Below are 57671 nucleotides of genomic sequence, written 5' to 3'. Positions count from 1 at the left end.
ATCGTTGCCGAACGTAGAGCGCACCATTGCCGCTGTAAAGGAAGTGACCTATCAGAAAGCGTAAGCTAAACTGAATTTCTATAAAAAAACGGTCCCTGGTTCTTGAAACCAGGGACCGTTTTGATTTATGCAAACTTGCTATACCTGAGTAACAGCAGAAGACGAGCCTGGTATATAAACGGTCACCAGATCTGCGGTTGCCCCAACTTGTCCAATGAACACCTTTTCGGTCTATTAAGTCCGGAAGCTTCCCTGCCGGAGACATCCTTGTCCCCGTATACCTGCAGAGCCAAACCTCCACAAGGGGATATAGCAATACCCAACAATCAGCTTTAGGATTTATCAATCCCAATGCGTCCTAGCTTAATCTGAAGGCATTGGAGGCAAGAGATTGGTAAAGATATCAGCGCCAATTCAAAGCATGAGAGGCAGGTATAGCAACTCAGTTCAGACCCGATTGGCGCTTCACCTCCACTGTGCCGGTATCCTGGTCCTGCTCAATTTCCTGCTTCTCAACCTTTACGGCTGTGTCGGTGGCCCTGACACCCTGGTCGTGCGCCTCGGAGTACACCTGTGTGAACTCGGCTCCCAGCAAAAAGATGATAGAGGTATAGTACACCCATACCAGAATCAACACCAGCGAGCCGGCGGCACCGTAGGTATCGGCCAGCGGGTCGTGCTGGAAATAGATGTTGAGTATAAATTTACCCAGTGTGAACAGAATGGCCGTGACAACGGCTCCTACCCAAACATTGGCCCACCGGATGCGGGCATCGGGTAGCACCTTGAAGATAGCGGCGAAAATAACTGTGGCGATGGCGATAGACACCAGCATGTTGCCGATGGTCACCAGGTATACGGCAATACCCGAGAGCTCTTGCCGCAGGTAATCGTAAAAAAGCCCGAGCACCACGTCTATGGACAGCGAAACCAGCAGCAGAAAGCCAAAACTCACCACCAGGGCAAGCGATAGCAGGCGCCCGATCACGAGTTTCATGAAGCCTTTTTCTGCTTTGGCCTTCACCTTCCAGATGGCGTTGAGCGAATCCTGCAGTGCCACAAACACCGTTGTCGCGCTAAAGGCCATCACGAGCACCCCCACCACGGTACCGATGGTGCTGGCCTCCGACTGACTCGCATTCTCGATGATGCTTTGCACTTGCGTGGCACTGTTCTGCCCCACGACACCGCCCACCTGCTTCACTACCTCGCCCCGAACGGCCTCCTGCCCGAAAGCCGCGCCCGCAATGCGAATGGTAATGATGAGCACGGCGGGAAGCGAGAAAATGGTGTAGAACCCGATGATGGCCGCATAATCGAGCGGGTTGTCATCGATAAACTTCTTAAAGGTCTGCTTGGTGAGTTGCCAGGTTGTCGTAAGCTTTTTTCGCATGAGGTTTGCCTTTTTGCTATACCCTACAGGCATACGGCAAAGTGGCCGCTAAAGGTATAGCCTCATGCACAAAATGAGCTTAGGCCATCGGCAATGAAAGTCGGGCCAGGAAGTTGCCGTATTCTCCCTCATACAGCTGCTCGAAGGTATAGCCCTGCGTGGTGGCATAGTCTTCCAGTATGGCTGGGTCGATGAAGAGCCATTTGAACTCGCCGGTCTGGTGGGTCTTGTAGCGCATGTTATAGATAACCTCTCCATAGTAGCCTGCACTCAGATCAAGCAAAACCGAACCGTCTTCTTCCTCGAACATGTACAGAATATCCGAGGACTCGAGCAGTATCTGCCCTCCGGGGTTAAGCAAGGTTTTGGCATGCTCCAGAAAGCGCTCCAGCCCTTCCAGATCGCCTGCTATACCTATCCCGTTCATGAGCAGCAAGAGGGTATCGAAGCGCTGCCCACTCAGTTTAAGGATATCCTGCTGCAGCACCTGCTTTATACCTCGCCCGCGCATGGCCTGCGCCGCCCCTGCCGAAAGATCGAGGGCCGTTACATCCACCCCGCGCCCCTGCAGGGCAAGGCTATGACAGCCGGCACCGGCCCCTACGTCCAGCACACGTCCCCGGCACTGTTCCAGCGCCAGCAGTTCCAGTTCTGGCATTTCTTCAGGTGACCGGAACAGGTATGCTACCGCGATTTCATCGTCTTCTGTCAGGTTGCTCTCCACCACAATCTTGGCCCCGCTGTTGCCGGCCACAAAGTCCTGAATAGCAGCCCCTACCGGGTCATTGGTTATCTCCATGCTGTCTGTATATTTTCTGCAAAGAAAAGAATTATCCTCCTTTGTTGCACTAAAGTTGAACTTATCCAATTATATATTTTACTCCATATTAAATCACCCGCCTTATTATCAGGTATTTAGGTATAAAAAATTACTTACACCCGTTGCACTAATCAGAAATTTATGTAGATTGGCAATCAATAATCGACCTAAACCTACGTTTACCTATGAGCACAACCGTATTTAGCCACATTCAATTGATGAATCCTTTGCTTGAAAGCCGATACCTGAAACTGGAAGAGTCGCGTAACCGACTGATCGGAGAGTTGGAGGGGCTGGAGGAAGAACTTCTCAACCGGCCTGCTGCCACTGGCAAGTGGTCAATCAACCAAACGGTGGCGCATCTGATCCAGGTGGAGCAGCTGACAAACAGTTACATACAGCGCAAATTGCAGGAGGAAGAACTGGAGTCTGCCTCGCTGGCGCATAGCCTCAGGTCGTTGCTGCTTCGCGTTGCGCTGCATTCGGGCATGAAGTTTAAGGCACCTGCCGCGGTGGCGAAGGTACCTGCTTATGCTACGCTAAACTCGCTGCGCATACAGTGGGACGCAGCTCGCTACCAACTGGAAGACACACTGACCGAGCTACCCCGACAACAAATAGACAAATGTGTTTTCCGGCACCCCTATGCCGGTATGCTCAACATCTACCAAACGCTTGATTTTCTTCAGGATCACTTTACCCACCATGCCCGGCAGATCACCCGCCTGCGCCGGCAATGGCTCCAGTAGCCGACCCTAAAAGTCTCCTAACTCCATCTTCCTGATCACCAGTCCATGCCCTCCGGCACGCAAGCCCATGATGTGGCCCTCTCCGTCCAACTGCAGCATCACTTCGATCTGGCTTGGGGACGGATGGCGCATGAGGTAGCCCTGGTGTATCAGAAAATTGGCTTTGCTTTGCTGCAGATGGTCGTGCAGGTAGCAGGCGAGCGGCCCCGCCGCCATACCGGTGGCTGACTCTTCAGGTATACCATAGCTCGGGGCGAACATACGGGCGCTTGCATCGGCCAGTTCTGTAGTTGTGGTAAAGGCGTAGAAGCCCACTAAACCCACTTTGTCTGAAATGGAGCGCACCAGTTCCTGGTCAGGTTGCAGATGGTGCAGGGTGCGCTCGTCAGGCACAGGCACCAGCAGGAAAGGAACCCCGGTGCTGGCAATGACAGGGGCTGATGGAAAGATGAACCCCTCCGGGAGCCCAAGCGCTGCGATGATCATGTTCGGATCAATGCCCGCCACCTCTATTGGCGTATACTGCGGTGGCAGTTGCGCCTGGTATACCTTGCCCGACTCGAAGCTGATCTGCCGGGGACCTTCTATGGATTCCTTCACGGCGCTTCCGTTTAGCAACAGCCCCTTTTGCCACAGCAGGCTAAAGGCCGCGACCGTCGCGTGCCCGCAGTGTGGAATCTGTTTCAGGGGCGTGTAAAACTCGACTTTCACATCCCCCACTTCTGAGGCAGATACAAAAGCCGTTTCGGAAAGCCCCAGCATGGCAGCTATTTTCTGGCGCCTTTCGCGTGAGAGCCTGTCCGCAAAAAGCACCACGCCGGCCGTGTTGCCTCCGTTTGGTTGTTCTGTGAAAGCTTTGACAAGGTATAGCTCGGGTGTTAAGGTTTGGGTGTCAGTCATAGGGTGTGTGCTGTTAAAAAAGTATTTTACTACTTAGTCGTTTCACTTTCTTTTAGCGCGGCAAACTCCATCTGTAGGGCTTTTATGCGGACTTCGGTCTCGTCAGGCAGTTCCTCGAAAGCCTCTTTGCGCTGGTTCAGCTCTTCAAGCACGGCAGCTGCCATTTCCCAGTCCCGCTGCTGCCAGTTTTTGTTTCTAGCCCGCACATTGCTCATAAAGTTCTGATACGCCTGCTCAATGTTAGCTTCAGTCAAGGCAGTGCCATTGGCGTACTGGCCTAGCAGATCCCGCTCCCATTTCGTTAACTGGGCTTCATTGTTTGCCAGACTGTCCCGCTCCACTTCACGAGCCTTGAAATCTGCTTTGATCTGCTGATAGTCAGCCCGCAGCTTTTCTGAAAAGCCCTCCTGCTTCCGATCCAGCTCCGCAGTGCGCTGCTTAAAGTCTTCCTTCGTTTTTTTCCAGTCCTCTTCCGTTCGCTCTTCCAGTTTGTTGGTCTGGGCATTCACCCAGGAGCGGAACTCGTTCACATCCCCTTCAATCTCCTGCTCGCGGGTGGCGGTGCAGGCACTCAAAAGCAGGGAAGTAAAAAGTACAAAAGCACCCCATCTCAGGGGCGGTATTGCCGCTTGATGAAAACGTGACAAGCGCAATCGAAAATCTGAAATCATACAACCGTTAGCCATTTGTTATCAAGTAGTTCCGTTTTTCAACGTTTCAACAAGAAAATATACCTACGTATTTACTGTATTCAAAACTAAACCTATAATTGGTTCGTAATTAATGCTGAAAGGTTGCTAGAATCCAAATTATAAAATCTATACCTCTAAAACCAGATACTTCACAAAAGTAAATTATCGGCTGCTTTCTTACTTAAGATGCAGCATCAGCTAGAATAGCTTGCACTACGAGTATGCGTTAAAAGGCACAAGTGTAGTGTAAGCTATTGCTGTTATATATACTTACCTGATCAGGTTTTGGATAAGCTTCCGGCCAAAATTTCCTGTCTTTTCCCACTCACCATCAGCCGCATCCTTAACCGTTTAGTTCCGGTATAACGTATGGTGCAAGGGGAAGCGTATCTTATGACAGAAGAACAAAAACACTTTATGCGGGAGGCCATCAAGCTATCCGTTGAGAAAATGGAGGCGGGCTTCGGCGGCCCGTTCGGTGCCGTAGTGGTGCGCAATGGCGAGATTATTGCCCGTGGGTATAACAACGTGCTGGCCACCAACGACCCCACCGCCCATGCCGAGGTTGACGTTATTCGCAAAGCCTGCCAAGCGCTTGGCACTTTCCAGCTGGCGGACTGCGAGCTCTATACCAGTTGCGAACCCTGCCCCATGTGCCTGGGTGCCATTTACTGGGCCCGTCCCCGTAAGGTATACTATGCCAACTCCAAAGACGATGCTGCCGAGGCTGGCTTCGACGACCAGTTCATATACGACGAGATGGACAAAGCCGCTCCCGACCGCTCCATCCCGATGGAGCAGCTGCTGCGGGACGAAGCACAGGAAGCTTTTAAAATGTGGGCAAAAAAAGAAGACAAGCAGGTATACTAAGTCTGTTTCAGGTATAGCCTGGAGATCATGCAGGTATAGAAGTGCGCTGGATTCAGCTAAGATGACGATCCTGTACAGGTATAGCTGAAAGCACATCCTGCCAAAAACGAAAAAAGGCTGAGCTTATACCTGCTCAGCCTTTTTGCATATACTTAGAAATCGCTTAGCGACGTCCGCCCATCATCTTAGCCAGGTTGGCCATACCGCCTTTGGTACCGGCCATCTTGTTCATGGAGCGCATCATCTTGCGCATGTCGTTGAACTGCTTCATCAGGTTGTTCACCTGCGTGATGTCTGTGCCGGAGCCCTTGGCAATACGGGCACGGCGGCTGCCGCTGATCATATCCGGGTTCTCACGCTCCTGCGGTGTCATCGATTTAATGATCGCTTCGATTGGCTTGAAAGCGCCTTCATCAATCTCCACATCTTTCAATGCTTTGCCAACACCCGGGATCATACCTACCAGGTCCTTGATGTCACCCATCTTCTTGATCTGCTCAAGCTGCGTGAGGAAGTCGTCGAAGTTGAACTGGTTCTTGCGGATCTTCTTGTTGATGCGCTTCGCCTCGTCCTCGTCGAAAGCTTGCTGCGCACGCTCTACGAGGGAGATCACGTCACCCATGCCGAGGATACGCTGGGCCATACGATCCGGGTAGAACAGATCGAGCGCTTCCATTTTCTCACCGGTAGAGATAAACTTGATCGGCTTCTCCACCACCGCACGGATAGAAAGGGCCGCACCACCACGTGAGTCACCGTCGAGCTTGGTCAGCACCACGCCATCGAAGTTGATGCGCTCGTTGAAGGTTTTGGCTGTGTTCACTGCATCCTGCCCCGTCATGGAATCCACCACAAACAGGGTTTCGGTTGGCTTCACAGCTGCCTTGATCTCGGCTATTTCTTTCATCATCGCCTCGTCCACGGCCAAACGACCGGCGGTGTCAATGATGACTACTTTCTTGTTGGTCTTTTTAGCGTGGGCAACGGCGTTGAGGGCGATCTGAACCGGATTTTTGTTTTCCAGTTCGGTATAGGCCTCTACGCCAACCTGCTCGGCCAGCACCTGCAGCTGATTGATCGCAGCCGGACGGTACACGTCGCAGGCAGCCACCAGCACGCTACGGCCCTGCTTCTTGATGTGGTTGGCCAGCTTGCCGGTGAAGGTGGTTTTACCAGAACCCTGCAGACCCGCGATCAGGATGATGGCCGGCTCGCCTTTCAGGTTGATGTCCTGCTTCTGGCCACCCATCAACTCCGTCAGCTCCTCGTACACAATCTTCACCATCAGCTGGCCCGGCGAAACAGAGATCAGCACGTCGCGGCCCATGGCCTCGTCCTTGATCTTATCGGTTACCGTTTTGGCTACTTTATAGTTTACGTCGGCGTCCACCAAGGCACGGCGTACCTCTTTGATAGTGGCGGCTACGTTGATCTCGGTGATGCTTCCCTGGCCTTTGAGGGTTTTAAAGGCGCGGTCTAGTTTGTTACTTAAATTATCAAACATCTCTCTAATTCTGGATTTACCTACAAAACTAAGGAATATCAGGAATAGTTGCTATAGGAATGAGGAAAGGGTAATGAATAATGAGTAATGAGTAATAAAGAATGAAGCATGAGTAGGTATAGAGTGAAATGAATGATAAATGGATAGACAGGTATAGCTGAGCGGCTGCGTACTACTGGTTTCCGCAACGACTAATAATTTACAATAGGATCTATCTTCCGAAATTTTCTCTAACACAGCCATGATTAATCAATAATCATGGCTCTTTATTCATTCGTCATTAATCATTAATCCTTATTCATTCGTAATTACGCTTTTGCTATCTTTGGGGAAGAAGTTATTTTGCTGATCGCTTTGGAAAAAACAGACCAGATCAATTTACTATACATCTCTTATTACTGGCCTCCCTCCGGCGGGCCGGGCGTGCAGCGTGGGCTGAAGTTTTGCAAATACCTGCCGCAGTCGGGAGTGCGGCCAAGTGTGCTGACCGTTGACGAGAAACAGGCTTCTTACCCGGTGCTCGACCATACCTTTGCGAGCGAAGTGACCGAAGGTACAGCCGTATACCGCACCGCTACCTCTGAGCCCTTTGAGTATTACAAGAAGCTCTCCGGTAAGAAAGAAATCCCTTACAGTGGCTTTGCCAACGAAGATGCAAAGACCGGCTTTCTGGACAAAGTGTTCAAGTTCGTGCGGGGCAACCTGTTTATACCCGATGCCCGCGTAGGCTGGAACAAGCATGCCCTCAAAAAGGCAGATGAGTTGCTAAAGGATAGTCATTTTCAGGCGATCCTGACCACCAGTCCGCCCCACTCCACCCAGTTGATCGGTCTGAAGCTGAAAGAAAAGTACGGACTGCCCTGGATTGCAGACCTCCGCGACCCCTGGACGAACATTCACTACTACGACCAGCTGTACCATACCCCTATTGCCAAACGCATTGACAAAAAGTACGAACTGCAGGTGTTGGAACGCGCCGATGCCGTGATCGTGACAAGCGAGGACACCAAACGCTTGTTCATGAACAAGCCCGTGCGTGTCAATCCGGATAAGATCCATGTGATTCCGAACGGGTATGACGAGGATGATTTCATATTCCCTTCCACACCGCCACAGGACGAGTTTCTGATCACCTATACCGGCACCATTACCGAAAACTACAACATCGATGTCTTCCTGAAAGTGATCGTGCAACTGCGTTCCGTGAATAGCGACATCCGCTATAAACTGCGTTTTGTAGGCAAGGTGTCTGCAGGGGTGAAGGAGCGCATCAGCAAGGCAGGCCTGGAAGGTATAACGGAGTTTGTGCCGCATGTGCCGCACACCGAGGCCATCAAGTACCTGATGGAAAGCACCATGCTGCTGATGGCCATCGCCGATGTGCCTGCCGTGTACTCGAACGTGCCGGGCAAGCTGTTTGAGTACTTGGCTTCGAACAAGCCGATCATCTGCCTCGGCCCTGTGCACTCCGACACCGACCGGATCATTGACGAGTGCGGCGCCGGCCGCTTGTTCCACTACACTGCCCACGAGCTCATGCTCGACCACATGATGCTGATGAGCAAAGCCTGGACCATCAACCCCAACCTTGACCTGCCCTACATCAACCACGCCCAGTTTTCGAGGCGTGAACTGACGGAGAAGCTGGCCAAGGTGGTGAAGCGGTTGGTGGTGAGAGCTAAGGTATAGACAACTTACCAGTCTACCGTAACGGGTCTGATTTCATTCACTACATAGGAAATTAATATTTCTCTGTTATCAATAACCTTGATGACATGGCGGGTTGTTCTGAGGTTCAGGAAAACGGAATCAGCAGCTGTGGGAGGGCCAAAAGCCGATTGTGAGAAGTTTGCTTTCGTTAAAGTGAAAGATGTTTCGCCTGGTTTTACTAAATAGCCGATTTGTCGAGTTCCATTAATAATGGGTGATGGATGGACTTTACTAATGCCTTCTTTAGGGACAATTAACAGACCGACTATAATACTGTCTTTTACAGAATTTCTTTCGAATTGAAATTTAATTTCGTCATCAAATGAAATACGCGTAGGTACTGCATGCCATTTAGCAGCTTCCGGAACATCAGTCATCACCACCCTGTACCCCTTACTCTTATCACTATTTAAGTACTCCCATTTCAAATTTCTCACCTCATGCTGGTTCCCGTATAAGTTCCACGATGTAGAGGGTCTCGAAGAGTCACAGATATTATTAATATAGGTCTCGGTGCACATGGGCTGCCCGTTTATTTTGCTGCTTTGAAGCAGGAAATGGGGCCCATTTGTATCCTTCCCGATATACGAGGACATGAAGTACCCTTTATCAATCGTAAATTGAGAAGGTGGGCCAGATGTAAGGAAATAATTTTCCGTGTATCTGAAAATCCCATCAACTTCATCATATTTACTAGGTTTGACAGGTACATCAGTGGTGTTGGCATCTATTACGATATATTCTACCTCTTCGTCAGTGGGTATAGCTGTATCGTCTTTGTTGGAATCACAGCTATAGAACATGCATGTTAAGCCAGCCAGGATCAATGAGGATCTGTAAAGTTTCTTCATGATTTAAGTTTTGTTAAAGGTGGGACGTTAAATACAAGGTATTGTTAATATTCTATACCAACAATAACTATTCCACTATTTAAGTGCTAAACTATATTTAGTAAATTAAAATCCTCACGCTTTAACGATTCTAGATTTGTAGTGCCTTACCACTCAACCATATGATTTAGAATTAAATCGGAATACAATTTACCACATCCTGATCCGGCAAAGAAAGACATGCCTCCCAACTGATTTGGATAAGGTAGCATACATGGTTTATAGGTGTGATCGGGAAAGTTATTACCTTATGATATACCCGACCTTTACTCCCATTGATACATGCGGCCGGTAGAAGATCCCTTCTTTTCGGTCAATAGGCGGAAACCAAACATCTGATTCTTCAAAGTATTCATACTCTACTAAACCAACAGGTTGGTGCGCTATAGAAAGCCGTCGCACTCCTAAACCAAAGAAAGGGTCGAATACAAAATTGTTGGTTTTAAGCTCTACCCCATACTTTAAACTTGTCACCCAGACTGTCCGGGTTATATCTGAATACTCATACCTGTAAGAAATATTATTTCTCACTAATTGATCCTTCTCTTTTACATATTGCTGCGGGAAATACATGCCCTCTACGGACAAGTATGATGAAGCAACCGATCTAGGTTGTCCGACGAAGTATTTTAGCTCTGCTTTCGTTTTAGAATACCTGTAATTCTTCCTTTCACTTTCACCGTCCATTACGAGATTTCGAAAGGTCTGCATTTTAAACCCATGGTCTATCGACAAAGCGAATCGCTGATGTAAGTTCTTCTGGACACCAATTTGCAGAACGCCTGTCACTGGGTCAAAAAAATTTAAGGGAGCAATATGAAAGCGTATTTTTTCTTCTGCGCGCTGACCAAAGGCACTACTGCTAATCGATAGAAAAAAGAATAGGACGAATGGGAACGCTTTTTCTTTCATTGCTTATAATTTTTACCAACGCTTGGCACTATAGGTGGATGTAGCTTATATCACAATATCCATCATTCAGCATTAAGTTAACTAAATATCCCTAAACTCCTATACCGTTCAACCACAGATCTACTTCCTGCACCGGTATAGTATAGTTCTCCAGTTTATCCCCAGCTGTACCGACCATGGCGCTATACCTGAAGTCGAGTGCTTTGCAGAGTAAAAAGTAGTGAGTCTTGATCAGGTTGGCGGGATGAAACTCTAGTACCTGGCAATGCTCCGAGAAAAGAAGATTGGTGAGGCCGGCGCCGTGAGGGGCGATTACGGTCTCGGCTTCAAAAAAGAGCTGAACCTGCTGCTGGTATGTCAATTCCTCGGCCCGTACCACCTCAAATCCATACCTAGTAATCAATGGTAGCAGGTCCTGCTCATTCAGCACACGGCGGGTTTTGGCATTGGCGCGACTGATGTAGAGGCGCCTTCTGCGACTGCCTTGCTGCACGCCGTAGCCTTGCCATACCTTGTGACGCAGCCAGTCGGCCACGTCCCGGGGCAGATAACCGCTCTGCGCATTGGCAATGAAGGAAGGTAGAACAAACTTCCCCACCTGCCATTTTTCACGTTTATCAATAAAAACCACTTCGGCGTGGGGGTAGTCTTTCAGCACAAAGGCTAGTGTCTGCAGTTGGTAGGGAGCCATATCGCGGCGCATGATCACCTTGATTGGCTCCTGCGTATGCTCGAGCACAAGGTAAAGCCGCGGCAGACAGTCAAAAAACCAGTGGAAGTTGTTGTGGTCAGCCCATGGCAGGTATAGCACCGAGGTATAGCGGCCGGCTTTCCGCTTCGGTAGCAGCAGAGACACCTCCTTAAAAGCATCGGACTTGGCCAGCCGACTCACCTCCCCCACCGACTCCACCACTATTTTACCGTCCAGCACCAAAGCGCCGGAGTTGCCCAGGACCTCCACCTGCTGTAGCCGAACCAGGGATTGCTCCTTTTGTCGATAGCCCATGCTGTAGTCTATGGCGTAATTAAAGCTTCGGGCCGAATCCTCCAGAAAAGTCTTTTCTGCATCATTGAAATCCAGCACATAGCTGGGACTGAGCACTCGTTTGCCCGGATGATGCAGCACCGAGGTATAGCGGGAGTAGTAACCTAAGGCATGGAGCACGCCAAAAAAAGCCTTTTTTAACATGGAGAAGGTTTGGAAATTGAATTCGGGAAACAAAGCCTTGTACCATACGGCCTATACCTTGCTTACCTCTCAGTCATGCAAATTAAGAACTTCATCCCAATATAAGCCACCAACATTTTAACCATTCATCAATTAACATTGAGCAATTAAATATTTAACTTGCACCTTGGCGTGGGTTAGGCAACTATAAACCGTCTATAAAGCATAAAGAGAAGCATGGCATTAGACCTTAACAATAAGTCTATTTTGATCACAGGCGGCACTGGCTCGTTTGGGAAGAAGTTTGTGGAGATGATATATGCCCGTTTTCCGGACGTGAAACGTGTGGTGATCTACTCCCGCGATGAGCTCAAGCAGTTCGAAATGTCGCAGGTTTTTCCACACAGTAAATACAACTCCGTACGTTATTTTATCGGCGACGTGCGCGACGGCGATCGTTTCAAACGTGCCTGCGAGGGCATCGACATCATCGTGCACGCCGCTGCCATGAAACAGGTCCCTGCCGCTGAGTACAACCCGATGGAGTGCATCAAGACGAACGTGCTGGGCGCCGAGAACATCATCAACGCTGCCCTCGATACCGGCGTGAAGCATGTGGTGGCGCTTTCTACTGACAAAGCCGCAGCTCCGATCAATCTGTATGGCGCTACTAAGCTATGTTCTGACAAGCTCTTTGTGGCCGCCAACAACATGAAAGGCAAGCGCGACATCAAGTTCTCGGTGGTGCGCTACGGCAACGTGATTGGTTCCCGTGGCTCAGTTGTTCCTTTCTTTATGAAAAAGCGCGAAGAAGGCGTGCTACCGATTACCCACCCGGAGATGACCCGCTTCAATATTTCGTTGGAAGAAGGTGTCGAACTGGTTTTCCATGCGCTGGAGCACCATTGGGGCGGTGAAATTTTCGTACCGAAGATTCCGTCTTACGTGATCACCGACCTGGCGGAGGCCATTGGCCCGAACTGCAAGCAGGAAATCGTAGGTATACGTCCGGGCGAGAAACTGCACGAAGAGATGATCACCGAAACCGACTCTCTAAGTACGGTGGAGCTGGATAAGTACTATGTGATCGTGCCTTCTACTCCGCTCTGGACAGTCGAGGATTTCATCAAAGCGCATAACGGTAAGATGGTAGAGATAGGTTTTAAATATAACTCCGGAACCAACTCGGAGTGGCTTAGTGTCGAGCAGCTCCGCGACCAGATCCGCCAGCATGTGGACCCGAATTTTGATGTTTGAGTTAGTGATTGAGTGGTTGAGTGATTATAAGAAATTGGGTGATTGAATTGAAGAATGCTTAATTTCTTCAGGCAGGTTAGCCAGGTTCATAACCTTGTCGTCTCGACAGTATGGAGAGATTTGGCTAGCGATAGCACAATAGGCTAATTTCAGAATTATCCTTTTGGCCGAAATGACATAAAGCCTCGGTTATAGCGGAAAATAACGAACCACACCTCTGTATTCTTCTTCTTATACTTTAGATGAATCGGTTTATTAAACTACCAGCACATTATCAAATTAGCACATTAATAATATGAAGCCTATACCTTACGGTCGCCAGCACATCACAGAGGATGACATACAGGCGGTGGTGGAAACACTGCAATCGGACTTCCTGACGCAGGGGCCGAAGGTGGCTGAGTTTGAGCAGGCCTTCGCTAATTATGTGGGCGCCAAATACGCCGTGGCGGTGAGCAACGGCACGGCCGCCCTGCACCTGTGCGCCATGGCGCTAGGCGTGAACGGGAGCTCCCGCGTCATCACCACACCCATCACCTTTGTGGCCTCGGCCAACTGCGTGCGCTACTGCGACGGCACCGTGGAGTTTGCTGACATCGACCCGGCCACGGCTTTGATCGACATCGAGAAGGTGCGCCGGATGTTGGAGGGCAAACCCAAAGGCTACTACAGCGGCATCATACCTGTGGACTTTGCCGGCAACCCGGTGAACCTGGAAGAGCTGCGTGAGCTGGCCGATGAGCACGGTATGTGGATCATCGAAGACGCGGCTCATTCCCCCGGCGGCTACTTTGTCGATAGCCAAGGCGAGCGGCAGTTCTGCGGCAATGGGCGCTTTGCCGAGCTGGCCATCTTCTCCTTCCACCCCGTCAAGCACATCGCCACGAGCGAGGGCGGCATGGTAACCACCAACGACGAGGAACTCTATCAGAAATTACTGCTATACCGCACCCACGGCATCACCCGTGACCCGAACCTGCTGGAGGAGAACCACGGCGGCTGGTACATGGAGATGCAGGCCCTGGGCTACAACTACCGCATCCCCGACATGCTTTGTGCCCTGGGCATCACGCAGCTGGCTCGCGCCGACGAGGGCATGGCCCGTCGAAGGGAGATTGCCAGGGTATACGACGAGGCTTTCGCAGACGCGGCAGGTATAGCAGTGCTGGGCACCAACCCAGCGTCCCTGACCGACACCGGTGAGACAGGCCATGCTTACCACCTGTACGTGATCCAGGTGGCCGACCGCAAGGGACTTTACGACTTCCTGCGCGAGCACCAGATCTTTGCGCAGGTGCACTATATCCCGGCCCACACCATGCCCTACTACCGCAGCCTGGGCCACAAGAAAGGCGACTTCCCGAAAGCGGAGCACTACTACGAGGCTTGTCTGAGCCTGCCCATGTACCCGACCCTGGCGGACGTGGAGCAGCAGTACGTGATTGAGAAAGTAAAGGAGTTTTGCAAAGCTTGAGTTTGGAAAACCATTCATCGGCACAGCGACTGATCCTGGGCACAGCCCAATTCGGTCTCCCCTACGGCATCAGCAACCAACGCGGCCAGATTCCGGAGGCCGAGGTGGCAGCTATACTATCCGAAGCAGCGAAGGCAGGTATAGACACCCTGGACACGGCGGCGGCCTACGGCAACAGCGAGACATGCCTGGGTAATGTCCTGAGCACGCTGCCAGGCGAGCACCGCATCATTTCCAAGTACCTGCCCAACCAGCCCGACAAACCTATCGTGCAGGCATTCCGCGAATCGCTGGAACGGCTGCAGGTTGACAAAATCCATGGCTATCTGCTGCACAGCTATGCAAGTTATAGCAGCAGGCCGGGCATCCTGGATGAGCTGCTGAAGCTGAAATCATCCGGCCAAGTGGAGAAGGTTGGCATATCGCTTTACCATCCGGCGGAAGCGGAGGAACTGCTGCAGCAGGAGGCGTCGATCGACCTGGTGCAGTTCCCCTACAGCCTCTTCGACAGGCGTTTTGAAGAGCTGTTGCCCGAACTCAGCAGCCGGGGCATTGAAACGCACATCCGCTCCGTATACCTGCAGGGGCTGTACTTTATGCAGCCGGACCAATTGCCGCTATACCTGCAGGAGGCAGTGCCCAAACTGGAGCGGCTGCGACAGCTGGCCAATTCCAATCAACTCCCGATTGGGGCGGTTTGCCTGGGTTTTGCGATGGCAAATCCCTATATTTCCAGAGTGGTGATCGGTGTAGAGAGCCTGCAGACCCTGCAGGAGAACATCCGCTACAGCGGCACGGTGCTGCCTCAGGCGCTGTATACCGAGCTGCTGGAACTGAAAGAAGAAAACGAAACGATACTCTTACCCTACAAGTGGCCCGCACGATGAGCAAAAGTCTGACTGACCTATTTTCACTGACCGGCAAAGTAGCCCTCGTTACCGGCGGTTACGGCCACCTGGGCACCGCCATCAGCCGGGGGTTGGCCGAGGCAGGTGCCACCGTCTATGTGCTGGGCCGGAGCGAGGACAAATTCCAGGAGGCTTTCAGCGAGCAGCCCAACCTGAACCTCTCCTTCCTTTACTGCGACATTTCTGACACGAAAACCGTTGCGGCAGCCTTTGAGCAGGTGCAGCGTGAGCAGGGCCGCCTGGACGTGCTGGTCAACAACGCCTTTTACTCCAAGGGGCAGCAGCCGGAGCAGCTTACGGACGAGGAATGGTCCTACGGCATAGACGGCAACCTCAGCAGCGTGTACCGCTGCATCCGGGAGGCGATCCCCCACCTGAAGCAGCACGGCGGGCGCATCATCAACGTGTCCTCCATGTACGGCATGGTCTCCCCCGATTTCAGCATTTACGACGAGAGCCCCGCTTTCCTGAATCCGCCGCACTACGGCGCCGCTAAGGCAGGCGTGCTGCAGCTCACGCGCTACTTCGCCTGCTACCTGGGCAAGCACAACATCACCGTCAACGCTGTCACGCCGGGGCCTTTTCCCAGCGAGCAGGTGCAACAAGACGAGGCCTTTGTGGAGCAACTCAAAAAGAAGAACCCGCTTGGTCGCATTGGCGAGCCCGACGACCTGAAGGGCGCCTTCGTATACCTGGCTTCGGACGCCTCGGCCTTTATGACGGGTCAGAACATGGTGCTGGACGGAGGCTGGACGGCATGGTAAAGGTCGGTGCCATCATACAGGTGCGCCTGGGTTCGGAGCGACTGCCGGGCAAGGCCCTGCTACCGCTGCCTTTCAGCGGAAACGCCAGTTTGTTGGAGCATGTGGTGACGAATGCCCGTTCTGCAAAGTCCTTGCACCAAACCATCATCGCCACTACCACACGCTCCGTGGATGATGCCATCGAAGCTTTCTGCAACACTACAGATATTCCCTGCCTGCGCGGCTCAACCGATGATGTGCTGGAGCGCTTCCGGCAGGCGGCCTATACCTACGAACTGGATGTGATCGTGCGGCTCACCGGCGACAACCCCTTCGTGATGCCGGAAACGATTGATCAGGCGGTGGCGCAGCTACTTAATACAGGTTCGGATTATATGATCACCACTGGTCTGCCCCTGGGCACCAATGTGGAGGCATTTACCCGTCAGGCGCTGGAAACAGCCGCTTCCCAAGCCACGGCAGCCGCTGATCGGGAACATGTGACGCCCTTTATCAGAAGGGAATCGGGCTTTAAGACCCAGACCCTGCCATTTGATTCGCCCATCAGTCAGCTGCGTTTAACCGTAGACTACCCGACCGACTATGCGTTGGCTGCCCTGCTTTTTGAGCGGCTCTGGAAACCGGATCAGCCGGTAACGCACGAGGCGATTGGCCAGTTGCTGCACGAACAGCCCTGGCTGCAGGAAATCAACACGGTCAATTCGCAGCGGCAGGTTTTCGTAAGCGAAGAGGAGGAATTGGCAGCGGCCCGAAAATTGCTGCAAGCCGGTGGGCTTACCAGGGCACTCTTAAAATTAGGTTAGCATGAACAGGAAGACACGCATCATTTTCAGGGCAGATGGGAACAGCCGCATCGGACTGGGCCACGTGACGCGCTCGCTGGCGCTGGCGCACATGCTGCGCCAGGAGTTTGAGTGCGTGTTCGCTATTCAGTCGCCCGACCTGGCTTTACAGGAACGGATACGGGAAGTATGCGACGGCATCATCGTGCTCCCGCCCGCCGATGCGGAGGCAAGCCGCTTTGTGCATGAACTGGATGCGTATGTCTCAACCGAAGAGATCGTGGTATTGGATGGCTATACCTTCGGCACCGCATATCAACAGAACATCAAGGCCCGAGGAGCCGCGCTCATTTGCATCGACGATATCCATGCCTATCATTTTGTGGCCGATGTGGTCATCAACCAGGCAGGTGGGGTTTCTCCTGAACTATACGATACGGCATCCTATACCCGTCTGCTGCTCGGTCCGCACTATGCGCTGCTCCGACCGGCCTTCCTGAAAGCCGCCAAAGCTGCCCGCACCGCACCCGAAGGTGGACTGCGTGTGCTGGTCTGCATGGGAGGCGCAGACCCTGATAACCACACCCTGCAGGCATTGGAAATACTACAGGCTATACCTGCAGTTAAGTACATTAAAGTGGTGGTGGGAAGCGCCTACAAGCATGTTCAGGATTTAAAGCAGCACTTAAAGAAGCTGTCGCAGGCCACGCTTCATCACGACCTTTCTGCCGAAAGCATGCGTCGGCTGATGACCAAATGCCCTGCGGCCATCACCTCGGCCAGCGGCATCTCTTATGAATACGCCGCTGTGGGAGGCATTTTGTTTGTAAAGCAAACTGCCGACAACCAGGCAGGTATGCACCAATTTCTGACCACAGCAGGTATAGCCCAGGACTACAGCAGCCTTACACAAGCACTGCCACAAGGTATAAAAGAAGCAAGTTTTGCAGCGCAGCTTAAAACACAGCGTCAATATTTTGATGGCAAAAGCGGTGAGCGGTTGCTGGACATATTCAGAAGATTGAGTCTTGCCGCTAACCTGAATCTCCGGAAAGCTATACCTCAGGACCTGCACCTGCTATTTGACTGGGCCAATGACCCGGAGGTGCGCCGTCATTCTTTCAACCCAGAGCCGATTCTGCTGGAGAACCATACCCGCTGGTTTCAGTCCAAACTTGACAACCCCGACGCCATGCTCTATCTTGCTGAGGCCGATGGAGAGCCGGCCGCCCACATCCGCTTCGACATTCACGGCAGCACGGCTACGATCAGTTACCTGATTGGGGCCGACTACCGCGGCAAAGGGCTGGGCCATACCGTACTGCTGAAAGGTATTCAGCAATTGCTGCATGACCGACCTGATGTGCAGCTCGTGGAAGGACTGGTAGAGCAGCAGAACAAAGCCTCTGTGCGGTCATTTGAGAAAGCCGGTTTTGCGTACGGAGAAGCAGATCCGGCACACCCGAAGGCATTCCGATTTGTCTGGCAGCCAACAGCCAGCGCATAGTTTAGAAACAGAAACCATGATCAATGATATCAGTATTGCCGGCCGTCTGATCGGCCCTTCCCATAAGCCCTTTATCATCGCTGAGATGTCGGGCAACCACAACCAGTCGCTGGAGCGGGCGCTGGCCATCGTGGACGCTGCCGCTGATGCGGGTGCCGACGCCATCAAGCTGCAGACCTACACGGCCGACACCATGACGCTGCCCGGCGCCCTCACCATCGAGGACGAGGGTTCGCTCTGGAAAGGCCGTGAACTGTATGACCTCTACAAGGAAGCCTATACCCCCTGGGAGTGGCACCAGCCTATTTTTGAGCGGGCAAGGGAGCGTGGCATCATCGCCTTCTCCTCCCCTTTCGACGAGTCGGCGGTTGACTTTCTGGAGAGCCTGGATGCCCCGGCCTACAAAATCGCCTCGTTTGAGAACACAGACCACCCGCTCCTGCGCAAAGTGGCGTCTACCGGCAAACCTGTGATCATGAGCACCGGCGCTGCGACCGTGCAGGAAGTGGCCGAAGCCGTGCAGGTGCTGTGCGAAGACGGCTGCCTGGAACTAATCCTGCTCAAGTGCACGTCCACCTATCCGGCCACGCCGGAGAACACCAACCTGCGCACCATCCCGCACCTAAGCGCCTTGTACGACGTGCAGGTGGGTCTCTCGGACCATACCATGGGGGTTGGGGCTTCAGTGGCTGCCGTGGCCCTGGGCGCCACAGTCATCGAGAAGCACTTTACCCTCAGCCGCGCCGACGGTGGTGTGGACTCGGCCTTTTCGCTGGAGCCTGCCGAACTGCAATCGCTGGTGATGGAGTCGGAAAGGGCCTGGCTGGCGCTGGGGCATGTGCAGTACGGCGTACAGCGGGCCGAGGAAAAAAGCCGTCTCTTCAAACGTTCCATTTATGCCAGCCAGGACATCAAAGCAGGAGAAGCGTTTACAAAGGAGAACATCCGCGTGATCCGTCCAGGTCTTGGTTTGGCGCCGAAACATTATGACGAACTTCTGGGCAAAAACGCCGCGCAGGAAATCAAAGCGGGCACACCGCTTAGCTGGGACATGGTGTAGCGCATGAAAGACTGGTATACGCTTTACCGCAACATCCTATACCTGCACTTCTCCGAGGGTTTCTACCGACTACCGGAAAGCGCCAAGAATGCAGCTTCACCGTCTAATCCCGCCATGCGACTGCTACGCATGGCCGGCTATACCCTGATGCGGCTGTTTGGTAATCTGTTTCAGTCAGTGGAGCAGCCGGAGCGACTGCGGGGTAAGGTGTGGCTGTATGTGGTCAGTCAGAACAACTACGACAGTCTGCATTTTTTGCAAGAGGCTATACCTGACGCCGTGATGGTGGCCGGTCAGAGCAAGGCCATTGGCAGGTATAACCAGCAGGTAGCGCGGCTTTCGCTTCGAAAAAAGCTGTTCTTCTACTACAAATTTCTGCCGCTTTTCTTTCAGTTTCTCTCGCATCGCAAATACAGCACACTACGCTTCGTGGATTTGCTTTACGATGCCATCGGCTTTTACGAGGTATACCTGCAGAAGCTCAAAAAGTACCGTCCGCAGGCCATCGTGTTTGCCAACGACCACAACGCCGATGCCCGCGCCATGCTGCTGGCGGCAAAAGAGCTGGGGATAAAAACCGTTTATGTGCAACACGCCAGCGTGAGCAACTTATTCCCGCCCCTGGCTTTTGACCTGAACCTGCTTGAGGGACAGGACTCGCTGGACAAGTACAGGCAGTGCGGTCCGGTGCACGGCCAGGTGGAGTTTATCGGCATGCCGAAAGCTGATCAGTTTGTGCCACTCCGCAACAGGAACCAACAGGTGCAGACACTCGGTATAGCTTGCAATCTGATGGACCGGGTGGAAGAAGTGGAGCAGTTGCTTCGCCACATCAGCCGGGATTTCCCACAGCTGCACATCCTGCTGCGCCCCCACCCCCGCGACAAGCGCAGCTATACCTCTGCCACCGGCATCAGCCCGAACATCAGCCTTTCCGACGCACGACGGCAGTCCGTTTTTGAGTATCTCCGCGAGCTGGATATGCTTATAAGCGGTAACTCCGGCATTCACCTGGAGGCAGTGCTGCTGAATGTGTGGTCGGTTTACTTTAACTTCAATCCTAGGGAAGAACTGCACGACTATTATGGCTATGTAGCACACGGACTCGTGGAAGAGGCCGCCTCTTACCCCGCACTTAAGCCGATGCTCGAGCAGGGTATACAGCAAAAGCCCGAGGTGTACCTGCGGGCCCAATACTATAATGCAACGGTAGGTACGCCCTATGACGGCGAGAGCAGTGCGCTGGCAAGCGATTTTGCAAGGGCGATGCTGGCGAATCATAGCAAATAATGTTTATATTCAGTCTCTTGAATATTTCTCCCCAAAAACACGTCGCGTTTGAAAACACCTTTACACGTTAGCCTGGCTTTTCTCTTACTATTTGCCTGCAATACACTACTGAGCGCACAGGGGCCGGGCAATGCTTTAAAATTGGATGGCAGGGATGATCATATGGTCTGCGGCACATCGAACCGGGGCATTACCAACACGATAACGGTGGAAGCGTGGGTTAAAACCACCTCTTTCAAGTATCATTGGGTAGTCGGCAAATACGATCGGTATGGTGGTGAACGAGGCTATCATTTGATCATAAAGGACGGGAAGGCAGCTTTTGCCGGCCGTGATGGGTCCGGGCACTACCGGAATTCGGGCTATACAGCTGAATTGGTAAACGACGGCCAATGGCACCACCTGACAGGTGTCAGTTACAATGGTGCCTGGCGGATTTTTGTCGATGGCATCCTGAAAAACGAATCCCACACTGGCTATGCATCTACTGACCTGACCAACACGGCTCCGTTGGCAATTGGCAAAGACTATTTGGCTGATAGCGAAAATTTCGTCGGAGAGATTGATGAAGTGAGGATCTGGAAAAAGTTCTTGCCGGTAGAGGAAATCCGTCGTCTGATGTGCTCTAAAATTTCAAACCCTCAGGAAATACCAGACTTAGTTGCCTACTTCAATTTCGACAATTCAGGCGGGAGTACCGTGAAAGACCTGAGTACTCAGAAAACCGACGGTGGCTTTCGCAATATGAATCCGTCGACCGCCTGGGTAACATCCAGCGCACCAATTGGTGACAAAAGCTTGCCTAACTATCACATTCCTGATCAGAACTCCACGGTAGCGATGCACATGCAGGAAAAGGGCTTTAGCTTTTATGCTTCCGACCTGAATCGCACCACGCAGGGCTTTCACATTTACTATGTGGATGCAAAGCCCAACACAACTGCAGGTATAGCCGATCCGGCGCAGGTAAACAGCTACTTTGGTATATTTCAGGTAGGCACTCCACAGTCGGCTCACCACATCCAATATTATACCCCAAATACATTATGTAAGCAGAGTTTATATCATCGAGCCGATAATGCAACGAGCCAATGGGATTTAATCAAAACAGTACCCGCAATCGAACCGCTGCGCTATACAGGGATGGCCAAACAGGCGGAGTTCGCTTACAACACGTCAGGAACACAAGCACCCCGCATTCATAGTAGCGGCGACTTCTGCATTGGACGAAAAGCGACGTTGCAAATTAACACGACCGGCAATGTGCTTTGGAGCACAGGTGAAACAAGCAAGAGCATTATGGTGAGCCAACCGGGGGAATACAGTGTAACCGTATCCCTGGATGGCTGTACCTTTACAGATCGGGTGACGGTAAGTGAAATGCCCTACCCTGTTGTTGACTTAGGCCCGGATCGTACGCTTTGTAGTGGCGAGCGAACCATGCTTGTAGCTCCCGCTGGCAACTACACTTATAAATGGAGTACAGGCGCCATTAGCAGTAGCCTCGAAGTTAAAACTTCCGGGAAATACTGGGTAGAGGTGACGAACACCAACGGCTGCACTACCCGGGATGAAGTAACTGTTACAGTAAAGCCACAGCCAGATTTTACCCTCCCTCTGCAACTGAACGCCTGCTACGGTGAGCGGATCAACGTGGACGCCCTGACGCCAGATGCCACTTACCTGTGGAGCACAGGACATACCAGCCCGATGGTCGTTGTAACGGCTCCTACCAAACTGAGTGTTGCCATTACTGTGAACGGCTGTACCTATACCCGCGAGGTGAACGTTATCAGCGAGGAATGTCCTGTGATCCCTAACATCATCACACCCAACGGGGACGGCAAAAACGATACGTTTGTGTTGCAGGGCATCAACATAGATCAGGTTGAAATTGAAATTTTTAACCGCTGGGGGGTTAGTGTGTACAAGCGCAACTCCTACGACAACAAATGGGCCGGACCGGGAAGCGGCATGTACTATTACCACATCAAAAGCGGACAGACCCAGCAGGTATACAAAGGGTGGGTGGAAGTAGTGAGGTAAAGCTGGCAACTTTGCCTGAATCCTATACCTTTGTGGCCTGAATCAGAAACATGAGCAAACATCTCCAGCGCGAGGGAATCTGGAACACCATCATTTCATATGCCGGCATCGTGATCGGTTATGTGAACACGATCCTGCTTTTCCCCAACTTTCTGGAAGAGGAGGAAGTGGGCCTCACCCGCCTGCTGATCCAGATCTCGGTGATGTTTGCGCAGTTCTCGGCGCTCGGCTTCGTGAACATGAGTGTGCGCTACTTCCCTTATTTCCGGGACAAGGGTAAAGAGCACCATGGTTTCCTGTTTCTGCTGCTGGCTATACCGCTACTGGGCTTTGGCGCCATTGCAGGGCTCTTCCTGCTTTTCAAGCCGGTCGTGGTCGACTATTACATCGAGAACTCCCCCCTCCTGCTCGACTACTATTACTTCGTCATCCCGCTGGCCTTTTTCACGCTGCTCTTCAACCTGCTCACGGCCTACCTGCGCTCGCTGTTCAAGACCATCATTTCGTCCTTCGCCCAGGATTTTCTGCTGCGTATACTGACCACGGCGCTTATCGGGCTCTATGCGCTTGATTGGATCGGGTTCAGGGAGTTCGTGCTGCTTTACATCGTGATCAACGCGGTGATCACGCTCTCGCTGGTGGTGTATGCACTGTGGCTGAAGCAGTTTTTTTTGCGCCCACGCCTGGCTGCGCTCCGCATTGTGCCCCTGCGCGAGATGCTCTATTATGGCCTTTTCACCTTCATGGGCAACATTTCCGTTACCATTATCACCACAGTCGATCAGATCATGATCAGTTCATACAGCCTGGGCGACAATGGGGTATATACCACTGCTTTCTTTATGACCAGCGCCATCATGGTGCCGGCCCGCTCTATTTTCAAGATTGCTTTTCCGCAGGTGGCAGAATATTGGAAGGAAAAGGACATGACAGGGATGGAGCGCCTTTACAAGCAGATCACGCTTATCAACCTGATCATCGGCCTGCTACTGTTCATCGGCATCTGGGCCAATATCGACAACCTGTTCTCGTTTATGCCGGAAACCTACTGGGCTGGTAAGTATGTGGTGCTGTTCCTGTCCATGGCCCGCATCATTGACCTGGCGACAGGCTTAAATGGCATCATCCTGGCCACTTCTGATAAATACCGCTGGGATTTGCTGTTTAACGTAGTGCTGGCAGGTCTTACCATCTGGACAAATTATGTTTTCATACCCTTATATGGCATCAACGGAGCGGCGTTGGCTTCCATGATCTCCTATGTGACCATCAACCTGCTGCGCCTGTTCTTCGTGCAGTGGCTCTACAAGATGCAGCCTTTTGCCTGGAGCTCCGTGACAGTGACAGTAATTGCAGTCATAGCGCTGGGAGCCTCATACCTACTGCCCTTCCTCGGGAATGTATACCTGGATATCGTGGTGCGCTCCCTAATGATCACCACCATTTACATGGGACTGATGCTGAGCCTACGGGTATACCCGGACATGAACCAGTGGCTGCTCGCGCAATGGCGCAGGCTTGGCTAATTGATGGTACGCCTCAGAAATCGCTGATAAATTGGGGACAGGTTTACCAAGTTAAGAAGCCTTTTATCAAAAACTCCTTCATCAATAAAAATCAAATTACTTAGTACCCGGTGGTCAGATTGAAGTTCTCTACTTTTGAATCGAGCACTTTGCCGTTTTCGCACTTAAGTACGCGGTGCGGGTAGCGGTTGATGATCTCGTAGTTGTGTGTTGCCATCAGGACGGCTGTACCACTGTTGTTGATCTCGTTGAAGAGCTGCATGATGCCGTCCGCAACGATCGGGTCGAGGTTACCGGTAGGTTCGTCAGCCAGCAGGATAACCGGCTCGTTGAGGAGTGCACGGGCCACCACAATGCGCTGCTGTTCACCACCTGACAGTTGGTGTGGCAGTTTGTTGGCCGCTGCGTCCAGCCCTACACGCATGAGCACTTCTGTGATGCGCTGCTTGCGCTTCGACTTGTCTTTCCAGCCAGTGGCTTTCAGCACAAAGGCTAGGTTCTCGGCCACGGTGCGGTCAAATAGCAACTGGAAATCCTGAAACACAATGCCGATCTTGCGGCGCAGGTAGGGCACCTGCTTGCGTGGCAGTTTGCTGAGTTTAAAATCGGCAATATGACCTACGCCCGTCTGAAGCGGCAGGTCACCGTAAAGGGTTTTGAGCAGTGAGCTTTTACCACTACCGGTGCGCCCCACCAGGTACACGAACTCCCCTTTATCAATGTCGAAATTGACACTGCTCAGCACGGTGTTCACATCCTGGTAAATCGCCACGTCACGTAGTGACACCACAGGGGTAGAAGAAGAAAAGCTCATAGGAAATTAAATGTCTAGTTGCTGCAGTTTACCAAACTCAAGGGACTCGATCAGTGCTGCCAAAGCCTCCTCTTTTCCCTCCAGCCCGTAGCGGTCGAGGTTCTTAAGCGGTCGGTCGGCTCTAAAATAGGCAATCAGCACGAAGTTATCGTCGCGCAGCTGAATGTAATCCGGAATTTTGGCCTTGCCCTTTACTTTGATGATGTACATCTTGGTTCAATGAATAATGAGTAGTGACTAATGAATAGTTGGTAGGTATATAATGGGTAATGATTAACGAAGAATAATGTTTTAAGCCTTTCGCCCTATGCACTATTCCCCATTAATCATCACTCATTATTCATTAATCATTACTTATTTCCTTTGGCGTGGTCAGCCAGAAACTTCTGCAGACCAATGTCAGTCAGTGGGTGGTTCAGCAGACCGGTGATCACAGAAAGTGGGCAGGTTACCACATCAGCTCCCAGCTCGGCGCACTGCACCAGGTGCATCACGTGACGTACCGAAGCAGCCAATACCTGCGTCTGGTAGCCGTAGTTGCCGTAAATGTGCACGATCTGCTCGATCAGCTGCAAACCATCCGTTGACACGTCATCCAGACGGCCTACAAACGGAGACACATAGGTAGCGCCCGCTTTAGCCGCCAGAATAGCCTGACCGGCAGAGAATACCAGTGTACAGTTGGTTTTGATGCCGCGCTCGCTGAAGTGACGGATCGCTTTCACGCCTTCGCGCGTCATTGGCACTTTCACCACGATGTTCGGGTGCAGCTCAGCCAGGATTTCACCTTCGCGCACCATGCCGTCGAAGTCTGTCGCGATTACCTCGGCGCTGATGTCGCCATCCACGATTTCGCAAATCTGCTTGTAGTGCGCCATCACGTTATCGTGACCGAAGATGCCTTCCTTGGCCATCAGCGATGGGTTGGTGGTAACACCGTCGAGCACACCGAGATCGTGCGCTTCCTGAATTTCCTGCAGGTTTGCAGTATCAACAAAGAATTTCATAATACTGAGGATGTAGATTTTCCTACAAATCTAACGCAATATGCCCTAAGTCAAAAGACATTGTCTAAAAGTTGCGGGACTATTAAGGGATAAGGCCTCTGAGACGGGTTAACCTGGTGTATGACAGGGTTTAGAGAAGAGTATAGCGGGCTGCCGGACTTAAAACAAAAAGACCGGCTACGGACCGGTCAAAAAAGTAGCGGTAAAAAAAAGTGGCAAACCAACATCGCGCCGCATCAACCATCTACCCTTGCTGCCTTCCGGCCCTGGGGGAGTTCGACGGGAGCAGGCCGTGCCGATTTGCCGTTACAAAGGTACGAAGAATACCATTCGGTGCAAGCGTATTCTAAAGAAATATCGAGGAATAGCGGTAGGAGGAGTTTATGGCGCTACTGCTCAGGTGGTTTAATTTTACGACCACCTATACCTATACCTATACCTATACCTATACCTATACCTATACCTATACCTATACCTATACCTATACCTATACCTATACCTGGAGCAGCCTGTCCCACCCTAATAGACACAAGCGGGGACGATCGCGCCATTCCACATGCCTTTCATTTCAACACTGAACCTCATCTTTGACACTGCTCACAAAACATATCTCCCCTATTTTTGGCAAAAAAGCCTAATACACCTTACCTTTGCGCATGCCAGAAAAAATACTGATTCTCGACTTCGGCTCCCAATACACCCAGTTGATCGCAAGACGGGTGCGCGAGCTAAATGTATATTGTGAGATTTACCCTTACAATAATGTTCCGGAACTTACGGAAGATGTCAAAGGCGTTATTCTATCGGGCAGCCCCTGCTCGGTGCGCGACCACGAACACCCTACGATCGATCTGAGCCAGTTTATGGGCAAACTCCCCTTGCTGGGCGTTTGCTACGGAGCGCAGCTGATCGCTTACGAGCACCAGGGCGAAGTTACCCCTTCCACCATCCGCGAATACGGCCGTGCCAGACTTACAGAGCTGCATACCGCCAACCGCCTGATGAAAGAGCTCACTCCAGGCTCTGTGGTATGGATGTCACATGGTGATACGATCAAGGAAATTCCAGCTAATTTTGAAGTAATAGCCAGTACAGAGACGGTGCGCGTCGCTGCTTATAAGCTGCGTGACCAGGAAACGTATGGTATTCAGTTCCACCCGGAAGTTACTCACTCTGACGAAGGCAAAACCCTGCTCCGCAATTTTGTGGTGCACATCTGCGGTTGCCAGCAGGACTGGACCTCGGAGCAGTTTGTGGAAGCGACTGTTGCAGATCTGAAGCAGCAACTGGGCAATGATAAAGTAGTATTGGGCCTATCCGGTGGTGTAGACTCCAGCGTGGCAGCCATGCTGATTCACGAAGCGATCGGTAAGAACCTATACTGCATCTTTGTTGACAACGGACTGCTGCGCAAAGATGAGTTTGAGTCGGTGCTGGACTCTTACAAGCACATGGGCCTGAACGTGAAAGGCGTGAACGCCAAAGACCGCTTCTATGAAGCGCTGGCCGGCATCTCCGATCCGGAAGGCAAGCGCAAAGCCATTGGCCGTGTGTTCATTGAGGTATTCGACGACGAGGCACACAAAATAGAAGACGTGAAGTGGCTGGCGCAAGGCACCATTTACCCGGACGTGATCGAGTCGATGAGCGTGAAAGGTCCTTCTGCTACCATCAAGTCGCACCACAACGTAGGCGGTCTGCCTGATTTCATGAAACTGAAAGTAGTTGAGCCATTGAAAGCGCTCTTCAAAGATGAAGTGCGTTTGGTAGGCAAAACCCTCAAGATCGACGATAACATCCTCGGCCGTCATCCTTTCCCTGGACCGGGACTTGCTATCCGTATTCTGGGCGACATCACGCCAGAGAAGGTAAACGTACTGCAGCAGGTGGATCATATCTTCATCAGCAACCTCAAAAAGTCAGGGCTATATGACGAGGTATGGCAGGCTGGCGCTATCCTGACGCCGGTGCAGTCGGTGGGTGTGATGGGCGACGAGCGTACCTACGAAAATGTGGTAGCCCTCCGTGCTGTGACCTCCATCGACGGTATGACAGCGGACTGGAGCCGTTTGCCGTATGAGTTCCTGGCCGATGTGTCCAACGAGATCATCAACAAGGTAAAAGGCGTAAACCGCGTGGTTTACGACATCAGCTCGAAACCACCGGCTACCATCGAGTGGGAATAAATTATTGAGTGATTTGGTGATTGAGTGAGTTAGTGATTGAGCGAATTAGTGAGTTATTAAATAGTCATACGAAGGATTTTCAGGAATCCCAGTAGCGATTATTCAAAGTTTTAATTTTGGAGAATTTCAAAACAGGTAAACCCCTGCAGTCGGGACACTTCAAGGTGATTCTGAAAGCTAATTAACCACTCAATCACCAATTCACCCAATCGCTCAATCAAAAATAAAACAACATGAAAGGAAGCTTATTGAAGCATGCAGCGGGTTTGCTGCTGGCGGCCACGCTTGCACTGCCGACACAGGCGCAGCAGGATTACAGCACCACTTATAGCAATGGCAAAGTACTGATTGATCAGGAACGTTATGACAAGGCGATGGCCGAGCTTTTGCCTGTCACGCAGGCTGGTCCCAAAAATCCATACGCTCCCGAAGCTTCCTACCTCTATGCCGTAGCGGCGCTCAATGCGAACAAACTGCCCGAAGCCCGTCGTATGCTCCAGCAGTTGCAGGGGCAGCACCCGAACTGGCCCAACCAGCCTGAAGCGAGTTACCTGCTAGGCAACGTGCTTTTTGAGCAGGGTGAATACGAGCAGGCGCTGGCAGAACTGAACAGCATTCGGTCTTCCAAACTGCAGGCCGATGCCGAGAATCTGAAGCGCCATTACCTGATGCGGATCACAGACCGTGCAGCCTTCGAGCAGCTACTGCAGCGCTACCCGGACGATAAAGCCGTGGCTCATACTTTTGCCGATAAGCTGCTGGCTGGCTGGTACCGTCCTGAGGACAAAACCACCCTGGAAAGCATCGTATCAAAGCACCGTCTGGACCGCAACCGCTACCTGAGCGCCAACGCCATGCGCAAGCAGGCCTACAATGTAGCCGCTCTCCTACCCTTTCAGCTAGACCAGGACCTGGGGCAGGCAGCGCGCAAAAACCAGTTTGCCACGGACCTTTACGCCGGCATGAAGATGGCCCAGGACTCTCTCAAGCGCGAAGGCATCAACATCAACCTGTATACCTACGATGCTGGCACTGACACCACTGCCGTAAAACGCCTCCTGGAAACTTCGGAGCTTCAGGGTATGGATCTGGTCATTGGCCCCGTTTACAGATCTTCAGCCAAAATTGTCGGTCGTTTCGCTGCCCAGAACAATGTGAATGTGATCAACCCGCTTTCGCAGGACCTGGAAGTTGCCGGTCAGAATCCAAATGTCTTTCTGTTTGAGTCCTCGGTGGCCACGCAGGCGCGCCAGGCTGCTACCTACGCTTACCATACGTTTGAGCCAAAAACGGCCATCATTCTGTACGAAAACAGCAAAGACGACATCGCCTTTAGCCAACACTACCGCGAGCAGTTCCTGAAGCTGGGGGGCAAAGTAGCAGTTTATAAGAAAATAAATTCTGCTCAGAGCGCTGCTACCGCCGCTGCTTTTAAGGAATTGAAATTTGAGAACGTAGGCCATTTAGCTGTTTTCTCAGATCAGATGACGGCTGCTGCCAACACGGTGAGCACCCTGCAGTCCAGAGCGGCTACACTCCCACTGGTTACCTTCGAGAATTGGCTGGGTATAGGTCAACTGACGCTGCGCCAATTGGATGACCTGGAGATTTACTTTGTCAATCCGAAATACATTGATCAGATGAGTTCGGCAGTGCAACATTTCCGCAAAAGGTACGCTGCCAGGTATAACATGCCGCCATCGCCGTATGCTTATGCGGGTTTTGAGATGATGTATTACTTCGGAACCTTGCTCCAGAATTATGGCACGCGCTTTAACCTGGCCCTGGGCTCAGAAGGACTCAGACCGGGCGTCTTCTACAAAGGGATAGGGTATACGGACCGCGCCGCTCAGAACGAGGTGCGCCGCGACAACCAGTACATCCCGATCACCAAACTCGAGAACCTGCAACTGACCGTCGTGAATCCGGTTTTTTAAGGATTCTGGCTTCACCAATCAGGGTATAGCACCCTGATCAAATTATTCCTTTCACCATCTAAGAACTCAGCATTATGAAAATAGCGCCAATCAGCGAAGAACTTTTCCAGCGTGCACAACACTCCATACCGGGCGGGGTAAACTCTCCTGTTCGTGCCTTCAGGGCCGTGGGCGGCAATCCGCGTTTTATGGTTTCGGCCAAAGGCCCTTATATGTATGACGAGGATGGTAACCGCTACCTGGAGCTTATCAACTCCTGGGGGCCAATGATTTTGGGTCATGCCGATGAAATAGTGCAGGAGGCTGTTCAAAAGGCTATCCCTAACTCCCTCTCCTTTGGAGCCCCAACGCGCAAGGAAATCGAGATTGCGGAGCTGATCGCGGACATGGTGCCGTCGATTGAGAAAGTGCGCATGGTGAACTCCGGAACCGAAGCTACCATGTCGGCCGTGCGTGTGGCCAGAGGCTATACCGGCCGCAACAAAATGATCAAGTTCGAAGGCTGCTACCACGGCCACGGTGACTCTTTTCTGATCGCTGCCGGAAGCGGTGCTATCACGCTTGGCGTACCGGACAGCCCCGGTGTGACGAAGGGTGTGGCTGCCGATACGCTCACAGCTCCTTATAATGATCTGGAAGCAGTTAAGACACTGGTAGAAGGCAATAAAGACCAGGTAGCAGCCATCATTCTGGAGCCAGTGGCTGGTAATATGGGTCTGGTACTCCCAGAAGTTGGTTTTCTGCAGGGTCTGCGTGACCTCTGTACGAAGGAAGGCATCGTGCTGATATTTGACGAAGTGATGACAGGTTTCCGCCTGGCTCCGGGTGGTGCACAGCAGCTGTTTGGCGTTACGCCGGATATGACCACACTCGGCAAGATCATCGGAGGAGGCATGCCAGTGGGCGCTTACGGCGGGAAGAAAGAGATCATGAACTTCGTGGCGCCAGCCGGACCGGTATACCAGGCAGGCACGCTTTCAGGCAACCCAATAGCCATGTCGGCGGGTATGGCGATGCTACAGTACTTGCAGTCGCATCCGGAGGTATACACGAACCTGGAGCGTACTACGACCAACATGGTAAACGGCATGAAGAAGAACATGCAGGAACTGGGTATGAACTTTACGATCAACCACGTGGGCTCCATGTTCAGCATCTTCTTTACAGAGCAGCCTGTCACAGACTTCGAAAGTGCCAAAACTTCTGACACAGCCATGTTTGGCCGTTACTTTAACGGTATGCTGCAACGCGGCGTATACCTGGCCCCTTCGCAGTACGAGTCGCTGTTCGTTTCTACGGCCATTACAGATGAGTTGGTAGAAGAGTATATCAAAGCCAACCGTGAGGCGCTTCAAGAGGCTGTAGCGCAACAATAAGCTATACCTCTCTAATAAGAGAAAAGAGACGGCAGTTCAGAAATGGGCTGCCGTTTTTTCTTGCTATACCTCTCATATCTCCAAACAAGGTATAGCTTCACCATCTCGGCTCAATCAACAATCGACAATTAACAAGCAACAATTCACCCATTTTGCTTACTTTTACGGCCATAACATTGCACCCCCATGATTCTTACAGATAAGCAGATTTTAGCAGAGATTGAGAAAGGCACTATCCTGATCGAGCCATTCAAGCGCTCTGGCCTTGGCACCAACTCTTACGACGTACACCTGGGCCGCTACCTGGCCACTTACCGCGACGAAGTGCTCGACGCCCGTCAACACAACCAGATCGACGTGTTTGAGATCCCGGAGGAGGGATTCGTGCTGCAACCCAATACGCTATACCTGGGCGTGACGCTGGAGTATACTGAAACCCACGCGCACGTGCCTTTCCTGGAAGGCAAATCGAGCGTTGGCCGTCTGGGTATCGATATCCATGCTACCGCCGGCAAAGGCGATGTAGGCTTCTGCAACACCTGGACACTGGAGATCTCCGTAACCCAGCAGGTGCGCGTATACCATGGCATGCCGATTGGTCAGCTGATTTACTTTGAGGTGAAGGGTGGCATTGAGAATTACTACAACAGCAAGGCAAACGCCAAATACAACAACCGCACGACCAAACCCGTCGAGTCGATGATGTGGCGGAACGAGTGGTAGAATCCAAAATAAAATCAAAAAAAGAGGTCAAATTGTTAGCAATTTGACCTCTTTGGCATTATTTCTGCACTATATTGCTTGTATTCGACACTGAAGAGTAGGCGAAAAAAAAAATTTAAATACCGGAATCATTTACAGACAACCCGCGTTTTAAAACTACGCTGCCTCAGAAACGAAATCTGGAAAAGCATTGAAAACACCAAAAACACTACAATTATGAAAAAGCTACTGGTAACAACATTGATGGTATTCGGAACTGTATTCGGCGTATTCGCTACAGGTAATAATATAACTGTTGTTGCTGAGAAGCGCGCCAACCACCTTTCTGAGCAGATGATTCGTGAACTTCGTTTGAATAACTACCAGGCGAACAAGGTTAGAGAGATCAACATGGCTGTAGCTGCCCAAATTACTGAAATTGAGCAGAAGCATGAAGGCAACGCACAGCTGATTGCAGAGCAGTGCAAAGAAGTACTGGCCGTTCGTGACCTGGAGTTCGAGGATATCCTGAGCACGGTACAGTACAACGACTACTTCGGCGATCGTAAAATGTACTCAAAGGTTGATCGTGAGTTCGTATCCAGCCTGGACGAGCAAGGTTCTGAGAACATGGCCACCATCCAGAAGACTGATAAGAACGCGATTGCTTCTAACGCAAAGTAGACCGATCCAAAATTTAAAAGCATAAAAGCCACCTCAAGAGGTGGCTTTCTTTATTTACAAGCTAGTTGTTTTCCTTTTTGCGCTCCTCTTCCACGTGTTTCATCAGGTCTTCGCACAGGGCGCGCATTTTATCGGCCATCACCTTGTCGCTGGTAGCGGTGGCAATACTTTGGGCCATGGCCCCGATCGTATCAATGTAGAAATACTTCATCTCGTCGATCGGCATGTCCTTGGTCCACAGGTCAATTTTCATCGTGCCTGCTTCGTCGCGATCCCACAGGGAAATGTTGATGGCCTTGGCAAAATGGATTTTTTCCCCTGCGTCAGTGGCTCTCCAGCTAATGGCCTCCGGTACGCGCTGCTCGTCAAGTGCTATGCTAAAGTATATCTCAGATTTCTTCATTTTCTTTTCTTTTTAAACTTTGTGCTATATATATCTCGTACTATGCTTGAATATTAAAACCAAGTACAAAGTTACGCGATGCGCTACGGAATAAAAACCTTCTTCATTCTTTTTAGCCTGACCATCCTTTCAGGATGCGCCAGCTTAACCTCATCTATCAAAAAACCGAAACTCTATACCCTTGCTTTTTATAACACGGAGAAGCTCTACGATACTCAAAACGACCCCAAAACAGACGATGACGGCTTTACACCGGGCGGCGTCATGCAGTGGGACCAGGAAAGGTATAAGACCAAGATACGCCATGTAGCGCAAGTGATTGAAACCATCGGTGGAAAGGGCGGCCCTGACATCATCGGTCTCTGTGAGGTTGAGAACCGCCAGGTGCTGGATGACCTGGTGAAGTCTTCCCCGCTGCGCAAGCGACGCTATGGCATCATCCATTACGACTCCCCCGACCCTGAGGGACTGGACGTGGCCATGCTCTACAACCCCAGAGTTTTCAAGCCGACTTCGCAGACCAACCTACCCATCAGGTTTTCAGAGAAGGGATTCACCTCCCGTGGCATCCTGCAGGTGAAGGGCACCCTGGCTGGTGAGCCGGTTACGGTGTATGTGAACCACTGGCCGGAAGATCGCGGCAGCGCGGCTCTGGGGGCAGCCCGCAGGCGAGATGCGGCAACTGAACTACGCCGGCAACTGGACTTGCAACTGAAAGCAGACAAGAACGTCAAAATCATCGTGCTGGGGGACTTTGCAGACGAGCCTAATGCGGTGAGCGTGGAGAAGGTTTTAAGGGCTTCTGGCCGCCCTAATCCCGCTTTTCAGAACGAGCTTTTTAACACGTTCTACCTATGGTTTGTGCAGGGCGACGGCAGTTACCACACCCGCAACGACAACAAGATGCGCGACCAGATCATGGTCACTAAATCAATGGTGAATACGCAGGCCGGCTTGCATTATGTCCATGGCTCAGCGCAAATACATGACCCTGAGTTTGCCAAATTCACGTTTGGCAGGTATAAAGACACGCCTCGCCAGACTTGGTCGCATACCTTGTACCTGGGAGGGTATAGCGATCACTTCCCGGTGTACATAAAACTGCAAAAGTAGGCACCCCTAAAAACAGGAAAGGCGAACCAAAACGGTTCGCCTTTCTGCATTAGGAGAAATTATCTTCTTATACGTAATTGTTCAGCATTACAGGCATCACCAGCATCAGAACATTTTCATTATCTTCATTTGCAAGCGGCATCAGCAGTCCTGCACGGTTCGGCGTAGACAGTTCAAACGAGATTTCGTCTGCGTCGATGTTATTGAGCATCTCGATCAAAAACTTCGCGTTGAAGCCGATTTCCATATCCTCACCGTCGTACTGGCACGTCAGGCGCTCGTTAGCCTCGTTCGAGAAGTCCAGGTCCTCAGCAGATACCTGTAGTTCAGAGCCAGACAGCTTCAGACGAATCTGGTGTGTGGTTTTGTTGGAGTAGATGGAGATACGGCGCACAGAGCTCAGCAAAGCGGCACGGTCGATCACCAGTTTGTTCGGGTTCTGCACCGGAATCACGTTCTCGTAGTCCGGATAGCGCTCGTCGATCAGACGGCAGATCATGCGGATGTTGTCGAAGCTGAAGAAAGCGTTGGACTGGTTGAACTCCATACGAACCGCAGTCGCCTCAGAAGGCAGCGTAGACTTCAGCAGCGTGAAGGCCTTGCGCGGGATGATCAGCGACGCTTCCTGAGCCGTAGTGATGTCCGTACGACGGAAACGCAGCAGACGGTGACCGTCCGTGGCGACGAAGGTTACGTTATCCGTGCGCAGCTGAACGTAAATACCCGTCATGGCCGGACGAAGTTCGTCGTTACTTACTGCGAAAATAGTCTTGTTAATGGCGCGGGCCAGCACGTTAGACGGAATCTCGATGGCGCTGCCACCTTTTACCACAGGTACACGTGGGAAATCGGTTGCGTTCTCGCCGGAGAGTTTGTAGCGGCCGTTTGAGGAGCTGATCTCGATGGTATAGGTCTCTTCGTCGATGGTGAAGGTTACCGGCTGATCTGGCAGGTTCTTCAGCGTCTCGATCAGGATCTTGGCAGGGGCAGCAATGCGGCCACTTTCCTTCGCCTCTACCTGCAGTTCGGTGATCATGGAAGTCTCCAGGTCACTGGCTGTGATGGTCAGGGTGCTGTCGTTGATCTCGAACAGGAAGTTTTCGAGGATAGGAACCACCGGGTTGTTGGTTACCACACCGTTTATGCTGGCTAACTGCTTCAAAAGAGCAGAGGAAGAGACGATAAATTTCATTATGTAGAGCTATAATGTTATTTGGACAAAGTTAAAAATTTTTCGCATTTAAACTACCTGAAACCGGGCGGCATTTCACAATTTCTTTACATACAGGGCAAAAATTTTAGAATCGCTCGTAACGCCGCTTGCGCAGGTAGTAACGCACCACCCCAAACAGGCCCAGCAGTACGATCGGGGCCACCAAGTTGAGCAGCTGCCAGTAGGTACGCTCCTCTTTTACCCGCACCCTGTCCAGCGGCCGCAGCTGTATTTCTTTACTTCGTACGTTGATCAGGCCTTCAGAGTCCAACAGGTAGTGGATGGTGTTCATGGCCAGTTCCCGGTTGGCAAAGGTCACGTTGTTATACCTATCGAAGCCCAGCTCATAGGCCTGCCCGGTACGGGGGTTTACCTCGTTGCGCACCAGGTCGCCATCCGAGAAAACTGCTATTTTGGTCGGCACGCCAGTTTCTTTCACTTGCGGATCGGCTGCCCCTTCGGGCGCTCTCCTGTTACGGAAGAGCGAGGTAAAGGCGCCTTCCAGCAAGTAGCCCACCGGCTGCGGACCTGCCTGGTACTGCTCCGGCTTCACTTCCATACGGGCCTCCTCCAACGTCAGCGGCACAGGAGCCTGCATCACACGGGAATAAACGGAGGTATAGACGAGGGGTGTTTTGCGGATACCATCGGCCCGCACCGTATCCATGGTTCCAATAAACTTCGAATAAACCGCATCGATGTTGCGCGTGATCGGGTGTTTGCTGAAGGTATTGAGCAGCGGGTAGAAGCGCCAGTTGATCATCTCTGTCTGTGGCCGCTCGCCCATATAGCCCGTTACGATGGGTATAAAACCGGAGTTCAGGTCCATGATCATCGTTGGGTTCAGGCGCACACCGTAGCGGAAAAGCAGATCATCCAGGTTCAAATTATAGGGCATAGCAAACATGCCGCCTGCTCCCACGCTGTCCATGTTCGCGTTGAGGGCGTCTACGAAGAACACTGCCTTGCCCCCTTTCATGATGAACTGGTCGATCTTGTACTTGTCAGCTTCTGTGAAGGCTTCGGTTGGTTTGGCGATGATGATCAGGTCCAGGCCGTCCAGCGAAGGGATATCACGCAGCTCGCCGCGGGCTACCCGGTAAAACTCCTGCAGAGAGCCCAGCAGATCGGTTACATACTGCGTCTCTAACTGCCCCTGCCCGCTGATGTAGCCAATGGTCTTGTTTCCCTGGAAGGCCATCTTGCGGATTGCCGTGGCCAGTTCGTACTCCACCCCTTCTACCGATTGGTTCAATCGCTCGTCCGGTGAGGCCGCCAGGTTGCCTTTCAGGAGCATCACCCCAGTCTCTTTGCCTTTGTACATGACACGGGCGCCCGGAAACACGAGACGCTCTACCTGTTTGCCGCCTTCATTGGCCCGCAGGTTGGTCGGCTGTATACCTGAAGCCGCCAGTTTCTGGAAAAATTCTGTACGCTCCTGCTCGTCCGTTATTTCGTTCGGATCGATGAACTCGTAGCGCACGTTGCCGCCTGCGTAAATCCTGAACTCGTCCAGTGTTTCGCGCACTGACTGCTGCAGACGCTTGAAGCCCGCCGGGAACTCGCCATCCAGGTATACCTCCACAAACACCGGCTCCGGAAGCTCTGACAGCATCTGCTTAGTAACAGGCGAAATAGTATAGCGTTTGTCATCGGTCAGGTCGAGCCGGAAGAAGAAATTGGCCGCCAGTATGTTGAGCAGCACAAGGACCGCCAGCGCGATCAGAAAGCGGGTCAGGTCGCGGCTGCGCTTGCTCTTTGGTATTGTTGCCTGCTCTGTTACCATTTTCTGCTGTTCAATACAAGTCTAGTGGAAAGTATCATGATGGCGATCACGCTCAGGAAGTAGAGCACGTCGCGCGAATCGATCAGCCCCTTGCTAATGGCTGAATAGTGGTACTCTATACCTAGCTGACTGATAAAGTAGCCGTATCCGCCCCACACAGGTATAGAAGCGATCAGTTCGAAGCCGGCATAAAAGATATAGCACAGGAAAATAGCGATCACAAAAGAGATGATCTGGTTGTCGGAAACGGATGAGGCGAACACCCCGATGGCCGCAAACACACCTGCCAGAAACACCAGCCCCAGGTATGATCCCACCACTGCGGCAGAGTCGACGTTGCCCTGCGGATTGCCGAGTTCATACACGGTATAGTAATAGATGAGGGTAGGTATAAGCGCAAACAGCGCCAGCAGGAGCGCCGCGAAGTACTTGCCCAGGATCAGCTGCAGGTCTGTGATCGGTTTGGTGAGCAGGAGTTCGATGGTGCCTTCGCGCTTCTCTTCTGCAAACGTGCGCATGGTGATGGCCGGAATCAAAAACAAAAACAGCCAGGGCGCCATGTTAAAGAGCGTCTGCATGTCCGCAAAGCCGTAATCGAGCACATTGCTCTCGGGGAACACCCACATGAACATGCCGATGGCAACCAAAAATACCATGATCACGATGTAGGCAATCAGGGTGTTCAGGAAGCCGTTGAATTCTTTTTTAAGTATAGCGAGCATTAATATTAATTATTAATGGATAATGACGAATGAATAATGGTTTTAAGTGATCAGAAAAAAACAAGGTATAGCCAAAGAGCATATCGTACCTGAATTAATCATTCCTCATTATTAATTATTCATTACTTCTTACTTCGTCAGTTGTTGGAATATTTTTTCGAGTGAGTTTTCTTCGTGTCGCAGCCCTACCAGTGGCCATTGGCGCTCGGCAGCCACCCGGAACAGGGTAGCACGGATATCCGTATCCTTGCGCGAAACCACCCGGTAGGTAGTCCCCTCAGCTAGTGTGGCTGACAGTACGCCCGGCACTTGCTCCAAAGCCTCGACAGGTATAGGCTGCTCAAATTCCACGAGGGTTGTCTTCTCGTTACGGGCACCGGCCTGCAGGCTGGCCACGTCGCTGTCGGCAACCAGTTTGCCGCGGTTGATGATCACCACACGGTCACAAATAGCCGTTACTTCCTGCATGATGTGCGTCGAGAATATCACGGTTTTGTCCTGCCCGATGCGCTTGATCAGTGCCCGGATCTCGACGATCTGGTTCGGGTCAAGGCCGGTGGTTGGCTCATCCAGAATCAGCACCTGGGGGTCATGCACCAACGCCTGCGCCAGGCCCACCCTCTGGCGATAACCTTTGGAAAGTGCTCCGATCTTCTTGCCCTGCTCCAGCGTGAGTCCGCAAAGCTCCACCATTTCCTGCACGCGCCCCTTCGCCCGGCGTCCTTTCAGGCCGTAAACAGAAGCCACAAATTGCAGGTACTCATGCACGTACATATCCAGGTATAGCGGGTTGTGTTCCGGCAGGTAGCCCACGCTGCGGCGGACGGCAATGGAGTCCTGCACGGCGTCGTAGCCATTCACGAGTACGGTGCCAGTCGTAGGCGGCAGGTAGCAGGTGGCGATTTTCATGGTGGTGGACTTGCCAGCGCCATTTGGCCCAAGAAAACCCAGTATCTGGCCCTGCCCAACGGAAAAGGAAATATCGTCTACCGCCCGCTGCGACCCGAATATTTTGGTAAGATTCTTTACTTCAACTGACATGCTTTGTAATGATTAATGAATAATGAATAATGACGCATCAGCATTGCCTTCCATTATTCATTCACCATTATTAATTATTCATTAAATAGGGTTTGCAAAGCTACAAAAGCTGTTCCAGATATCAGCTATACCTGCTTTCTTCCCTTTGGCATCAAGGGGCGCACTTCTATATCTACGTGGTGGTAATTGGCGTGCGACTCCAGGCAATGCAGAATGGTGGAGGCGATGTCCTCGGGGCGCATCATGTTATCGTTCACAGTCACGCTGTCGATGTTGTCGAAGAAGTTGGTTTGCACCGAGCCCGGGTAGATGCAGGTCACTTTCACGCCATAATCGCGCACTTCTTTGTAGAGCGAATGCGAAATGCCGCGGACCGCATGCTTGGTGGCGCAATAAGCCGACATCTGTTCTATACCTGTCGTGCCCGCTATAGAAGAAATATTGATGATGTGCCCCTCTCCCATTTCCTTCATACCCGGCACCACCAAACGGGTGCAGTAGAAAAGGCCGTGCACGTTAGTGTCGAACATCAGGTGCCACTCATCCAGGTCCTGGTCTTCGAGTGTGGCTGAGCGGCCCAGGCCGGCATTGTTCACCAGCACACTAACCTGGCCGTCAAAATGCTCTACGGTATGATCATAGGCCACCTGCACCGAGTCGGCCCGGCGTACGTCGCATTCCACAAACTCAAAGTTAGCGTGCTGCACCTCCGGGGCCGTTCTACCCCAGCCAGCTACTTTTGCGCCCTGCTCCAGCAGTGCATGCACGGTGGCCAGCCCTATACCCCGGCTCACACCGGTTACGACGGCTATTTTATTTTCCAGTTTCATAGTTTTAATTTTGAATGGGTGACTGTTAACCGATTGATGAGTTATATGGTTGATCGTTATCACCCCTCTCAAGCAGATAATTTCACTACACGATTTGGACAGGTCGCGACCTGTGCCTACAAATCACATTGTTTAACTTTCTACCTTTTTAACTTCTCAACTCTCTAACTTATAAATCTCCCAACTGCGGCCGGATCAGGATTTCTTCCACCACACTATTAGGCGACATGGTATAGGCACCGTAAATCGCCATGGCCACATCGTCGGCCCGCATGAAGCGCTCCGGCGGCAGGTCCACGCCTTCCCAACTGGCCGTCAGCGTGGCGCCCGGTAGAATGGCTGTTACACGCACCCCGTGCTCTTTCATTTCCTCACGAAGCACTTTAGACATGCCCAGCAAAGCATATTTGGAGATACAGTATGAACCGCCGTTGGTATAGGGTGTGATGCTGGCCGTGGAGCACATGTTGAAGATATGTCCGCTCCTGCGCTTTTTCATATCCAGCACAAAGGCCTTGGTGATGTAGTAAGCACTGTACAGGTTGGTGTTGATCATCATCGGCAGCGCAGCATCGTCCTCCTCGTGCACTTTGCCAGGTATAAACAGGCCGCTGTTGTTGACGATCACCTCTATACGGACCTTGAGGCCTTTCACATAGGCGATGAAGTTTTTCAGCGAGCCCATATCGCTCAGGTCAGCTTCCTGGTAAAATACTTTGGAAAAGGTATAGCGCTCCTCTATCTCCAGTTTCAGCTTTTTCAGGTCTTTCTCGTTCCGGGAACAGGTGATGATGTGGAAGCCTGCTTTTGCGAATTGCTCGATCACGGCCCGGCCAATGCCCTTTGTGCCACCTGTCACCAAAATATACTGCTGCATGTGCTCTATATAGCTTTAAGATAATACGTTTTCGAAATTTAACCGTAATATAGGCATTTAAACAGTATTTTTGTTTAGAAACACGTTTAATACCTTGTTTAACACGTATCGCCTGTATGCTACAATCCTTTGGGAAATACCTGCTGTTCATGCAAAGCCTTTTCACCCGTAAAGAGTCGACCCGCATCCTGTTTGGCCGCACTATTGACGAGGCTATCCTGATCGGCATCAACTCTATCTTAATCGTTGCCATTGTTTCCACCTTCATTGGTGCGGTTACCTGTGTGCAGGTCGCCTATAACCTCGACAACGCTTTCATCCCACGATCCACCATCGGTTTCATGGTGCGCGAAATGACGATCCTAGAACTGGCCCCTACCATCACCTCCATCGTGCTGGCGGGCAAAGTGGGCTCGAGCATTGCCGGCGGTCTGGGAACGATGCAGATTACTGAACAAGTGGACGCGCTGGAGGTAATGGGCATCAACTCGGCCTCATACCTGGTGTTGCCAAAAGTGGTGGCCGCCATCCTTGTTTTCCCGATGCTGGTCATCCTGGCCATGTTCCTCTCGATACTGGGCGGCTACCTGGCCGGAACACTATCAGGTGAGCTGACGCCACAGGAGTACATCACCGGCATACGCGACCAGTTTATACCTTACAACATTGTTTTTGCTCTGATCAAATCGGTGGTGTTTGCCTTCCTGATCTCCTCCATCTCCTCTTTCACAGGCTACCATACCTCAGGAGGGGCTTTAGAGGTGGGCGCAGCCAGTACGGCTGCCGTGACCAACAGCGTAATCGCCATCCTGATCGGTGACTTTGTGCTCGCCTACGTCCTGCTCTAAGCCAGCACGCTTTATCTTTTTTTGAAAACACATGATTGAAATACACAACATACATAAAGCTTTTGGCGACAAGAAGGTGCTCGACGGTGTGAGCGGTGTCTTCGAGACTGGCAAAACCAACCTGCTACTCGGAGCCAGCGGTACCGGTAAAAGCGTGCTGCTCAAGTGCATTGTCGGCCTCATCAAGCCTGACCTGGGCAGCGTGACTTTCGACGGCACGTACTTCACCAACAACAAGCTCGACATCCGCCAGGAGATCCGCCGCAAGATCGGCATGCTCTTCCAGGGCTCGGCGCTCTTTGACTCCATGACGGTGGAGGAGAATGTGGAATTTCCGCTCAGAATGCTTACCGAAATGAGCAAGGAGGAGCGCAGGGAGCGTGTAGACTTCTGTTTGCGGCGTGTTGGATTGGAAGGGGCGAACAAGAAAATGTCATCTGAGATAAGCGGTGGTATGAAGAAGCGCGTAGGTATAGCCCGCGCCATCGCCCCAAACTGTACCTACCTATTCTGCGACGAACCCAACTCAGGCCTCGACCCGCAAACGGCCCTCAAAATCGACGAGCTGATCAAAGAGATTACCGAGGAGTACAACATCACCACCATCATCGTGACGCACGACATGAACTCGGTGATCGAGATCGGTGACAAGATCTTTTTCCTCTACGAAGGCAAGAAACTTTGGGAAGGCAACCGAGATGAGATCATGGACACCGACATCAAAGAGCTCAACGACTTTATCTTTGCCAACCGCCTGATGCGCGACGCCAAAAAAGTGGAAGAGGAAGAGCGCGAGGAAGAACGGGAAGAAGAGGAACGCAGGCACGAGTCGGAGAATCATACGCCGGCTTCGCCTGAAGAAGCGGTAGAAACGCAGGAAGAGCCACCAATCAGAAAGCCAGAAGGCCCTGCCGCTACTACCCAACCTGGCAATCATAAAGCATAGGCATAAACGAGGGTACAGTTATACCTGTCAAGCACAAAAAAGGCTCCCGCTCAGGTATAGCGGGAGCCTTTTTTGTGAGCACTCTGGTATGCTTACAGGCTGTAGAGCATGCCAGCCACCGTTGCTGACATCATACAGGCCACGGAGGCACCTAACAGGGACAGTAATCCTAATCTGGAGATATTGGCCTGCTGATTAGGCGCCATGCCACCTATGCCACCCACCTGAATGGCAATGGAACTGAAGTTGGAGAACCCGCAGAGCGCGTAGGTTGCCATCACGATAGACTTGGCAGAAAGAGTGCCCGCCTCCTTCATGTTGGCAAGGTCCAGGTAGGCCACAAACTCGTTCACGGCCGTTTTCTGCCCCAGCAAGCTACCCACCTGCAGGGTGTCTTCCCACGCAACACCCATAATAAAGGCGAAGATCCGGAAAATCTGCCCGAGTATGTATTGGAACGAGAACCCGCTGAAGCTTCCGTTTGTGCTGGCCACGACAAAGTCATTTAACCCTGTCACGCCTCCCAGCTTAAGTAGTACATAGTTGAGCAAGGCTATAACTGCGATAAAGGCAAGCAGCATACCACCCACGTTGGCAGCGAGCCGCAGACCATCGGCAGCTCCCTTGGAGATGGCATCAATAAGGTTTACGCCCAGCTGTTCCTCATTTACCTCAAGGCGCGTATTTATCTGCTCCGTATCGGTTTCGGGAACAAGCATTTTGGACATTACAATAGCAGCCGGGGCATTCATAATGGAGGCCGTGAGCAGGTGCGCTGCGAATATGGCTTGTTGCGCAGGGTCATCGCCCCCCAGAAAGGACACATAGGCGGCCAGTACGCCACCGGCCAGCGTCGCCATACCGCCTGTCATCAGGCACATCAGCTCAGAGCGCGTCATGCGGCTTATGAACGGACGTACCAGCAGCGGAGCTTCCGTCTGGCCCATAAAAATATTGCCGGCGGCTGAGAGGCTTTCAGCCCCTGAAAGGCGCATACCCTTTGACATGACCCAGGCAATGCCAAATACAATTTTCTGAAGAACTCCCAGATAATAGAGCCCTGAGGAGACGGCCGAGAAGAAAATGATGGTCGGCAAAACGTTGAAGGCGAAGATGAAGCCCAGGCCAGCGTTTTGAGAAGGGTCGGCGAGGTTGCCGAACAGGAATTTGGCGCCATCGTTTGAGAAACTCAGAAGCTTGACGAAGGCCTTGCTCACAAAAGCAAATGCATCGGCTACCAATGGCACCTGTGTCACCAGTACACCAAACAGCAGTTGGAGGAACACACCGTAGGCTACCAGCTTCCAGTCAATTGATTTTCTGTTTTTGGAAAACAAAAAGCCGATGGATAACAGAACTAATAGTCCTATCCCACCCCGAAAAATATCAAACATACAGGCTGAAAAAATTTGGCCAAAAGTAACGCGAATATCTTTTAAAACAAAAAGTCCCGCCCTATTAGGGGCAGGACTTTTAAAGTATAGCGTATGTTATGCTAGTTTCGCTTGTTCAACTCGTCCCGGATCTTGGCAGCACGCTCGTAGTCCTCTTTCTCAAGAGCCTCGTTGAGCATTTTGTTCAGGTCCTCCACGGATGTCTGATTGAGCGGCTCTTTCGTACTTGAAGACGCTGAGGTGGTGCTTTTCACAGCCATCTCTTCATTCTCGTCCTCCTCCTCTTCCAGATCGCTCAAAATAATGCCAGCTTCTGACAGCACACTTTCCACCGTGTAGATAGGCACCCCGAAGCGCAGGCCGATCGCAATGGCATCGGACGGGCGCGCGTCCAGTTCGAACTCCTTCTCGCCGTCGGTGCACATGATCTTGGAATAGAACACGCCTTCCTTCAGGTCAGAGATCAGAATCTCAGTGATGTTCACGCTCATTTGCTCGGCAAAGGTCTTGAACAGATCGTGCGTGAGCGGACGGTTTGGGTTGATTTTTTCTATCTGTATGGCGATGGACTGCGCCTCGAACATACCGATGATGATCGGTAGTCTGCGGTTTCCATCACGCTCGCCAAGCACCAGTGCAAACGATCCCGTCTGTGACTGGCTCGAGGAGAGCCCGAGTATCTCTAGCTGTATTTTTTTCACAATTAAGCTCTTCTTAAGTCTATTTGTCTAAAGCTTTGGCAGCTTCTATCAATTTAGGAAGCACCTCGAGCGCATCGCCAACTATGCCATAATCAGCGGCTTTGAAGAACGGCGCTTCCGGATCCTTATTAATAACGACAATCACTTTAGAAGAGTTAACCCCCGCCAGGTGCTGAATGGCACCAGAGATGCCAGCCGCGATGTACAAGTTAGGGCTCACGGTGATACCGGTCTGGCCTACGTGCTCGTGGTGAGGGCGCCAGCCAATGTCGGAAACAGGCTTGGAGCAGGCCGTCGCCGCACCCAGTTCCTTGGCAAGCTCCTCGATCAGGTGCCAGTTCTCAGGACCTTTCATACCACGTCCGCCAGACACCACGATCTCGGCCTCCTGCAGCAGCACGCCGCTTGAAGTATCCTGCATCACGGTCTCCTTAGGAGCAGCAGCAAAATCAGCGTCCGCCAGGTCAGCGGAAAGCTTCTCTACCGTAGCCGTGTTGCCGGCGTTGCTGACGATGTCGGTGCTGTTTTTCTTTACGGCGATGATCTTCACATCGGACGTCAGGTTCACGTCAGCAAAAGCTTTGCCGGAGAACACACCGCGTGTCACTATGAAGTTGCCACCGTCCATCTTCGGAAGTTCGGTTACGTTGGTGGCCAGCGAGCCATTCAGTCGAACGGCCAGTTTGGAGCCTACCGCGGCACCGATGTTGGAGTTGGAGAACACCAGTACTTTGGCGCTTTCCTGCTGGGCTGCCTTCGCGATCACTTTCACGTAAGCGTCCGCTACGAACTGCTTCAGACGGTCATCCGAGTCATACAATACTTTGCTGATGCCCTGCTCGCCTAATTTGGCCAGCGCAGCTTCGTTTACGTCGCCGATGGCTACGGCTGTTGCGGAGGTGCCCATGGCCTGAGCCACCTGGCTGCCATAGGTCGCCGCCTCCAGGGAGGATTTTTTGATCTCTCCGTTCAGACCTTCTACAAATACTAATACAGACATATTACAGTACTTTAGCTTCGTTTCTCAATAGTTTAATCACTTCGCCGGCGTTTTCTGCATCAATCATTTTCACGCCGCTCTTTTTCTCAGGCTTGCTGTAGTGCACGTACTCCGACTTGGCTTCAGCGCCTGCGGGCTCCACTACTTTCAGCGGCTTGGTGCGGGCCGTCATGATACCGCGCATGTTCGGGATGCGGGGCTCGCACATGGGCTGCTGGGCGCTGGCTACGAAAGGCAGCTTCACTTCCACCACTTCCTTACCGCCCTCTATCTCACGCTCCAGGCGGGCTGTGCTGTCGTCCACCATGTCCAGTTTAAAGGCTGGCGTTACTGATGGGATGCCCATCATCTCGCCTACCATGTTGTGTACCTGGAAGCCGTTGTAATCGATGGACTCTTTGCCCATCAAAATCATATCATAACCGCCCTCTTTGGCGATGGCAGTAATCTGCTGCGCCACGAAATAAGCGTCTTTCGGGTGTGCGTTCACGCGGATGGCGTCGTCGGCGCCAATAGCCAGTGCCTTGCGGATGTTCGGCTCAGCGTCGGCTTCGCCTACGTTCAGCACGGTTACGCTGCCGCCTTTGGCTTCTTTCAGCTCAATGGCGCGGGTTAGCGCGTATTCATCCCAAGGGTTGATTACGAACTGCACCCCGTTCTTGTCGAACTCTTTGTTATCTCCAGTAAAGTTGATTTTGGATGTGGTATCCGGAACGTTACTGATGCAAACTAATATTTTCATATGATAAAATAGTTAGCTTTAAAAGTTAAATTTGATGCGAAGTTAGTTAAAATATAGCCAAATAGAAATGTCTCAAAATAGATTACTGCAACTCTTCCAGTTCTTAAAAGAAGACCCAAACGAACCTTTCACCATCTACGCGATTGCCACCGAACTGCGTCAGTCAGAGCCGCTAAAAGCCATGGAATACTATGAAAAGCTGCTGGGCGAACACGAGCGTTACGTAGGCACGTATTACCATGCCGCCAGTCTGTACGCAGAGCTTGGCCAGTCTGAAAAAGCCGAGCAAACCTATAAAAAAGGGATGCTGATCAGCCGCCAGGAAGGCAACATGCACGCCTTTGCCGAGTTGCAACAGGCCTATAACAAGTTTGCGGGCCTCGATTACGAAGACGAATAGCACCTTTTGCGCTATGAATCAAAAATAGTATGCATGCAGCATATCTGCAAGTATAAAACCGCCTTTTCCGCGAAATGTTTTTCTTTTGACTCTTGTAGCGTACTTGATATAACGTCCGAAGGTTTACGATAGCAAAAAGAAAAGCCACCGCCTTTGCAGGTTGGGTGGCTTTTCTTCTATACCTTCCTATACCTCTTGGGGTCAGGTCAAGCTTACTACCAGATCATCCGTATTCACCAACGAGCCTTCCGGCAAATGCAGGTCGGCGATCTTGGTGGCTTCGGAAGCAGTGATGGTCGTTTCCATCTTCATGGCTTCGATCACAAACAGTGGCGTGTTTTTCTTCACTTCCTGGTCTTTCCCCACCAGTATCTTCGACAGCAGGCCCTGCAGCGGCGCCCCGATGTGTTTCGAATTGCCTTTGTCCACTTTCTGGTGCTGCACCCGCTCCACTTTCACCGACTTGTCGCGCACTTCTATGTTACGGGTCTGGCCGTTGAGTTTGAAGAACACGGTACGCATGCCGTCCTCGTCCACGTGGCCCAATGATTGGTACTTGATGACGATGGATTTGCCGCGGGCAATGTCGATGATGGCCTCCTCGCCCTGTTGCATGCCATAGAAAAAGAGGCGCGTCGGGATTTTGGAGACGTTGCCGTACTGCTCGTAGTGCTTGTGATAGGCCTCGTATACCTTGGGGTAAAGCTGGTACGAGAGGAAGTCTGTATACTTGGTGTGCATCCCGAACTTCTCCTGAAAGGCTTTGAATTCACCCTCCAGATCGATCGGCTCCAAGTGCTCGTTCGGACGCCCGTCGTAGGGTTGCTCGTCTTTGAGCACGATGGCCTGCAGCTTTTTCGGGAAACCGCCCACCGGCTGGCCCAGGTCACCGCGGAACAGCGACTGCACCGATTCCGGGAAAGAGATCTGGTCGCCGCGCTCCAACACATCCACCGTAGTCAGGCCGTTCGACACCAGGTATAGCGCCATGTCGCCCACCACTTTGGAGCTTGGTGTTACCTTCACCAGGTCACCAAACAGCTGGTTTACATCGGCAAAGGTATCTTTGATAAGTTCCCACTTGTCGCCCAGACCAAGCGCATTGGCCTGCGGACGAAGGTTGGAGTACTGGCCGCCCGGAATTTCGTGGTGGTATACCTCGGCCGTGCCCGCCTTCAGCCCCGATTCAAAAGGATAGTAGTACTCGCGCACCGTCTCCCAGTAGTTGGAGTGGCGGTTGAGGCTCTTCTGATCGAACTCACGGTGCCGCTCCTGGAAGCGCATGGCCTCCACCATACTGTTAAAGTTCGGCTGCGAGGTAAGGCCCGACATCGAACCCAGGGCCACGTCCACCACATCCACCCCCGCCTCAATGGCTTTGAGGTAGGTGGCAGATTGTACCCCTGACGTGTCGTGCGTGTGCAGGTGGATCGGCAGTTTCACGGTGTCGCGCAACGCCTCTACCAGCACCTGCGCGGCGTATGGCTTGAGTAGACCGGCCATGTCTTTGATGGCCAGGATGTGCGCTCCGGCGTCTTCCAACTGCTTGGCCAGTTGCAGGTAATACTCTAAAGTATACTTAGTTTTGGATGGGTTAAGAATATCGCCGGTATAGCAAATCGCGCCTTCGGCCAGACCACCCGTACGCTTGCGGACGAAGTTGATGCAGGGCTCCATGCTCTTCATCCAGTTGAGCGAGTCAAAGATTCGGAAAACATCCACTCCCGTCTCCCACGACTTCTCTACAAATGACTCGATCAGATTGTCCGGATAAGCCTTATAGCCTACCCCGTTCGAGCCACGGATCAGCATTTGCAGCAAGATGTTAGGTATAGACTCGCGCAATTCGGCCAGTCTCCGCCACGGGTCTTCGTGCAGGAAGCGCAGGCACACGTCGAAGGTAGCACCGCCCCAAACCTCCATACTGAAGATCTGTGGGTGGTCCTTGGCGTAGGCCTCGGCTATTTTGAGCATGTCGAAAGAGCGCATCCGCGTCGCCAACAGGGATTGGTGCGCATCACGGAAGGTGGTGTCGGTGTAATGGATCTGCTTGTCGTTGCGCAGCCACTTCGAGAACTCCTCCGGTCCCAGCTGTGTGAGCAAATCCTTGGTGCCCGGCTCGTAGGTTTTGTTCAGATTGAAACCTGTGAAATCCGGTTTGGTCAGCACCTTGTTCGGGTCCGGCTTCTTCACGTCGGGGTTGCCGTTCACGATCACATCGGCCAGGAAGCTGATGAGCTTTGTTGCCCGGTCTTTGCTCTTTTTAAATACGAACAGCTCCGAATGATTCTTCACAAAATCTACCGTGGCGTCGCCTGAGATGAAGGTTGGGTGCGTGATGATGTTCTGCAGGAACTGGATGTTCTGCTTCACCCCCCGGATTCGGAACTCGTCCAGCGTGCGCGACATCTTCATGGCGGCATGGCGCAAGGTTGGGGCCTGCGCCGACACCTTCACCAGCAGCGAGTCGAAGAACGGGCTGATCTTGGCGCCCTGGTACACGCTGCCCTGGTCGAGACGAATGCCGAAACCACCGGCGCTGCGGTAGGCGATGATGGTGCCGTAGTCCGGTTTGAAATCGTTTTCCGGGTCTTCGGTGGTGATGCGACACTGGATGGCCACGCCGTTCGCCCGAACAGTATGCTGCGGGCCGAGAAGCACTTCTTCGTGGTCCAGGGAATAGCCGTCGGCGATGAAGATCTGGGTTTTGATCAGGTCTATACCTGTGATCATCTCCGTCACCGTGTGCTCCACCTGGATGCGCGGGTTCACCTCAATGAAATAGATGTTATTGTTGTGCGGCTCCACCAGAAACTCTACCGTGCCCACGTTGTTGTAATTCACAGCCTTGCAGATGCGGATGGAGTAGTCATAAAGCTGCTGGCGGGTTTCTTCGTTCAGGCTGATGGCCGGGGCTACCTCCACCACTTTCTGGAAGCGGCGCTGCACGGAACAGTCGCGCTCGAACAAGTGTGTGATGTTGCCATAGTTGTCGGCCACGATCTGGACCTCAATGTGCTTGGGGTTCTCGACATACTTCTCCAGGAAAAGCGTATCATCACCAAAAGCTTTCAGGGCCTCGTTCTTGGCTTCGAAAAAGCCCTTCTCCAGCTGCTCATCGTCGCGGATCACACGCATGCCACGCCCGCCGCCACCTGCAGCGGCCTTGAGCATCAGCGGATAGCCAATGCGGTGCGCCTCTTCCCGGGCTGTTTCATAGGTGTTCAGGTCAAGGTCGCTGCTCTGGATGATGGGCACCTCGCAACTCACCGCCACTTTCTTGGCCGATACTTTATCCCCTAAAGACCCCATTACCTCCGGCCGCGGACCAATGAAGATGATACCGTTCTCAGCACACCTGCGGGAAAAATGCTGATTCTCGGACAGGAAACCGTAGCCCGGGTGGATGGCGTCTACGCCGTTGTCTTTGGCGATTTTGATGATACCGTCGATGTCGAGGTAGGGCTGCAGCGGCTGGTTGTCTTTGCCAATCTGGTAGGCCTCGTCGGCTTTGTAGCGGTGCAGGGAGTAACGGTCTTCGTAGGTATAGATGGCCACCGTCTGGATGTTGAGCTCGGTGCAGGCCCTGAGCACACGGATGGCAATTTCGCCGCGGTTAGCGACAAGTACTTTTTTTATTTTCATACAAGGTGAGATGTAAGGTATAGCTGCACTATATTTTTATGGATAAAGGGCGAAAAGGGGAAAACCGATGCACCACAGGTATAAGCAACACTATAATATCAGGTATAGATAAGGACAGACGGGAAATGGAGCAGTCTGCCGTTCTGAAAACATCCCTTAATACAGGCTTTTTCCAGATAAGGTTATATTGCAAATTCGATGGGTGAACACCTTTCGCTATACCTGATCAGCTGTAATCTTTGCAATATATTGTAAATCACGGATATATATAAAAACTGGCAGATTATCTCTCCACAAATCAGGTATAGCTAAAAAAATAGTGCCATTGCACGAGCTGCGATGTTACCAAATTGAACAACAACTCGACCTTTAGATTCTCATCAAAAAACTATTTACGCTTTATAATTTGATGCATGCGGTGCCTCGGCTCGTAAATCTGAAGCAAGAAAGTGCTCAGGTGTTCCGGCTCACTTTTAACCGGTATACCTGCTACGGGACTCCAGCTTGACGACGAAGAAATGACGTTGCGTTTAAAGCCTGATTAAGGCAAGATGATAATCACACTAAACTTCAAAGCCAGTGTCAGGCAACGGGTGTTTTTTGCAAGCTATGTGTATCTTTGGCCTGATGTACCGCTACCTGCTTCTCTTCTGGCTTTGCCTGCTGCTTTTGCTCCAACCCTTGCAGGGTATGGCTACTGCCTCAGATTCTACGGCCACTCCTGTGAACAAGGTTAGGTTGCTGCTGCTCGGCTCCGGCTTTGCGGCAGGTTATACGGCCATGCTGGTTTCTCTGAACAAAGCATGGTACAAAGACCAAGAACGGACAAGCTTCCACTTCTTCAACGATAACCGGCAATGGAAACAGATGGATAAGGCCGGTCACTTCTGGGGAGCCTTCCACGAGAGCCGTGCAGGTATAGACATGCTCCGCTGGGCCGGTGTACCCGATAAAAAAGCCATCCAGTATGGCGGCCTGACCGGCATCATCCTGCAAACCCCGATCGAAATCTTCGACGGCTCTCAAGCGGACTACGGTGCCTCGGTTGGCGACGCCATTGCCAACACCGTGGGATCGGCAGCAGTGGTGGTGCAGGAATTGGCCTGGCGGGAGGTCCGCATTATGCCTAAGTTTTCTTTCCAGACGACACACTATGCAGCGGAGCGGCCGAATGTGCTGGGCCATACCTTACCCGAGCAAACGCTCAAAGATTACAACGGACAGACCTATTGGCTCTCTGTGAATGTGGGGGATTTTTTGAAAGAGGAAAGCAGGTACCCCAAATGGCTGAGTATTGCGGTCGGCTACGGTGCGGAAGGCATGGTATACAACGATCCGGAGATGAACAAAACCCGCGGCTTCAAGGCGCGACGGCAGTTTTACCTCAGTCCGGATCTCAACTTGATGCACTTCAAAGGGCGCAGCAAAGTGCTCAACACTACGCTATACGTGCTCAGCATCATCAAAATCCCGGCTCCCGCGCTGGAGTACAACCGCACAGACGGACTGCGCTTCCATCCGCTATACTTCTAAATCAGGGCAGTTATTCCGCCGCACAAATCGTATCTTTGTGTAGTCGTACCTTTACGGTATACTGATTACTGTACATTGTTTTACTTTGTCTACCCCATTTTAGAGAGTGGCAGGTATACGAGGACAACTAAAGGATTGAAAAACTCAAGGGCTTATACCTGTTTAAAGAATAAACTATGAACGTAGGAGATCGCGTGCGCCTGATGTCAGGCCGGGAAGAAGGCATTATCACCCGCATAATGGACAATAACATTGTTGAGGTCGCCATCGACAACGACTTCACTATACCTGTTTCACGCCGGGAGATCGTGCTGATCGCGCCGGAGGAAGCCAAGGCATTCCGCAATACGGAGCCGGAAGCTTACGCAAAGCAAACTGTCCGCAAAGAGCCACAGGCGCCTGTGTTCGCCGAGAAGGGCATTTACCTGGCCATGGTACACCAGTCTGAGGAGCTGCTGGCTGCTACGGTTGTGAACAACACCGACTATGATGTGCTTTTTACCTCTGGCGAAGAGCGCAACAACCAGTACCGCGGATTGCAGAACGACAAGCTGGCTCCAAAGGCGAGCCGTGTCGTGAGCCATTACCACATGAAGGACTTCGAGAAATGGCCGACGCTAATCGTGCAGTTTCTGCAGCACCGCAACGGCGCTCCGAGTCTGTTTGAACCGGTGACCAAGAAGGTGCAGTTCCGTGCCAACTCCTTTTACAAGAGCAAGAAAACCGCGCCGGTTCTCAACAAGGAAGCCTATCTTTTCCAACTCGACACCAAACCGGTTACCGTTGACACCGACAAGATAAAAGAACAGCTTTCCGAAAAGCCCGCCACGCAGGAGAATATTAAAGTACAGGCACCCGAGCACGAAATAGACCTGCACATTGAGAAGCTGGTTGAGGACCACGCTGGGATGAGCAACAGCGCCATGCTGAAACTGCAACTCGAACGCTTTCAGGATGCACTGGACCGTGCTATAGCCGCCAACATGCACGAAATCATCTTCATACACGGCTCCGGCAACGGCGTGCTCCGCAAAGAGATCCAGAAAATCCTGAGCCGTACCCCGGGCATCCGCTTCTTCGAAGACGCTAAGAAAGAGAAATTCGGGTATGGCGCGACATTGGTGAGGTTGAGGTAAATATTGATTGTTAAATTGTTGATGGTTAAATTGTTTTTGCAATGCATTTTAACGTAACGTCTACAAGGGCAATTTCATGGCTGATAATGGTCGCTTACTGCCCAAATCGTGCACCAAACAATCATCAATTAACAATCAACAATTTAACCATTCAACACTTTAACAATTAAGCAATCCAACAATTTAATCATACCTTTGCAGGTATAGAAAGCTTAACAGCAAGCCGTCTTATCGCTGCTCCCGCAAGGGAGGAGAGGAAAGTCCGGGCAACACAGAGCATCCTACTTCCTAACGGGAAGGGGCCTTTCGGGAGACGGGAAGGCTACAGCCAGTGCCACAGAAAATAACCGCCAGTTGCAAAACTGGTAAGGGTGAAAAGGTGCGGTAAGAGCGCACCAGCGGCTGGGTGACCAGTCCGGCTGGGTAAACCTTAGGAGTTGAAAGACCAAATAGGCTGACAGCGCCTCGCTTCGGCGGAGCTAAGGGCTGCTCGTCCGATGTCAGTGGGTAGGTCGATGGAGCCTGCGCGCGAGTGCAGGCCTAGATAAATGATAAGACGTTGGGTTTCGGCCTGACGACAGAACCCGGCTTACAGGCTTGCTGTTAAACTTTTTCTTTCTCATTTCTCTCGATTAGATCATTTCTTATTTCATTAATTGCTTCAGGCTGACGCTCCAAGTGCCTGTCAGGTATAGCGGTTAGGGCGCGAGCGTCCACGCTCGTGACGGCTATGGAGGGGCCTCTGGCCCAGGTATACCTATACCTGGCGTAGCCTCAGACTGGCTATACCTTAAGCTAATCTGTTTCATTGCTTGCCCTGGCCGGCCTTACTTTTTTCCTTGATGAAAAAAGTAAGCAAAAAAATCAAGACGCTCCAAACTCGCTGAACGCTCGAACAGTGGAGTGTCATTTGGTGCACCTGGCTAATGTCTTCTGTTTCATAGCTCCCTGGGCAAGTTAGTCTTGCTATACCTGCCAGTGGTCTGAAACAATAACTCCATCGCTAATATCTTGAAACTGGAATTGCAGATTCCCCTCCTTGGACTGAGAAGAACGAGAGTTTCAAAGTAGCGAGCGTAGCTCTGAGGGGTCAGGGGTGGTTGGCCCCGACATTTGAGAAAATCCTGTCCATCCTGAAAATCCTCATTCAGACAAGCTTTACCTGTAAAGTCACAAGCCACATTCAGGTCTGAAAGCCTGTTCCGAACGTTTTCTGGGACGCTACGAGGCATCTAAGCTCTTGCCGACATTATCAATACAGTAAATCTATCTTAATCCCCGAAATCCTGATTCTGACAGGCTCTTCTTCGTATCTTTGCACCCTCAAACGACAAGATCATGACGGAATTGAAACTATACGACCCGTTTCCGAACATGCAGTTCAGCGACAAGCACTGCTTTCTGTGCGGGGCACATACCGAACCTGAAAACCGAACGCCTGTTTTTGCGACCTGGCTGCAGGACAAGTATAATCTGCGCGACAAAGAACTGCTGCTGCTCGATAAAAGCATCACGACCTACGGTGAGCTTACTATACCTTGTTGCGACCACTGCCATACCCAGCACGTCATTCCGCTGGAGAAGGAGATCGCGGTGGCCGCTGAGCAAGGTATAACCGGACTGCAGGCCCTGGAATCTAAAAAACTGTTTCAGTGGATCGGTAAGATGTATTACGGCACGCTCATCACGGAACTGATCAAAGAGGCAGACCCGCTGATCATGCCACAGAACCCGGTAAGCGAGAACCCAAAGATGCTGGGCAAGTTCCGCGAATTCTTTAAGGTGCTGCAGTCGGTGCGCGTACCCATGGCGTTTGCCGATTTTCTGCCTTGCTCCTTATTTATGCTGGAAGTGAGCCCAACTGAGGATGAGCTACCCTTCGAGTACCAGGACGAACTCACCACCATGGCTTTTAGCATCAAACTGGGTCCGGTTGTGCTCGTCTGCACCCTGCTCGACAACGGTATTATCGGCAAAGCGCTTGGCAAGTTCCACCGACTCACACAAGGACAGCAACTGCACCCCATTCAGGTGGCTGAGTTTAAAGCGCGGGTGTTCTATGCGGCCTATATTTTTAATGTGATACCCGAGTACTTTGAGCGTCCGCTCAAGCCCGGCGACACCGACATCACCCTCGATACCATCATAGATGATGTGACGAACGAGATCTTCAACCCCTGGGAGATGACGGCTTATGCGCATATGCTGGAAGAAATGCTTAAGCCCTGGGATATCCGCGAAAAGGAGTTATTGGCTGACCCCAGCAAGCCCATTAGCTTCTTACTGGATGATCAGAATAACTTTAGGCCGATAGAGCGCTATCAAAAGCAGCCTTAAACACCACGTCTATACCTGACATCATAAAAAAGAGCTCCCCGGTAAATGCCGGGGAGCTCTTTTTTATTCGCTATACCTGTGCAGGCTATTGTTCTATTACAAAGCTCACACTGACATTGGATGTCACGATTACCTCGCCACCGGCAATAGACGGACCACCACTTTGCGCCATTTCCATGTCCATCGACATTTTTGCGTAACCGTTCCGTGGCGAGCCATTGGAGGTATGCTCGCTGATGGAGTACACTTTCCCCACTTTGGCTCCTAACTCCGCTGTCAGGGCATTGGCTTTTTGCTTGGCATCGGCCACGGCTCTTTTACGGGCCTCTGCACGGTGCTTTTCGAGATCTGACACCCTGAAGTAGATATTATCAATGCGGTTCACGCCATTGTCATACAAACCGGAAAGCAGCTCGTCGAACTTATTGATCTTTTTGATCACGATAGTCATCGTTTTCTGAGCCAGATAAAACTCAGGCTGCGCTTTCCCAAACTCGGTACCCGCGTACATAGGTTGCAGACTCACGAAAGAGGTCTGGATATCCTTAGCATCTACACCTTGCTTGCGCAAATAGGCTATAATTGCGGCGGCTTGCTTATCGGTTTGCTTGCGGGCTTGGTCCAGGGTCTTTTCGCGGTTTTCCACCCCCAGGGTGATCACTACCTCGTTTGGCTCAAGCTTCACCTCCCCTATTCCGTTCACACTGATAAGCGGAGGCAGGATCTGCTGCTGGGCAAGAGCCGGGAACACTGCTGCCAGCACAAACATTAGGGCGATAAAGGATACTTTTTTCATAATTCTAATTAAAAAAGGTTAGAAACATTCTCGTAAATATAGCGACATGCTATATAGGCTCCAATCACAAAGGCCGTACCAGAAATGAGCAGGCACAAAAAAACCCTTCACTATCAGGTGAAGGGTTTCTGTTTGGTTGTAGACAGCTACTAAGCTTCGAAGTCGAAATCCTGATCAGCTACATACTTGGCAACTAGCACAGCGCCAAGGGTTACAGCACCCGCTGTCAGGATAAGCTGCGTCGTACTCATGCGGCGGGCACCTTGTAGCACCAGTTTCCCTACATCGTGCAGTAACTCAGGCAGTTTATCGTGCTTGCCTTGAAATACATGCATGGCCGACTCCACTGTTTTAGACATATCGTGTGGCTGCATGAGTCTGAGAGCGTTTGGTTCCTTCTTGCCCTGGTTCTGTTTGCTATTGTCGGCATTCTGGCTGCTCTTGTTATCGTTTTCCATAGTTATTTTCGGTTTCGTTTAGGTATTAAGTTCAAGTGGTTTTCTTATACGGCATTATCCGCGTCAGGATATAGCCTAACCCTCAGCACGGCCTCCGTACTGGGTGATCATCTCGTTCATGCGCTGCATCAGGCTGTCGGAGTTGATCATCATGCTGGCCGGAAAACCAACAGAGAGGTCACTTATCTCGAGCGACTTTGCTTCAGGATCGTAATTGAAGTTGGCATTGACGCCTTTCTCGTCTATGCGACCGCTGTTGCCCTGCAAATTCATGCCGTAGGTCTGCAGTTTGCTTTTCAGTTCGTTGTATGCTTCTGGCGTTACGCCGGTATAGAATGCTCTTTTTGACATAGTGTTTAAATTTTTACTGATGAAGGTATAACGGCACAAGATAGTACGAAGTTTACAAAAACTACCAGGTTGGCCACACGCTTCAGCCTTAAGAAAGTGCCCTATAGGTATAGACGAAGCTGTATTCCTTATTTCTGAAAAATAATTTTGCTTCCTAAAAATAGGCTTGTATATTTGCACCCGCAATACAGTAGCACGGTCCGTTCGTCTAGGGGTTAGGACTCCAGATTTTCATTCTGGCAACAGGGGTTCGATTCCCCTACGGACTACAAAATTAAAAAAGCCGCTTCATATAAAATGGAGCGGCTTTTTTTGTTCGCTAAAATTGCTTTTCTTCCTTTAGGTCTGGCAAAACTGCGGCCGCCAGGCTCATGCTCAATCAAGTATAGCATTCCAGATTTGTTGAGCAGGTCTCAAAAGCTAGTACATTGAAATGAGGGTACTTTTTAGAGCTATGATGCCGACCTACAT

General features: G+C 51.7%; 52 protein-coding genes, 1 tRNA gene, 2 other RNA genes and 1 pseudogene (1 of these 56 cut by a window edge). 28 read left to right on the top strand and 28 right to left on the bottom strand.

Annotation, left to right across the window (positions count from 1 at the left end):
• Positions 1-64, top strand: partial view of a pyruvate dehydrogenase complex E1 component subunit beta gene (locus Q4E40_RS13445; RefSeq protein WP_303412852.1) — the 3' portion only. 920 nt of this gene lie to the left of the window's left edge; the window shows 64 of its 984 coding nt (coding positions 921-984); the start codon falls outside the window, past its left edge; its stop codon occupies positions 62-64.
• A 378-nt stretch (positions 65-442) separates the two neighbouring features.
• On the opposite strand, the gene Q4E40_RS13440 is transcribed toward Q4E40_RS13445, so the two are convergent.
• Entirely contained in the window at positions 443-1393 is a 951-nt protein-coding gene (locus Q4E40_RS13440) for a YihY/virulence factor BrkB family protein (protein ID WP_303412851.1), read from the bottom strand.
• A 79-nt stretch (positions 1394-1472) separates the two neighbouring features.
• Positions 1473-2192, bottom strand: coding sequence for a class I SAM-dependent methyltransferase (locus tag Q4E40_RS13435; RefSeq protein WP_303412849.1), 720 nt, complete (start codon positions 2190-2192; stop codon positions 1473-1475).
• A 206-nt stretch (positions 2193-2398) separates the two neighbouring features.
• Between Q4E40_RS13435 and Q4E40_RS13430 the strand changes: the two genes are divergently transcribed.
• Positions 2399-2962 (top strand): DinB family protein, encoded by a 564-nt coding sequence (locus tag Q4E40_RS13430; protein WP_303412848.1) that lies wholly within the window; start codon positions 2399-2401, stop codon positions 2960-2962.
• A gap of 6 nt (positions 2963-2968) precedes the next feature.
• On the opposite strand, the gene Q4E40_RS13425 is transcribed toward Q4E40_RS13430, so the two are convergent.
• Positions 2969-3862 carry a PhzF family phenazine biosynthesis protein gene (locus Q4E40_RS13425; RefSeq protein ID WP_303412846.1) on the bottom strand — a complete coding sequence of 298 codons (894 nt, stop codon included), beginning with the start codon at positions 3860-3862 and terminating at the stop codon, positions 2969-2971.
• A 29-nt stretch (positions 3863-3891) separates the two neighbouring features.
• Positions 3892-4437, bottom strand: coding sequence for a hypothetical protein (locus tag Q4E40_RS13420; protein WP_303412844.1), 546 nt, complete (start codon positions 4435-4437; stop codon positions 3892-3894).
• A gap of 510 nt (positions 4438-4947) precedes the next feature.
• Between Q4E40_RS13420 and Q4E40_RS13415 the strand changes: the two genes are divergently transcribed.
• Positions 4948-5424: a nucleoside deaminase gene (locus Q4E40_RS13415; protein WP_303412843.1), complete on the top strand. Its 477-nt coding sequence runs from the start codon at positions 4948-4950 to the stop codon at positions 5422-5424.
• 163 nt (positions 5425-5587) lie between these two features.
• Here the strand turns inward: Q4E40_RS13415 and ffh are convergent, their stop codons facing one another.
• Complete coding sequence (ffh, locus tag Q4E40_RS13410; protein ID WP_303412842.1) at positions 5588-6928, bottom strand: signal recognition particle protein; 1341 nt, start codon at positions 6926-6928, stop codon at positions 5588-5590.
• A gap of 354 nt (positions 6929-7282) precedes the next feature.
• Between ffh and Q4E40_RS13405 the strand changes: the two genes are divergently transcribed.
• Entirely contained in the window at positions 7283-8617 is a 1335-nt protein-coding gene (locus Q4E40_RS13405) for a glycosyltransferase family 4 protein (RefSeq protein ID WP_303412840.1), read from the top strand.
• Positions 8618-8622: 5 nt separating this feature from the next.
• On the opposite strand, the gene Q4E40_RS13400 is transcribed toward Q4E40_RS13405, so the two are convergent.
• From Q4E40_RS13400 to Q4E40_RS13390, 3 genes are all read right to left on the bottom strand, one after another.
• Positions 8623-9489: a hypothetical protein gene (locus Q4E40_RS13400; protein ID WP_303412839.1), complete on the bottom strand. Its 867-nt coding sequence runs from the start codon at positions 9487-9489 to the stop codon at positions 8623-8625.
• A gap of 282 nt (positions 9490-9771) precedes the next feature.
• The gene (locus Q4E40_RS13395; RefSeq protein ID WP_303412837.1) at positions 9772-10440 is read right to left on the bottom strand and encodes a hypothetical protein; all 669 of its coding nucleotides are present in this window, start codon (positions 10438-10440) and stop codon (positions 9772-9774) included.
• A gap of 91 nt (positions 10441-10531) precedes the next feature.
• On the bottom strand, positions 10532-11629 hold the full coding sequence (locus Q4E40_RS13390) for a glycosyltransferase family 61 protein (RefSeq protein ID WP_303412835.1): 1098 nt from the start codon (positions 11627-11629) through the stop codon (positions 10532-10534).
• A 216-nt stretch (positions 11630-11845) separates the two neighbouring features.
• Here Q4E40_RS13390 and pseB point away from each other — a divergent pair, with 216 nt between their 5' ends.
• The 10 genes from pseB to Q4E40_RS13340 all read left to right on the top strand — a co-directional run bounded on the left by pseB (position 11846) and on the right by Q4E40_RS13340 (position 24222).
• Complete coding sequence (gene pseB, locus Q4E40_RS13385) at positions 11846-12865, top strand: UDP-N-acetylglucosamine 4,6-dehydratase (inverting) (protein ID WP_303412833.1); 1020 nt, start codon at positions 11846-11848, stop codon at positions 12863-12865.
• A gap of 295 nt (positions 12866-13160) precedes the next feature.
• Positions 13161-14339, top strand: coding sequence for a UDP-4-amino-4,6-dideoxy-N-acetyl-beta-L-altrosamine transaminase (gene pseC / locus Q4E40_RS13380; RefSeq protein ID WP_303412832.1), 1179 nt, complete (start codon positions 13161-13163; stop codon positions 14337-14339).
• Between the two features lie 2 nt (positions 14340-14341).
• Positions 14342-15226 (top strand): aldo/keto reductase, encoded by an 885-nt coding sequence (locus Q4E40_RS13375; protein ID WP_303412831.1) that lies wholly within the window; start codon positions 14342-14344, stop codon positions 15224-15226.
• Positions 15223-16011 (top strand): SDR family NAD(P)-dependent oxidoreductase, encoded by a 789-nt coding sequence (locus tag Q4E40_RS13370; RefSeq protein WP_303412830.1) that lies wholly within the window; start codon positions 15223-15225, stop codon positions 16009-16011. Before Q4E40_RS13375 ends, Q4E40_RS13370 begins: the two co-directional genes overlap by 4 nt.
• Positions 16005-16814: a cytidylyltransferase domain-containing protein gene (locus Q4E40_RS13365; protein WP_303412829.1), complete on the top strand. Its 810-nt coding sequence runs from the start codon at positions 16005-16007 to the stop codon at positions 16812-16814. The genes Q4E40_RS13370 and Q4E40_RS13365 overlap by 7 nt, the downstream gene beginning before the upstream one ends.
• Position 16815: 1 nt before the next feature.
• Positions 16816-18300: a UDP-2,4-diacetamido-2,4,6-trideoxy-beta-L-altropyranose hydrolase gene (gene pseG, locus Q4E40_RS13360; protein ID WP_303412828.1), complete on the top strand. Its 1485-nt coding sequence runs from the start codon at positions 16816-16818 to the stop codon at positions 18298-18300.
• Positions 18301-18316: 16 nt separating this feature from the next.
• A complete protein-coding gene (pseI, locus tag Q4E40_RS13355) occupies positions 18317-19360 on the top strand; it encodes a pseudaminic acid synthase (protein WP_303412827.1) in 1044 nt (347 codons plus the stop codon).
• Positions 19361-19363: 3 nt separating this feature from the next.
• Positions 19364-20650: a glycosyltransferase family protein gene (locus Q4E40_RS13350; RefSeq protein WP_303412825.1), complete on the top strand. Its 1287-nt coding sequence runs from the start codon at positions 19364-19366 to the stop codon at positions 20648-20650.
• A gap of 48 nt (positions 20651-20698) precedes the next feature.
• Positions 20699-22696 carry a LamG-like jellyroll fold domain-containing protein gene (locus Q4E40_RS13345; protein WP_303412823.1) on the top strand — a complete coding sequence of 666 codons (1998 nt, stop codon included), beginning with the start codon at positions 20699-20701 and terminating at the stop codon, positions 22694-22696.
• 50 nt (positions 22697-22746) lie between these two features.
• Complete coding sequence (locus tag Q4E40_RS13340) at positions 22747-24222, top strand: lipopolysaccharide biosynthesis protein (RefSeq protein ID WP_303412822.1); 1476 nt, start codon at positions 22747-22749, stop codon at positions 24220-24222.
• 100 nt (positions 24223-24322) lie between these two features.
• On the opposite strand, the gene Q4E40_RS13335 is transcribed toward Q4E40_RS13340, so the two are convergent.
• The 5 genes from Q4E40_RS13335 to Q4E40_RS13315 form a co-directional block, all read right to left on the bottom strand.
• The gene (locus tag Q4E40_RS13335) at positions 24323-25036 is read right to left on the bottom strand and encodes a cell division ATP-binding protein FtsE (RefSeq protein WP_303412821.1); all 714 of its coding nucleotides are present in this window, start codon (positions 25034-25036) and stop codon (positions 24323-24325) included.
• A gap of 6 nt (positions 25037-25042) precedes the next feature.
• Positions 25043-25246, bottom strand: a complete 204-nt coding sequence (locus Q4E40_RS13330) for a hypothetical protein (protein ID WP_007654512.1) — start codon at positions 25244-25246, stop codon at positions 25043-25045.
• Positions 25247-25386: 140 nt separating this feature from the next.
• The gene (gene fsa, locus Q4E40_RS13325; RefSeq protein WP_220624165.1) at positions 25387-26043 is read right to left on the bottom strand and encodes a fructose-6-phosphate aldolase; all 657 of its coding nucleotides are present in this window, start codon (positions 26041-26043) and stop codon (positions 25387-25389) included.
• A gap of 209 nt (positions 26044-26252) precedes the next feature.
• Positions 26253-26350: signal recognition particle sRNA small type (gene ffs / locus Q4E40_RS13320), an RNA gene on the bottom strand.
• An 82-nt stretch (positions 26351-26432) separates the two neighbouring features.
• Positions 26433-26594, bottom strand: a complete 162-nt coding sequence (locus tag Q4E40_RS13315; protein WP_303412817.1) for a hypothetical protein — start codon at positions 26592-26594, stop codon at positions 26433-26435.
• 105 nt (positions 26595-26699) lie between these two features.
• On the opposite strand from Q4E40_RS13315, the gene guaA reads away from it, so the two are divergent.
• The 5 genes from guaA to Q4E40_RS13290 all read left to right on the top strand — a co-directional run bounded on the left by guaA (position 26700) and on the right by Q4E40_RS13290 (position 32928).
• Positions 26700-28229: a glutamine-hydrolyzing GMP synthase gene (gene guaA / locus Q4E40_RS13310; protein WP_303412816.1), complete on the top strand. Its 1530-nt coding sequence runs from the start codon at positions 26700-26702 to the stop codon at positions 28227-28229.
• 233 nt (positions 28230-28462) lie between these two features.
• Positions 28463-30166, top strand: a complete 1704-nt coding sequence (locus Q4E40_RS13305; protein WP_303412814.1) for an ABC transporter substrate-binding protein — start codon at positions 28463-28465, stop codon at positions 30164-30166.
• Between the two features lie 74 nt (positions 30167-30240).
• Positions 30241-31542: a glutamate-1-semialdehyde 2,1-aminomutase gene (gene hemL, locus Q4E40_RS13300; protein WP_303412813.1), complete on the top strand. Its 1302-nt coding sequence runs from the start codon at positions 30241-30243 to the stop codon at positions 31540-31542.
• 186 nt (positions 31543-31728) lie between these two features.
• On the top strand, positions 31729-32265 hold the full coding sequence (gene dcd / locus Q4E40_RS13295) for a dCTP deaminase (RefSeq protein ID WP_303412812.1): 537 nt from the start codon (positions 31729-31731) through the stop codon (positions 32263-32265).
• Positions 32266-32481: 216 nt separating this feature from the next.
• Positions 32482-32928, top strand: a complete 447-nt coding sequence (locus Q4E40_RS13290) for a hypothetical protein (RefSeq protein WP_303412810.1) — start codon at positions 32482-32484, stop codon at positions 32926-32928.
• A gap of 61 nt (positions 32929-32989) precedes the next feature.
• Here Q4E40_RS13290 and gldC read toward each other — a convergent pair whose 3' ends face one another.
• Positions 32990-33331 carry a gliding motility protein GldC gene (gene gldC / locus Q4E40_RS13285; protein WP_303412809.1) on the bottom strand — a complete coding sequence of 114 codons (342 nt, stop codon included), beginning with the start codon at positions 33329-33331 and terminating at the stop codon, positions 32990-32992.
• Between the two features lie 78 nt (positions 33332-33409).
• Here gldC and Q4E40_RS13280 point away from each other — a divergent pair, with 78 nt between their 5' ends.
• On the top strand, positions 33410-34444 hold the full coding sequence (locus Q4E40_RS13280; RefSeq protein WP_303412808.1) for an endonuclease/exonuclease/phosphatase family protein: 1035 nt from the start codon (positions 33410-33412) through the stop codon (positions 34442-34444).
• Positions 34445-34511: 67 nt separating this feature from the next.
• Here the strand turns inward: Q4E40_RS13280 and dnaN are convergent, their stop codons facing one another.
• From dnaN to Q4E40_RS13250, 6 genes are all read right to left on the bottom strand, one after another.
• On the bottom strand, positions 34512-35636 hold the full coding sequence (gene dnaN / locus Q4E40_RS13275) for a DNA polymerase III subunit beta (RefSeq protein WP_303412806.1): 1125 nt from the start codon (positions 35634-35636) through the stop codon (positions 34512-34514).
• A gap of 106 nt (positions 35637-35742) precedes the next feature.
• Positions 35743-37443: a gliding motility-associated ABC transporter substrate-binding protein GldG gene (gene gldG, locus Q4E40_RS13270; protein ID WP_303412805.1), complete on the bottom strand. Its 1701-nt coding sequence runs from the start codon at positions 37441-37443 to the stop codon at positions 35743-35745.
• Positions 37437-38165 (bottom strand): gliding motility-associated ABC transporter permease subunit GldF, encoded by a 729-nt coding sequence (gldF, locus tag Q4E40_RS13265; RefSeq protein ID WP_303412803.1) that lies wholly within the window; start codon positions 38163-38165, stop codon positions 37437-37439. Before gldF ends, gldG begins: the two co-directional genes overlap by 7 nt.
• Positions 38166-38294: 129 nt before the next feature.
• Entirely contained in the window at positions 38295-39206 is a 912-nt protein-coding gene (gene gldA / locus Q4E40_RS13260; protein WP_303412801.1) for a gliding motility-associated ABC transporter ATP-binding subunit GldA, read from the bottom strand.
• Between the two features lie 125 nt (positions 39207-39331).
• Positions 39332-40036 carry an SDR family oxidoreductase gene (locus tag Q4E40_RS13255; RefSeq protein ID WP_303412800.1) on the bottom strand — a complete coding sequence of 235 codons (705 nt, stop codon included), beginning with the start codon at positions 40034-40036 and terminating at the stop codon, positions 39332-39334.
• A gap of 169 nt (positions 40037-40205) precedes the next feature.
• Positions 40206-40913: an SDR family oxidoreductase gene (locus Q4E40_RS13250; protein ID WP_303412799.1), complete on the bottom strand. Its 708-nt coding sequence runs from the start codon at positions 40911-40913 to the stop codon at positions 40206-40208.
• A 116-nt stretch (positions 40914-41029) separates the two neighbouring features.
• On the opposite strand from Q4E40_RS13250, the gene Q4E40_RS13245 reads away from it, so the two are divergent.
• Positions 41030-41761 carry an MlaE family ABC transporter permease gene (locus Q4E40_RS13245; protein WP_303412798.1) on the top strand — a complete coding sequence of 244 codons (732 nt, stop codon included), beginning with the start codon at positions 41030-41032 and terminating at the stop codon, positions 41759-41761.
• Positions 41762-41792: 31 nt separating this feature from the next.
• Positions 41793-42536: pseudogene (locus tag Q4E40_RS13240) on the top strand (ABC transporter ATP-binding protein); the annotation flags it as partial.
• 263 nt (positions 42537-42799) lie between these two features.
• On the opposite strand, the gene Q4E40_RS13235 reads toward Q4E40_RS13240, so the two are convergent.
• The 4 genes from Q4E40_RS13235 to Q4E40_RS13220 form a co-directional block, all read right to left on the bottom strand.
• Positions 42800-44101, bottom strand: a complete 1302-nt coding sequence (locus Q4E40_RS13235) for a NupC/NupG family nucleoside CNT transporter (RefSeq protein ID WP_303412797.1) — start codon at positions 44099-44101, stop codon at positions 42800-42802.
• 101 nt (positions 44102-44202) lie between these two features.
• The gene (locus Q4E40_RS13230) at positions 44203-44802 is read right to left on the bottom strand and encodes a bifunctional nuclease family protein (protein ID WP_303412796.1); all 600 of its coding nucleotides are present in this window, start codon (positions 44800-44802) and stop codon (positions 44203-44205) included.
• Positions 44803-44821: 19 nt separating this feature from the next.
• Positions 44822-45802 (bottom strand): electron transfer flavoprotein subunit alpha/FixB family protein, encoded by a 981-nt coding sequence (locus Q4E40_RS13225; protein WP_303412795.1) that lies wholly within the window; start codon positions 45800-45802, stop codon positions 44822-44824.
• A gap of 1 nt (position 45803) precedes the next feature.
• Positions 45804-46544: an electron transfer flavoprotein subunit beta/FixA family protein gene (locus tag Q4E40_RS13220; RefSeq protein WP_303412794.1), complete on the bottom strand. Its 741-nt coding sequence runs from the start codon at positions 46542-46544 to the stop codon at positions 45804-45806.
• A 67-nt stretch (positions 46545-46611) separates the two neighbouring features.
• On the opposite strand from Q4E40_RS13220, the gene Q4E40_RS13215 reads away from it, so the two are divergent.
• Positions 46612-46944, top strand: a complete 333-nt coding sequence (locus tag Q4E40_RS13215) for a tetratricopeptide repeat protein (RefSeq protein ID WP_303412793.1) — start codon at positions 46612-46614, stop codon at positions 46942-46944.
• 201 nt (positions 46945-47145) lie between these two features.
• Here Q4E40_RS13215 and Q4E40_RS13210 read toward each other — a convergent pair whose 3' ends face one another.
• Positions 47146-50589 carry a pyruvate carboxylase gene (locus tag Q4E40_RS13210; protein ID WP_303412792.1) on the bottom strand — a complete coding sequence of 1148 codons (3444 nt, stop codon included), beginning with the start codon at positions 50587-50589 and terminating at the stop codon, positions 47146-47148.
• A gap of 609 nt (positions 50590-51198) precedes the next feature.
• Between Q4E40_RS13210 and Q4E40_RS13205 the strand changes: the two genes are divergently transcribed.
• The 4 genes from Q4E40_RS13205 (at position 51199) to Q4E40_RS13190 (ending at position 55595) form a co-directional block, all read left to right on the top strand.
• Complete coding sequence (locus tag Q4E40_RS13205; RefSeq protein WP_303412791.1) at positions 51199-52122, top strand: DUF2279 domain-containing protein; 924 nt, start codon at positions 51199-51201, stop codon at positions 52120-52122.
• 176 nt (positions 52123-52298) lie between these two features.
• On the top strand, positions 52299-53258 hold the full coding sequence (locus Q4E40_RS13200; protein WP_303412790.1) for a DUF2027 domain-containing protein: 960 nt from the start codon (positions 52299-52301) through the stop codon (positions 53256-53258).
• 215 nt (positions 53259-53473) lie between these two features.
• An RNA gene (rnpB, locus tag Q4E40_RS13195) (RNase P RNA component class A) lies at positions 53474-53866 on the top strand.
• A 730-nt stretch (positions 53867-54596) separates the two neighbouring features.
• A complete protein-coding gene (locus tag Q4E40_RS13190) occupies positions 54597-55595 on the top strand; it encodes a hypothetical protein (RefSeq protein ID WP_303412789.1) in 999 nt (332 codons plus the stop codon).
• Between the two features lie 85 nt (positions 55596-55680).
• Here the strand turns inward: Q4E40_RS13190 and Q4E40_RS13185 are convergent, their stop codons facing one another.
• The 3 genes from Q4E40_RS13185 to Q4E40_RS13175 all read right to left on the bottom strand — a co-directional run bounded on the left by Q4E40_RS13185 (position 55681) and on the right by Q4E40_RS13175 (position 57200).
• On the bottom strand, positions 55681-56391 hold the full coding sequence (locus tag Q4E40_RS13185) for an SIMPL domain-containing protein (RefSeq protein ID WP_303412788.1): 711 nt from the start codon (positions 56389-56391) through the stop codon (positions 55681-55683).
• A 149-nt stretch (positions 56392-56540) separates the two neighbouring features.
• A complete protein-coding gene (locus Q4E40_RS13180) occupies positions 56541-56849 on the bottom strand; it encodes a hypothetical protein (protein WP_303412787.1) in 309 nt (102 codons plus the stop codon).
• A gap of 75 nt (positions 56850-56924) precedes the next feature.
• A complete protein-coding gene (locus Q4E40_RS13175; protein ID WP_303412786.1) occupies positions 56925-57200 on the bottom strand; it encodes a hypothetical protein in 276 nt (91 codons plus the stop codon).
• Between the two features lie 197 nt (positions 57201-57397).
• Between Q4E40_RS13175 and Q4E40_RS13170 the strand changes: the two genes are divergently transcribed.
• Positions 57398-57469: transfer RNA gene (locus Q4E40_RS13170), tRNA-Glu, on the top strand.
• Positions 57470-57671: the final 202 nt, after the last annotated feature.

Origin of the sequence: Pontibacter coccineus (assembly GCF_030546575.1) — a bacterium.
Classification (GTDB): domain Bacteria; phylum Bacteroidota; class Bacteroidia; order Cytophagales; family Hymenobacteraceae; genus Pontibacter; species Pontibacter coccineus.
This window is presented reverse-complemented; position numbering and strand designations above follow the sequence as displayed.

Coding starts and splice junctions, on each gene's coding strand:
- Q4E40_RS13440 (WP_303412851.1), bottom strand. CDS start 1,393: ATGCGAAAAAAGCTTACGACAACCTGGCAACTCACCAAGCAGACCTTT.
- Q4E40_RS13435 (WP_303412849.1), bottom strand. CDS start 2,192: ATGGAGATAACCAATGACCCGGTAGGGGCTGCTATTCAGGACTTTGTG.
- Q4E40_RS13430 (WP_303412848.1), top strand. CDS start 2,399: ATGAGCACAACCGTATTTAGCCACATTCAATTGATGAATCCTTTGCTT.
- Q4E40_RS13425 (WP_303412846.1), bottom strand. CDS start 3,862: ATGACTGACACCCAAACCTTAACACCCGAGCTATACCTTGTCAAAGCT.
- Q4E40_RS13415 (WP_303412843.1), top strand. CDS start 4,948: ATGACAGAAGAACAAAAACACTTTATGCGGGAGGCCATCAAGCTATCC.
- ffh (WP_303412842.1), bottom strand. CDS start 6,928: ATGTTTGATAATTTAAGTAACAAACTAGACCGCGCCTTTAAAACCCTC.
- Q4E40_RS13400 (WP_303412839.1), bottom strand. CDS start 9,489: ATGAAGAAACTTTACAGATCCTCATTGATCCTGGCTGGCTTAACATGC.
- Q4E40_RS13395 (WP_303412837.1), bottom strand. CDS start 10,440: ATGAAAGAAAAAGCGTTCCCATTCGTCCTATTCTTTTTTCTATCGATT.
- Q4E40_RS13390 (WP_303412835.1), bottom strand. CDS start 11,629: ATGTTAAAAAAGGCTTTTTTTGGCGTGCTCCATGCCTTAGGTTACTAC.
- pseB (WP_303412833.1), top strand. CDS start 11,846: ATGGCATTAGACCTTAACAATAAGTCTATTTTGATCACAGGCGGCACT.
- pseC (WP_303412832.1), top strand. CDS start 13,161: ATGAAGCCTATACCTTACGGTCGCCAGCACATCACAGAGGATGACATA.
- Q4E40_RS13370 (WP_303412830.1), top strand. CDS start 15,223: ATGAGCAAAAGTCTGACTGACCTATTTTCACTGACCGGCAAAGTAGCC.
- Q4E40_RS13365 (WP_303412829.1), top strand. CDS start 16,005: ATGGTAAAGGTCGGTGCCATCATACAGGTGCGCCTGGGTTCGGAGCGA.
- pseG (WP_303412828.1), top strand. CDS start 16,816: ATGAACAGGAAGACACGCATCATTTTCAGGGCAGATGGGAACAGCCGC.
- pseI (WP_303412827.1), top strand. CDS start 18,317: ATGATCAATGATATCAGTATTGCCGGCCGTCTGATCGGCCCTTCCCAT.
- Q4E40_RS13350 (WP_303412825.1), top strand. CDS start 19,364: ATGAAAGACTGGTATACGCTTTACCGCAACATCCTATACCTGCACTTC.
- Q4E40_RS13340 (WP_303412822.1), top strand. CDS start 22,747: ATGAGCAAACATCTCCAGCGCGAGGGAATCTGGAACACCATCATTTCA.
- Q4E40_RS13335 (WP_303412821.1), bottom strand. CDS start 25,036: ATGAGCTTTTCTTCTTCTACCCCTGTGGTGTCACTACGTGACGTGGCG.
- Q4E40_RS13330 (WP_007654512.1), bottom strand. CDS start 25,246: ATGTACATCATCAAAGTAAAGGGCAAGGCCAAAATTCCGGATTACATT.
- fsa (WP_220624165.1), bottom strand. CDS start 26,043: ATGAAATTCTTTGTTGATACTGCAAACCTGCAGGAAATTCAGGAAGCG.
- Q4E40_RS13315 (WP_303412817.1), bottom strand. CDS start 26,594: ATGGCGCGATCGTCCCCGCTTGTGTCTATTAGGGTGGGACAGGCTGCT.
- guaA (WP_303412816.1), top strand. CDS start 26,700: ATGCCAGAAAAAATACTGATTCTCGACTTCGGCTCCCAATACACCCAG.
- Q4E40_RS13305 (WP_303412814.1), top strand. CDS start 28,463: ATGAAAGGAAGCTTATTGAAGCATGCAGCGGGTTTGCTGCTGGCGGCC.
- hemL (WP_303412813.1), top strand. CDS start 30,241: ATGAAAATAGCGCCAATCAGCGAAGAACTTTTCCAGCGTGCACAACAC.
- dcd (WP_303412812.1), top strand. CDS start 31,729: ATGATTCTTACAGATAAGCAGATTTTAGCAGAGATTGAGAAAGGCACT.
- Q4E40_RS13290 (WP_303412810.1), top strand. CDS start 32,482: ATGAAAAAGCTACTGGTAACAACATTGATGGTATTCGGAACTGTATTC.
- gldC (WP_303412809.1), bottom strand. CDS start 33,331: ATGAAGAAATCTGAGATATACTTTAGCATAGCACTTGACGAGCAGCGC.
- Q4E40_RS13280 (WP_303412808.1), top strand. CDS start 33,410: ATGCGCTACGGAATAAAAACCTTCTTCATTCTTTTTAGCCTGACCATC.
- dnaN (WP_303412806.1), bottom strand. CDS start 35,636: ATGAAATTTATCGTCTCTTCCTCTGCTCTTTTGAAGCAGTTAGCCAGC.
- gldG (WP_303412805.1), bottom strand. CDS start 37,443: ATGGTAACAGAGCAGGCAACAATACCAAAGAGCAAGCGCAGCCGCGAC.
- gldF (WP_303412803.1), bottom strand. CDS start 38,165: ATGCTCGCTATACTTAAAAAAGAATTCAACGGCTTCCTGAACACCCTG.
- gldA (WP_303412801.1), bottom strand. CDS start 39,206: ATGTCAGTTGAAGTAAAGAATCTTACCAAAATATTCGGGTCGCAGCGG.
- Q4E40_RS13255 (WP_303412800.1), bottom strand. CDS start 40,036: ATGAAACTGGAAAATAAAATAGCCGTCGTAACCGGTGTGAGCCGGGGT.
- Q4E40_RS13250 (WP_303412799.1), bottom strand. CDS start 40,913: ATGCAGCAGTATATTTTGGTGACAGGTGGCACAAAGGGCATTGGCCGG.
- Q4E40_RS13245 (WP_303412798.1), top strand. CDS start 41,030: ATGCTACAATCCTTTGGGAAATACCTGCTGTTCATGCAAAGCCTTTTC.
- Q4E40_RS13235 (WP_303412797.1), bottom strand. CDS start 44,101: ATGTTTGATATTTTTCGGGGTGGGATAGGACTATTAGTTCTGTTATCC.
- Q4E40_RS13225 (WP_303412795.1), bottom strand. CDS start 45,802: ATGTCTGTATTAGTATTTGTAGAAGGTCTGAACGGAGAGATCAAAAAA.
- Q4E40_RS13220 (WP_303412794.1), bottom strand. CDS start 46,544: ATGAAAATATTAGTTTGCATCAGTAACGTTCCGGATACCACATCCAAA.
- Q4E40_RS13215 (WP_303412793.1), top strand. CDS start 46,612: ATGTCTCAAAATAGATTACTGCAACTCTTCCAGTTCTTAAAAGAAGAC.
- Q4E40_RS13210 (WP_303412792.1), bottom strand. CDS start 50,589: ATGAAAATAAAAAAAGTACTTGTCGCTAACCGCGGCGAAATTGCCATC.
- Q4E40_RS13205 (WP_303412791.1), top strand. CDS start 51,199: ATGTGTATCTTTGGCCTGATGTACCGCTACCTGCTTCTCTTCTGGCTT.
- Q4E40_RS13200 (WP_303412790.1), top strand. CDS start 52,299: ATGAACGTAGGAGATCGCGTGCGCCTGATGTCAGGCCGGGAAGAAGGC.
- Q4E40_RS13190 (WP_303412789.1), top strand. CDS start 54,597: ATGACGGAATTGAAACTATACGACCCGTTTCCGAACATGCAGTTCAGC.
- Q4E40_RS13185 (WP_303412788.1), bottom strand. CDS start 56,391: ATGAAAAAAGTATCCTTTATCGCCCTAATGTTTGTGCTGGCAGCAGTG.
- Q4E40_RS13180 (WP_303412787.1), bottom strand. CDS start 56,849: ATGGAAAACGATAACAAGAGCAGCCAGAATGCCGACAATAGCAAACAG.
- Q4E40_RS13175 (WP_303412786.1), bottom strand. CDS start 57,200: ATGTCAAAAAGAGCATTCTATACCGGCGTAACGCCAGAAGCATACAAC.